Annotated in this window: 52 protein-coding genes, 10 tRNA genes and 1 other annotated feature (1 of these 63 running past the window's edge); of the genes, 16 read left to right on the forward strand and 46 right to left on the reverse strand. The window is 45.5% G+C overall.

Annotation, left to right across the window (positions count from 1 at the left end; genetic code table 11):
• The 4 genes from ACFTRD_RS27730 to ACFTRD_RS27745 form a co-directional block, all read right to left on the reverse strand.
• On the reverse strand, nucleotides 1-121 hold the start of the coding sequence (locus ACFTRD_RS27730; protein WP_379385658.1) for a peptidoglycan D,D-transpeptidase FtsI family protein. 1,856 nt of this gene lie to the left of the window's left edge; only the first 121 of its 1,977 coding nucleotides appear in the window; the start codon lies at nucleotides 119-121; the stop codon falls past the left edge of the window.
• Between the two features lie 368 nt (nucleotides 122-489).
• The gene (locus ACFTRD_RS27735) at nucleotides 490-2,517 is read right to left on the reverse strand and encodes a peptidoglycan D,D-transpeptidase FtsI family protein (RefSeq protein ID WP_379385660.1); all 2,028 of its coding nucleotides are present in this window, start codon (nucleotides 2,515-2,517) and stop codon (nucleotides 490-492) included.
• A 108-nt stretch (nucleotides 2,518-2,625) separates the two neighbouring features.
• A complete protein-coding gene (locus ACFTRD_RS27740; protein WP_379385740.1) occupies nucleotides 2,626-3,723 on the reverse strand; it encodes a transglutaminase domain-containing protein in 1,098 nt (365 codons plus the stop codon).
• Between the two features lie 69 nt (nucleotides 3,724-3,792).
• Nucleotides 3,793-4,248 (reverse strand): ATPase, encoded by a 456-nt coding sequence (locus tag ACFTRD_RS27745; RefSeq protein WP_379385662.1) that lies wholly within the window; start codon nucleotides 4,246-4,248, stop codon nucleotides 3,793-3,795.
• 217 nt (nucleotides 4,249-4,465) lie between these two features.
• Here ACFTRD_RS27745 and ACFTRD_RS27750 point away from each other — a divergent pair, with 217 nt between their 5' ends.
• Together ACFTRD_RS27750 and ACFTRD_RS27755 are read left to right on the forward strand one after the other, a co-directional pair.
• Nucleotides 4,466-5,641 (forward strand): MFS transporter, encoded by a 1,176-nt coding sequence (locus ACFTRD_RS27750; RefSeq protein WP_379385664.1) that lies wholly within the window; start codon nucleotides 4,466-4,468, stop codon nucleotides 5,639-5,641.
• A gap of 171 nt (nucleotides 5,642-5,812) precedes the next feature.
• Nucleotides 5,813-6,160, forward strand: a complete 348-nt coding sequence (locus tag ACFTRD_RS27755) for a toprim domain-containing protein (protein WP_024631255.1) — start codon at nucleotides 5,813-5,815, stop codon at nucleotides 6,158-6,160.
• Between the two features lie 84 nt (nucleotides 6,161-6,244).
• Here the strand turns inward: ACFTRD_RS27755 and ACFTRD_RS27760 are convergent, their stop codons facing one another.
• Nucleotides 6,245-6,856, reverse strand: coding sequence for an SCO family protein (locus ACFTRD_RS27760; protein ID WP_379385743.1), 612 nt, complete (start codon nucleotides 6,854-6,856; stop codon nucleotides 6,245-6,247).
• 543 nt (nucleotides 6,857-7,399) lie between these two features.
• Here ACFTRD_RS27760 and ACFTRD_RS27765 point away from each other — a divergent pair.
• Nucleotides 7,400-8,380: a metal-dependent hydrolase gene (locus ACFTRD_RS27765; protein WP_379385666.1), complete on the forward strand. Its 981-nt coding sequence runs from the start codon at nucleotides 7,400-7,402 to the stop codon at nucleotides 8,378-8,380.
• Between the two features lie 107 nt (nucleotides 8,381-8,487).
• On the opposite strand, the gene ACFTRD_RS27770 is transcribed toward ACFTRD_RS27765, so the two are convergent.
• A complete protein-coding gene (locus ACFTRD_RS27770; RefSeq protein WP_056702318.1) occupies nucleotides 8,488-8,709 on the reverse strand; it encodes an alpha/beta-type small acid-soluble spore protein in 222 nt (73 codons plus the stop codon).
• A 119-nt stretch (nucleotides 8,710-8,828) separates the two neighbouring features.
• Between ACFTRD_RS27770 and ACFTRD_RS27775 the strand changes: the two genes are divergently transcribed.
• The gene (locus tag ACFTRD_RS27775) at nucleotides 8,829-9,032 is read left to right on the forward strand and encodes a hypothetical protein (protein ID WP_192270671.1); all 204 of its coding nucleotides are present in this window, start codon (nucleotides 8,829-8,831) and stop codon (nucleotides 9,030-9,032) included.
• A gap of 100 nt (nucleotides 9,033-9,132) precedes the next feature.
• Here ACFTRD_RS27775 and trpS read toward each other — a convergent pair whose 3' ends face one another.
• The gene (gene trpS, locus ACFTRD_RS27780; protein WP_192270673.1) at nucleotides 9,133-10,125 is read right to left on the reverse strand and encodes a tryptophan--tRNA ligase; all 993 of its coding nucleotides are present in this window, start codon (nucleotides 10,123-10,125) and stop codon (nucleotides 9,133-9,135) included.
• Nucleotides 10,126-10,189: 64 nt separating this feature from the next.
• Nucleotides 10,190-10,455: a binding site (T-box leader), on the reverse strand.
• A 248-nt stretch (nucleotides 10,456-10,703) separates the two neighbouring features.
• Between trpS and ACFTRD_RS27785 the strand changes: the two genes are divergently transcribed.
• A complete protein-coding gene (locus ACFTRD_RS27785; protein WP_379385669.1) occupies nucleotides 10,704-11,678 on the forward strand; it encodes an aldose 1-epimerase in 975 nt (324 codons plus the stop codon).
• A 200-nt stretch (nucleotides 11,679-11,878) separates the two neighbouring features.
• Nucleotides 11,879-12,112 carry an alpha/beta-type small acid-soluble spore protein gene (locus ACFTRD_RS27790; RefSeq protein WP_105601328.1) on the forward strand — a complete coding sequence of 78 codons (234 nt, stop codon included), beginning with the start codon at nucleotides 11,879-11,881 and terminating at the stop codon, nucleotides 12,110-12,112.
• An 80-nt stretch (nucleotides 12,113-12,192) separates the two neighbouring features.
• Here ACFTRD_RS27790 and ACFTRD_RS27795 read toward each other — a convergent pair whose 3' ends face one another.
• Nucleotides 12,193-12,606, reverse strand: coding sequence for an O-methyltransferase (locus ACFTRD_RS27795; protein WP_379385671.1), 414 nt, complete (start codon nucleotides 12,604-12,606; stop codon nucleotides 12,193-12,195).
• Nucleotides 12,607-12,881: 275 nt separating this feature from the next.
• Nucleotides 12,882-14,681, reverse strand: a complete 1,800-nt coding sequence (locus ACFTRD_RS27800) for a M3 family oligoendopeptidase (protein ID WP_379385673.1) — start codon at nucleotides 14,679-14,681, stop codon at nucleotides 12,882-12,884.
• A gap of 117 nt (nucleotides 14,682-14,798) precedes the next feature.
• Here ACFTRD_RS27800 and ACFTRD_RS27805 point away from each other — a divergent pair, with 117 nt between their 5' ends.
• Complete coding sequence (locus tag ACFTRD_RS27805) at nucleotides 14,799-14,969, forward strand: YycC family protein (RefSeq protein ID WP_192270679.1); 171 nt, start codon at nucleotides 14,799-14,801, stop codon at nucleotides 14,967-14,969.
• Nucleotides 14,966-15,199 carry a hypothetical protein gene (locus tag ACFTRD_RS27810; protein ID WP_192270681.1) on the forward strand — a complete coding sequence of 78 codons (234 nt, stop codon included), beginning with the start codon at nucleotides 14,966-14,968 and terminating at the stop codon, nucleotides 15,197-15,199. The genes ACFTRD_RS27805 and ACFTRD_RS27810 overlap by 4 nt, the downstream gene beginning before the upstream one ends.
• Before the next feature lie 14 nt (nucleotides 15,200-15,213).
• Here ACFTRD_RS27810 and ACFTRD_RS27815 read toward each other — a convergent pair whose 3' ends face one another.
• On the reverse strand, nucleotides 15,214-15,948 hold the full coding sequence (locus ACFTRD_RS27815; protein ID WP_379385745.1) for a DUF2225 domain-containing protein: 735 nt from the start codon (nucleotides 15,946-15,948) through the stop codon (nucleotides 15,214-15,216).
• 36 nt (nucleotides 15,949-15,984) lie between these two features.
• Nucleotides 15,985-16,362, reverse strand: coding sequence for a globin domain-containing protein (locus ACFTRD_RS27820; protein ID WP_192270683.1), 378 nt, complete (start codon nucleotides 16,360-16,362; stop codon nucleotides 15,985-15,987).
• A gap of 563 nt (nucleotides 16,363-16,925) precedes the next feature.
• On the opposite strand from ACFTRD_RS27820, the gene ylbJ reads away from it, so the two are divergent.
• Together ylbJ and ACFTRD_RS27830 are read left to right on the forward strand one after the other, a co-directional pair.
• Nucleotides 16,926-18,176 (forward strand): sporulation integral membrane protein YlbJ, encoded by a 1,251-nt coding sequence (gene ylbJ, locus ACFTRD_RS27825; RefSeq protein WP_379385676.1) that lies wholly within the window; start codon nucleotides 16,926-16,928, stop codon nucleotides 18,174-18,176.
• A gap of 106 nt (nucleotides 18,177-18,282) precedes the next feature.
• Nucleotides 18,283-19,086, forward strand: a complete 804-nt coding sequence (locus ACFTRD_RS27830) for an NAD kinase (RefSeq protein ID WP_379385678.1) — start codon at nucleotides 18,283-18,285, stop codon at nucleotides 19,084-19,086.
• Between the two features lie 29 nt (nucleotides 19,087-19,115).
• Here ACFTRD_RS27830 and ACFTRD_RS27835 read toward each other — a convergent pair whose 3' ends face one another.
• A complete protein-coding gene (locus tag ACFTRD_RS27835) occupies nucleotides 19,116-19,499 on the reverse strand; it encodes a YutD family protein (protein WP_228469594.1) in 384 nt (127 codons plus the stop codon).
• 14 nt (nucleotides 19,500-19,513) lie between these two features.
• Nucleotides 19,514-20,413 (reverse strand): lipoyl synthase, encoded by a 900-nt coding sequence (lipA, locus tag ACFTRD_RS27840; RefSeq protein WP_062324056.1) that lies wholly within the window; start codon nucleotides 20,411-20,413, stop codon nucleotides 19,514-19,516.
• Between the two features lie 193 nt (nucleotides 20,414-20,606).
• Here lipA and ACFTRD_RS27845 point away from each other — a divergent pair, with 193 nt between their 5' ends.
• Nucleotides 20,607-21,677 (forward strand): M23 family metallopeptidase, encoded by a 1,071-nt coding sequence (locus ACFTRD_RS27845; protein ID WP_379385680.1) that lies wholly within the window; start codon nucleotides 20,607-20,609, stop codon nucleotides 21,675-21,677.
• A 122-nt stretch (nucleotides 21,678-21,799) separates the two neighbouring features.
• On the opposite strand, the gene yunB is transcribed toward ACFTRD_RS27845, so the two are convergent.
• From yunB to zwf (ACFTRD_RS27865), 4 genes are all read right to left on the reverse strand, one after another.
• Nucleotides 21,800-22,684, reverse strand: coding sequence for a sporulation protein YunB (gene yunB, locus ACFTRD_RS27850; RefSeq protein WP_379385682.1), 885 nt, complete (start codon nucleotides 22,682-22,684; stop codon nucleotides 21,800-21,802).
• Nucleotides 22,685-22,893: 209 nt separating this feature from the next.
• A complete protein-coding gene (gene fsa / locus ACFTRD_RS27855) occupies nucleotides 22,894-23,538 on the reverse strand; it encodes a fructose-6-phosphate aldolase (protein ID WP_024632668.1) in 645 nt (214 codons plus the stop codon).
• Nucleotides 23,539-23,625: 87 nt separating this feature from the next.
• Entirely contained in the window at nucleotides 23,626-24,519 is an 894-nt protein-coding gene (gnd, locus tag ACFTRD_RS27860) for a phosphogluconate dehydrogenase (NAD(+)-dependent, decarboxylating) (protein ID WP_192270693.1), read from the reverse strand.
• A 182-nt stretch (nucleotides 24,520-24,701) separates the two neighbouring features.
• Complete coding sequence (gene zwf / locus ACFTRD_RS27865; protein WP_379385685.1) at nucleotides 24,702-26,156, reverse strand: glucose-6-phosphate dehydrogenase; 1,455 nt, start codon at nucleotides 26,154-26,156, stop codon at nucleotides 24,702-24,704.
• 416 nt (nucleotides 26,157-26,572) lie between these two features.
• Between zwf (ACFTRD_RS27865) and ACFTRD_RS27870 the strand changes: the two genes are divergently transcribed.
• Nucleotides 26,573-26,893: a winged helix-turn-helix transcriptional regulator gene (locus ACFTRD_RS27870; RefSeq protein ID WP_024632671.1), complete on the forward strand. Its 321-nt coding sequence runs from the start codon at nucleotides 26,573-26,575 to the stop codon at nucleotides 26,891-26,893.
• A gap of 294 nt (nucleotides 26,894-27,187) precedes the next feature.
• On the opposite strand, the gene ACFTRD_RS27875 is transcribed toward ACFTRD_RS27870, so the two are convergent.
• Nucleotides 27,188-28,339: a Gfo/Idh/MocA family protein gene (locus ACFTRD_RS27875; RefSeq protein WP_379385687.1), complete on the reverse strand. Its 1,152-nt coding sequence runs from the start codon at nucleotides 28,337-28,339 to the stop codon at nucleotides 27,188-27,190.
• Between the two features lie 112 nt (nucleotides 28,340-28,451).
• On the opposite strand from ACFTRD_RS27875, the gene ACFTRD_RS27880 reads away from it, so the two are divergent.
• The gene (locus tag ACFTRD_RS27880) at nucleotides 28,452-29,321 is read left to right on the forward strand and encodes an AraC family transcriptional regulator (RefSeq protein ID WP_379385689.1); all 870 of its coding nucleotides are present in this window, start codon (nucleotides 28,452-28,454) and stop codon (nucleotides 29,319-29,321) included.
• A gap of 506 nt (nucleotides 29,322-29,827) precedes the next feature.
• On the opposite strand, the gene ACFTRD_RS27885 is transcribed toward ACFTRD_RS27880, so the two are convergent.
• From ACFTRD_RS27885 to ACFTRD_RS27895, 3 genes are all read right to left on the reverse strand, one after another.
• The gene (locus tag ACFTRD_RS27885) at nucleotides 29,828-29,959 is read right to left on the reverse strand and encodes a hypothetical protein (RefSeq protein WP_379385691.1); all 132 of its coding nucleotides are present in this window, start codon (nucleotides 29,957-29,959) and stop codon (nucleotides 29,828-29,830) included.
• Between the two features lie 260 nt (nucleotides 29,960-30,219).
• Nucleotides 30,220-31,014 (reverse strand): SDR family oxidoreductase, encoded by a 795-nt coding sequence (locus ACFTRD_RS27890; RefSeq protein ID WP_379385693.1) that lies wholly within the window; start codon nucleotides 31,012-31,014, stop codon nucleotides 30,220-30,222.
• A gap of 72 nt (nucleotides 31,015-31,086) precedes the next feature.
• Entirely contained in the window at nucleotides 31,087-31,386 is a 300-nt protein-coding gene (locus tag ACFTRD_RS27895; RefSeq protein WP_379385695.1) for a DUF1330 domain-containing protein, read from the reverse strand.
• Nucleotides 31,387-31,587: 201 nt separating this feature from the next.
• Here ACFTRD_RS27895 and ACFTRD_RS27900 point away from each other — a divergent pair, with 201 nt between their 5' ends.
• On the forward strand, nucleotides 31,588-32,505 hold the full coding sequence (locus ACFTRD_RS27900; RefSeq protein ID WP_379385697.1) for a LysR family transcriptional regulator: 918 nt from the start codon (nucleotides 31,588-31,590) through the stop codon (nucleotides 32,503-32,505).
• 216 nt (nucleotides 32,506-32,721) lie between these two features.
• Here ACFTRD_RS27900 and ACFTRD_RS27905 read toward each other — a convergent pair whose 3' ends face one another.
• Together ACFTRD_RS27905 and ACFTRD_RS27910 are read right to left on the reverse strand one after the other, a co-directional pair.
• Nucleotides 32,722-33,510: a TrmH family RNA methyltransferase gene (locus ACFTRD_RS27905; protein WP_379385699.1), complete on the reverse strand. Its 789-nt coding sequence runs from the start codon at nucleotides 33,508-33,510 to the stop codon at nucleotides 32,722-32,724.
• Between the two features lie 92 nt (nucleotides 33,511-33,602).
• Complete coding sequence (locus ACFTRD_RS27910; protein WP_024634143.1) at nucleotides 33,603-34,265, reverse strand: potassium channel family protein; 663 nt, start codon at nucleotides 34,263-34,265, stop codon at nucleotides 33,603-33,605.
• Nucleotides 34,266-34,449: 184 nt separating this feature from the next.
• Between ACFTRD_RS27910 and sspI the strand changes: the two genes are divergently transcribed.
• Nucleotides 34,450-34,683 carry a small acid-soluble spore protein SspI gene (gene sspI, locus ACFTRD_RS27915; RefSeq protein WP_062324046.1) on the forward strand — a complete coding sequence of 78 codons (234 nt, stop codon included), beginning with the start codon at nucleotides 34,450-34,452 and terminating at the stop codon, nucleotides 34,681-34,683.
• A 436-nt stretch (nucleotides 34,684-35,119) separates the two neighbouring features.
• Here sspI and ACFTRD_RS27920 read toward each other — a convergent pair whose 3' ends face one another.
• The 12 genes from ACFTRD_RS27920 to ACFTRD_RS27975 all read right to left on the reverse strand — a co-directional run bounded on the left by ACFTRD_RS27920 (nucleotide 35,120) and on the right by ACFTRD_RS27975 (nucleotide 45,703).
• The gene (locus ACFTRD_RS27920) at nucleotides 35,120-36,703 is read right to left on the reverse strand and encodes a peptide chain release factor 3 (protein WP_192270705.1); all 1,584 of its coding nucleotides are present in this window, start codon (nucleotides 36,701-36,703) and stop codon (nucleotides 35,120-35,122) included.
• A gap of 360 nt (nucleotides 36,704-37,063) precedes the next feature.
• A complete protein-coding gene (locus tag ACFTRD_RS27925; RefSeq protein ID WP_379385702.1) occupies nucleotides 37,064-37,462 on the reverse strand; it encodes a DoxX family protein in 399 nt (132 codons plus the stop codon).
• A gap of 410 nt (nucleotides 37,463-37,872) precedes the next feature.
• The gene (gene zwf / locus ACFTRD_RS27930; RefSeq protein ID WP_379385704.1) at nucleotides 37,873-39,423 is read right to left on the reverse strand and encodes a glucose-6-phosphate dehydrogenase; all 1,551 of its coding nucleotides are present in this window, start codon (nucleotides 39,421-39,423) and stop codon (nucleotides 37,873-37,875) included.
• Between the two features lie 247 nt (nucleotides 39,424-39,670).
• Entirely contained in the window at nucleotides 39,671-40,408 is a 738-nt protein-coding gene (locus ACFTRD_RS27935) for a YwmB family TATA-box binding protein (protein WP_379385706.1), read from the reverse strand.
• A 249-nt stretch (nucleotides 40,409-40,657) separates the two neighbouring features.
• Nucleotides 40,658-41,338, reverse strand: a complete 681-nt coding sequence (locus tag ACFTRD_RS27940) for a response regulator transcription factor (protein WP_192270711.1) — start codon at nucleotides 41,336-41,338, stop codon at nucleotides 40,658-40,660.
• Complete coding sequence (locus tag ACFTRD_RS27945) at nucleotides 41,268-42,389, reverse strand: sensor histidine kinase (RefSeq protein WP_192270713.1); 1,122 nt, start codon at nucleotides 42,387-42,389, stop codon at nucleotides 41,268-41,270. The genes ACFTRD_RS27940 and ACFTRD_RS27945 overlap by 71 nt, the downstream gene beginning before the upstream one ends.
• Before the next feature lie 34 nt (nucleotides 42,390-42,423).
• On the reverse strand, nucleotides 42,424-43,071 hold the full coding sequence (gene liaF, locus ACFTRD_RS27950) for a cell wall-active antibiotics response protein LiaF (RefSeq protein WP_379385709.1): 648 nt from the start codon (nucleotides 43,069-43,071) through the stop codon (nucleotides 42,424-42,426).
• A gap of 149 nt (nucleotides 43,072-43,220) precedes the next feature.
• Nucleotides 43,221-43,928: a PspA/IM30 family protein gene (locus tag ACFTRD_RS27955; RefSeq protein ID WP_192270717.1), complete on the reverse strand. Its 708-nt coding sequence runs from the start codon at nucleotides 43,926-43,928 to the stop codon at nucleotides 43,221-43,223.
• A gap of 1 nt (nucleotide 43,929) precedes the next feature.
• Complete coding sequence (locus ACFTRD_RS27960; RefSeq protein WP_379385711.1) at nucleotides 43,930-44,430, reverse strand: PspC domain-containing protein; 501 nt, start codon at nucleotides 44,428-44,430, stop codon at nucleotides 43,930-43,932.
• A gap of 17 nt (nucleotides 44,431-44,447) precedes the next feature.
• A complete protein-coding gene (locus ACFTRD_RS27965) occupies nucleotides 44,448-44,684 on the reverse strand; it encodes a PspC domain-containing protein (protein ID WP_215118673.1) in 237 nt (78 codons plus the stop codon).
• A gap of 4 nt (nucleotides 44,685-44,688) precedes the next feature.
• Nucleotides 44,689-45,360 (reverse strand): PspA/IM30 family protein, encoded by a 672-nt coding sequence (locus ACFTRD_RS27970; protein ID WP_379385713.1) that lies wholly within the window; start codon nucleotides 45,358-45,360, stop codon nucleotides 44,689-44,691.
• Between the two features lie 34 nt (nucleotides 45,361-45,394).
• Complete coding sequence (locus ACFTRD_RS27975) at nucleotides 45,395-45,703, reverse strand: LiaF transmembrane domain-containing protein (RefSeq protein ID WP_062324034.1); 309 nt, start codon at nucleotides 45,701-45,703, stop codon at nucleotides 45,395-45,397.
• 491 nt (nucleotides 45,704-46,194) lie between these two features.
• Between ACFTRD_RS27975 and ACFTRD_RS27980 the strand changes: the two genes are divergently transcribed.
• Nucleotides 46,195-48,579: a helix-turn-helix domain-containing protein gene (locus tag ACFTRD_RS27980; RefSeq protein ID WP_379385715.1), complete on the forward strand. Its 2,385-nt coding sequence runs from the start codon at nucleotides 46,195-46,197 to the stop codon at nucleotides 48,577-48,579.
• 165 nt (nucleotides 48,580-48,744) lie between these two features.
• Here ACFTRD_RS27980 and ACFTRD_RS27985 read toward each other — a convergent pair whose 3' ends face one another.
• From ACFTRD_RS27985 to ACFTRD_RS28035, 11 genes are all read right to left on the reverse strand, one after another.
• The gene (locus ACFTRD_RS27985; RefSeq protein ID WP_379385717.1) at nucleotides 48,745-49,671 is read right to left on the reverse strand and encodes a class I SAM-dependent methyltransferase; all 927 of its coding nucleotides are present in this window, start codon (nucleotides 49,669-49,671) and stop codon (nucleotides 48,745-48,747) included.
• Between the two features lie 248 nt (nucleotides 49,672-49,919).
• A tRNA-Leu gene (locus ACFTRD_RS27990) sits at nucleotides 49,920-49,998 on the reverse strand.
• 8 nt (nucleotides 49,999-50,006) lie between these two features.
• Nucleotides 50,007-50,080: transfer RNA gene (locus ACFTRD_RS27995), tRNA-Cys, on the reverse strand.
• 6 nt (nucleotides 50,081-50,086) lie between these two features.
• Nucleotides 50,087-50,161 (reverse strand) — tRNA-Gly (locus ACFTRD_RS28000).
• Nucleotides 50,162-50,165: 4 nt separating this feature from the next.
• Nucleotides 50,166-50,240, reverse strand: a tRNA-Gln gene (locus ACFTRD_RS28005).
• A gap of 13 nt (nucleotides 50,241-50,253) precedes the next feature.
• Nucleotides 50,254-50,326: transfer RNA gene (locus ACFTRD_RS28010), tRNA-His, on the reverse strand.
• Nucleotides 50,327-50,354: 28 nt separating this feature from the next.
• Nucleotides 50,355-50,428 (reverse strand) — tRNA-Trp (locus ACFTRD_RS28015).
• Between the two features lie 7 nt (nucleotides 50,429-50,435).
• Nucleotides 50,436-50,521, reverse strand: a tRNA-Tyr gene (locus tag ACFTRD_RS28020).
• Nucleotides 50,522-50,530: 9 nt separating this feature from the next.
• Nucleotides 50,531-50,606: transfer RNA gene (locus ACFTRD_RS28025), tRNA-Thr, on the reverse strand.
• 20 nt (nucleotides 50,607-50,626) lie between these two features.
• Nucleotides 50,627-50,702: transfer RNA gene (locus ACFTRD_RS28030), tRNA-Phe, on the reverse strand.
• 92 nt (nucleotides 50,703-50,794) lie between these two features.
• Nucleotides 50,795-50,872 (reverse strand) — tRNA-Asp (locus tag ACFTRD_RS28035).
• Nucleotides 50,873-50,884: the final 12 nt, after the last annotated feature.

Genomic DNA, 50,884 nt, shown 5'->3' on the forward strand with positions numbered 1-50,884 from the left:
ATATTAATATACTGAATATCACAAACGCCGCGAAAAAAAACATATTCATTCTTGCACTGGACGACTTGTTGACTGGTGTCTCCTCTTCAGACACTTTCTTTTTTCTCAATCGGTTAAACATGGGATAAGCCTCTCCGTTCTTATGTAAAAGTAGATTCATCTATCACGCCTATTGCATCATTCGGTTCAAATACATACCTTTCTTTCTACAAGTCTATCAAAGGTCAACTGCCATGTCCTCCAGATTTTGGTTACATTTTCGTAAACAGATGAGACATATAGTCCATTCTCCTGAAACAATGTCAGAACAGACATATCGTTAATTTCTTTAATTTAAAAGATAATTTCCTTCTCTTAAATAAACGCAACATGACCGATGTTTGTTACATGCAATTTCCAGCAGATTGCTGGAGAGAGGCATTTCAGTTCTGATAAACGTAAAAAAGAGGACCCTCGAAAGGGTCCCCTCTTAGGAATCAAAGACTCAGATTACTGTGTACCTGTTTCTTTATTTTTATCTTTTTTCGGAACACCGTCGAGGCCGAACTCCTCGTCATAGGCATCAAATATCGCACGTGCGACCGGAGCCGCACTGCTGGAACCGAAGCCCCCTTCCGGGATGACCACAGCTACAGCCAGCTTCGGATTGTTACGCGGTGCGTAGGCAATAAACACCCCGTTATCCACCGGTTTCCCCCCGACTACCTGTGTCGATGTTCCTGTTTTTCTGGCAAAGTCATAAGGGAAACCGCTAAATGAAGATACCTCCGTTGCCATGCCTCGTTGTACTTCATTCCAATAAGCATCGTTAAAATCGACTGTGCTGAGGACCTTCGGTTTCATTTTCTCAACCACATTGCCTTGCGAATCACGGAATTCACTGACCAGTTGCGGCTCCATTCGTTTTCCTTTGTTCGCCAGCATCGTGGTGTACTGAGCAAGCTGCATCGTTGTATATTTCCCTTGTTGACCAAAGGAGGCATACACCAGCTTGGTCAAAGAACTCTCGATGCTATCCTTACCATATTCTTTGCGCCCAAGATATTCATTAGGCAGGTCAACACCTGTGGAGATACCTAACCCAAATTTCTCCATGTATTTGTCCCACTCGTCGACACCCTTTGCACCATACTTGGAGTAAAGCTTTTTACCAATTTCGTCAATCATGAACACGTTCGAGGAATGACGAATCGCATCACGAGGATACAGCGCACCATACACATGCCCCGATGAGTTCTGCACTCTTCGGTTATCCCCACCAAACGTAGTAGAACCTCTATCCACGTACACCGAGTTAGTGGTAAAGAAACCTTCCTTCAAACCGATCAATACACTGAGTGGCTTGATCGTTGAGCCAAGCAATACGACGGATTCTGCCCGTTTGCCTGAGTCATCTGGCGGGAATCCACGAATGGTACCATTTTGATAAATATATTTTATTTTGTCGTAATCTTCAGAACTTATACCGCCAGTTCTCCATACGTTAGTGTCGTAATCCGGCATACTGGCAGCAGCAACGATTTTCCCTGTGTCCACTTCCATCGCCACCGCAAAACCCGTCTTGGCATTCGGATGCAGTTTGCCCGACACCGGGTTCCGATGAAGCCAGCTCAGTTGATCCAGAATCGCCTGTTCCGTTTTCACCTGAACATTTTTGTTAATCGTTGTAATCAGGTCATACCCTTTTTCAGGTGGGGTAGAGCCTGCTACACCTTCAGGCAAGTTCCGCAAGTCAACGTCAACGGAATTATAACCGCTTTTCCCCCGCAGAACATCCTGATATTGAAGTTCCAGTCCATCGAAGCCAACAAACTCATTCTCGGTATATACTAGACCTGGGTCCTTTTGCTTTTTATTGTTCTTATCAATCTCTTCGTACTTGTTCAACGCTTTGGAGCTTTTGAACTTTTTGAGATAACCAATCGTTTGAACGGCTACCGTATCCGGATCATAGTAGCGCACACTTTCTTCCACAATCTGAATTCCCTTGAATTCATCCTTGTGCTGCAGAAAGTAGGCCACTTCCTCATCGGACAGATCACTCTTGATCAGACGCGGCATGAAGCCATTCGATTTGCGGGAATTCAGATCCATCTCTTCAATGATTTTCTCCACCGTAAGAGTCTCTGAATCCTTTTTCTTATACTGCTCAAACACATCATGCAGCCGGGTTGCGATGTCCTCCACTTCCGAAATATTCGGATTTGGTTTGCCATCCACATCCCCATAATTTTTGTACAAGGTCAGATACAAGGATTGAATTGGCTTGGAGTAAGCCAGCTTCACCTTACCTGTGGAATCATAGATGGTTCCTCTTACAGGAGCGAGTGGCACGTCTTTGGTAATGTTGCTCGCTTCTTCTTGACTCAGCTCTGGCCCTTCCACAAATTGCAAGAATGCCAAACGTACAATAATAACGCTAAAAATAACAAAGGAAGCGAAGAAAAATACGTTCATCCGGGAACTGAAGCGCCGTTTGTCCGTAAGTTCATCCTTCTCTTTTGAATGATTGTTCATTCACCCTACCTCTTTCATGACTTGATGCATACCGTTCAGACTACTCAGTCCCGGCATGATAACCTGGCAACGTCGTCATATTCCAGACCACCCATGTCCGGCGTAATGTTAAGCTGATTGATCTTTCAGATGGGTATCGGCAAAGTTAGGAGGATTAAACCAATCGCCACTGATCGCCCAAGTGGGGTCAAGCGGAATCCAGCTTTCCGAATCACTTAAATATATTTCATTCCAGGCATGTGGACCATATCCACCCTGCCCGTTATAACCAAGCCCTGTAACCACTTTGACTTCCAGACCCTGTGAACGAGCCATGACCGCATATAGACGAGCGTAATCAATACATACGCCTTGACGTGTATCAAATGTATTTTGCGGCGTCTGCTCATGCCATATGCCCTTTTGCTCATAGTCATCCACTTTACCATAATCATATTGAATTCGAGAACCTACCCAGTCATATAATGCCCTGGCTTTGGCTTCCTCTGTCGTTTGACCCTTCACAATTTCGTGTGCCGCAGATTCAATATCCGCCGGAATGTTATGATCAATGACTTCATATTTGCGTTGCAGGATTCCGCTCAGTTCCTTCTGAACCGCCTGAGTAAAAACCGGCAACTTGTCCTTGATGAATGTACCGGATAATGGCTCTATGACCGATTTGGCCCCTTGCATATAAATGGGCGAAGCTTCTACATAGCGACTGAACATGCTGCCCGGATAGAGACTGACAATCATGAACAACACGGCAATCACAATCATCCCGCGGACTGATCCAATGACTGTACCAATCACAGCACCCGTAAAGCGGCTGAAAAATCCTTTTGGTCTGCTCTCTTGCTCTGCTGAACTGTATCTTCTGCTGAAAATAAGGGAAGAGAGCAATCCGAGAATCAATCGGATGAAACCATAACTAAGCACAAACAACACGGCAAACCGCATCAGCGGAAAATCAGCAATGGCCGTAATCAATGTATAATACATCTGCTCCCATCGGTTCAGCTCACGATTTGGCATGTCTGCAGCATGTACAGACAACCATTGTTGAACATATGGCGCCAGCCACAATGTTAAACCGATGGACACTAGAATGCCGATGACCGCCATAATACCATCCATGAGGAAACCAAAGAGTCTTCCAGCCGAACGTGAAGCTCCTCTGGACCATCCCTGCAGCAATGAAGCGGCCACAATCAGCAGCAGCATAATAGTAATGCCATTAAATTCTTTTAGACTGTCGAGCCAACTTTGCAGCACGTATTCATTCCTCCTTTACTACGAAGCCGGTGCTGTTCCGTTCTCTTGTGCCTGTTTGACAAAAGTTCGTATTGTTTCGTTGTCGACCTTCCATTCACCCAGTGAGATCCCCCGGAATGTAACATCGACTTTATCCGAATTCGTTCTACCCTTAATCTCCACATTGGGGCTTGTGATGGTAAATGCTCCATCCTGTCCCTTGGTATATGTTGCTTTGGAAGCTTCCTTGAGCATCATGCTGGTCGCTTCCTTCTTCAATGTGTCCATCGTACTCGATTGTACATCAGTAACTGTCTGTTTGATCTGATCCATGGAGATGCCGCTGTATATCAGTAGAGCCGCAATAATGATGATGGCAATCGCCCATTTCAATACGGTTTTGACCACGTTCAGAACAAAGAACAAAATGATCAACGCAACCACGATCACCAGCCAGTTCTGCATCACAAACTCTTTGATTACTTCTATGTTCATGACTACACCTTCCGTATTAGAGTTGATTATTTACACTTCCCGAATATTATACATGATTTCCGAAGCTGCTGTCAGCTAAGCACTGCCATGTAAAAATAAACGGTCTAAGTTCGTCCCACCTGGCGTACAAGTAGTACCATGAGGTTCTGCTTAAGGAACGGGGAACACGTTCATGTCCAGTTATTGAACTAGCATCGCTTAACAAGGAGGGGCTTCTGTGAAAACGGCCATCTGGCTATATCTTTTTCTGTTCCTTGCTGTTTTTGATTTGCACGCCCAGTATCCCATTTTGACCCCCTTCGCCATCTCGCTCGGGGCGGCTCCCACCTTCATCGGCTGGATGATGGGCATCTACTCCTTGACCCATCTCCCAGGCAATCTGATTGCCGGAACGCAAATCGACAAACACGGCAGTCGCCGTTATATTGTGTTCAGTCTGATGGGTGCAGGGATCATTCTACTTATTCAGGCGCAAATCCATACCCCCTGGCAGCTGCTTGCCCTGCGTTCTATCAGTGGATTCGTGCTTGCTTTCCTGTCCCCGGCCTGTCTCGCTCTGCTTGCCCAACTGTCAAACGATCCGATCAAACAGGGCAAGTATATGTCAGGCCATGGTGTCGTGCATACCCTGGCATCCGTGGTATCACCAGCCGCAGGCGCACTAATTGTCGGAGCGCTGGGATTCTCCGCCACCTTCGCGAGTCTTGGTTATCTGCTCATTCTATCAGGTGTAATTGCATGGTTATCCATGCCCAAAGGTTTGGCTGAGGTGCAGCATGAAAAAGTGACTGAGCCTCCCACACACAGCAACACGGCTGGGGGAAAAAGCAAATTCCTGCCTGTGTCCTGGAGATACTTTGCTCTGCCACTTGTCATTGCCTGTGCCCAAGGGATTCTTTTTTTTGAATTACCGCTGCGCGGAGGCGGACATTCGTCCATGATGTCTACAGGACTCTTGTTTTCTATCATCAGTATCGGAGCCCTATTTACTCTGAGCATGCTGTTTCTTAATCGTTACTCCCCCAAACTGCGCTTGGTTGCGGGTGTACTGCTCATGGCTTTATGTTTCTTTACCCTGGCAGCAATGCCGCAGATTCCTTTATATTCAGTACTCTTTGTTCTGGGGATGTCCAAAGGCATTGTCTTCCCAGCCATGGCAACACTTTTTATTCGGTTAAGCGGTGGAGCAAAGCTAGGACGCATCTTTTCATTGCAATCCATTGCTACCTCCATTGGTTCTTTCATAGGTCCAATCACTGCCGGGCAGCTGCGCGTGGACCTATCTCCATATTTCATTGCCTTTGTATTATTGATGATCGGTATGATGCTGCTCCCTTACTTCACAAGCAGACGCGAGGCTCACCTGGCTGATCCCAAAAGCATACTTGGTTAACCGTATCAAGATTATGATTCTATATCTGTACCCTTTGACAACAGAAAGGCTTGTTTTTTTCCTGGCTTTGCATCATTCCCCCATTTACAGCTAAACTATAATCAGGTCGATTTCCGCTGCAACATTTCCCGGGGAATGTCGACATAAGCTCTCGACCAAGAGGTGAATATGATGCCTATTCATGTCATTGTGGAAGGTAAAAATGACCGCAGCAAACTGAAACGTCTCGTAGGACCCGAAATCAACATTTTGTGCACGTTTGGAACACTGAATTCTCTTAAGCTTGAGTCACTGCGCAAACAGGTTGGATACGATGAGGTCTACTTATTTATGGATAATGACAGTTCAGGCAAAAAAATCAGAGGGGTGCTTCGGGATGCCTTCCCGGATGCAGTACAGATGTACACACGGCGCGGCTATGCGGGCGTGGAGGGAACTCCCGACGAGTACATTATCGCCCAGTTGGAGAAAGCCGGATTGGAATCGTATATCCAATATCCTGAATTCCCGTCATTTTAGGAACAAGTAAGAGGCTGCTTGCCAAGGTATTCATTACCCAGCGAGCAGCCTCTTTCTATGGTTTGTTAATTTATGAATGCTTCTTCATTCTTTGATCAGATTGCGGATATCCTCAGCGATTACAGCAGGTTCAACATCCTCTGTATTAAACGCGTTGTATACCTTGCGCAGCTGGTTATTCCGGTCCACCAGTCCTATCATGTTCATATGGGCAAAATCGTCCTTGTTCTCACCCTCAATAAGGATCTGGAATGACTCCCTGGCGAGCTGCTTCGTTTTATCCATATCTCCCCGCAGGAAGTACCAGCCTTCGTAATCCGCGTGGAAACGATCTGCAAATTCCTTGATTTTCTCCTTGGTATCCACTTTCGGATCAAACGAAATGGACACAAACGAGACATCCTTGCCAAAAGTATCGTCCTCTTTCAACAGATCCTGCACCTGAGATAACGTAAACGTCGTAATCGGGCAAACATCCGGACAGCTGGTGAAATAAAAGTAGAACAAACGCACCTTTCCTTTCGTATCATCCAGAGACACTGTACTTCCATCTACATTTTCCATTGAAAAGGATTGAATCTCCCTAATTTCAGGTAATTTTTCCTTGCTGGCAAATACAGTACCCCACATCAAATACACAGCCATAATCAGTGCGAGCCCCAGCAGCATCCATGTCCATTTATACTTTTTCAGCATCATTCTCGTCCCTTCCGTATCAGAGCATATGAATACGCATACATAAAACCTTGCTTGCTATCGATGTTATCTTGAACTTTCCTGAATTGAAATTTTTAATGGAAGTTCCTCATGGTCATTCCACTCTGATGCATATGTATACGAAGAACCCAAGTGTACATAATCACATAGACAATCTTGCCTAAAATACCGCATAATCCGGGCACACCGAGAATCATGGCATAGGATAAAACGACTCTCGGTGGTAAATGCCCGTTAGTTATTATTGATTATATGTATGTTCCATTTCAAGAAATCAAGTTCGCGGTTTTCCTCGATCTCTTGAGGTTTCCCTTCTGCTTCAATATAAAGTTTATCACAGGAAAAGGGAAAAGAGTTTGACAATGCTCGTACATTTGCTGGCAAATGAGCTGGATCTTGTCATAACTTTGTTCGTTTAGGGTGTTTTGCTTCTGGGCAAGCGGATAATATACACTATATATGGGTATCACCTAGATAGAGAAGCTATACGCATTAACGATACACCACACAAAGGAGACGTTTATGGATACTTCTACACATTTTGTCATGGGCATTGGTCTGGCTGGTCTGGCTTATGTCGATCCTGTCGTCGCGAGTAGTCCCATGCTCGCAGCAGCCGTCATGATTGGCACTATCGCAGGTTCCCAGGCTCCTGACATCGATACGGCGTTACGTCTCAAAAGTAACTCGCTCTACATCCGGAACCACCGGGGCATGTCCCATTCACTGCCTTTTCTCCTGTTATGGGTTCTGCTCATCACCGGGGTTATTGCACTGATCTTCCCGGATGTCGCCATTGGACACGTCGCGGCCTGGACTGCTGTCGCCGTAGGCTTTCACGTTTTTACCGATTTGTTCAATACCTATGGAACCCAAGCAGCACGGCCATTTACAGAACGCTGGATTGCCTGGAACATCATTCATATTTTTGATCCATTTCTATTTACCACACATGTGCTGGCCATTTTGTTATGGGCATTCGATCTGATCGCCCCTGCTCCACTTTTTGTCTCACTGTATATTTTGACTGGTCTGTATTATGTATGGCGGACCATTGCTCGGGCTCAGGCTGTCAGCAGGGTGAAACGGCTCGACAAAAGTAACCCTGCCGATCATTATATGGTAATCCCGACGATATCCTGGAACCGTTGGCATGTAGTAAAAAGATATGCAGATGGCAGTTATGAGATTGGCAAAATGGATCATGCCGTCCTGACATGGAATCTCCATGCTTCATCGTCCACTCACGCTGCTGTTGCCGCATCACGTGAATCACCTGAAGTCACAGCATTTCTTTACTTCACTTCCTACGCTGTCGCAGAGGTGGAGGAATTGCCAGCAGGATACAAGGTTCGCTGGGCAGATGTGCGTTATCGACACCGCAAACAGTATCCATTTGTCGCTGTGGTCGTTATGGATCGTAATTTTGAAACCATTGATACGTATGTCGGCTGGTTAAGCGACGAGAAAATGGATAAGAAACTTTTATCTGCACGCTCTTGACGAAAGATACTTGGAAGGGCACAATCAGACATAGGAACTGATGCGCCAGAAAGCCCGGAGCGTTTCCGCTCCGGGCTTTCTGATTGTTGCTGACTTGTTAGGATGAATTATTTGCCAGACCCAGCCAGAGACTGCTCAGCGATTTGCACCAGACGTTTGGTGATGTAGCCACCCAGAGAACCTGTCTCACGGGAAGTGTAGTTACCATAGTAACCGTCTTGTGGGATAGTTACACCCAGTTCCTGTGCAGCCTCCATTTTCAATTGTTGCAGTGCTGCAGTCGCTTGAGGTACCACCAAGTTGTTAGAAGAACGAGATCCTTGAGCCATATTTTAAATCTCCTTTCAATCTGTGTCTGTAATGTATTGCAAGCTTGCAAGATTATTATGGCTCGCACGCTTCAGGTTATACGGAATTTCATTAAATTTGTAGGTGGAGGTTTTTCCCAATGAGCAAGGGTTTATCCTTATGGTTTGCATTCTCTTCGATTATGTTGTTAGCGGTTACGGCGATCATGATCTCATACTCTGGCTGGTTGGCTACACTGCTGTTTGTCGTGTCCATTGCTAACATCGGCTGGGGATTCGTCATTCGTGCAAAGAAAGAGCGCCAGGAAGGTCGCTCAGCTTCGGAGACTGCTTCGAGCAGGTAGTTTCACAATAATCTGCACAACCACATAAAGAGGAGCCGAACAAGGCTCCTCTTTATTCATGGTAACTATTCATCTACTAAGCATCTTTTCCCCTTACCACTTACACCATACGTCTAGGAACAAACCCCATACGTTCTTTAACCTCATTCAGTGTTTGGGAAGCAACTGCTTCTGCGCGTCGTGCTGAAGTTTCCAGGATGTCGGCCAATTCGCCAGACTCACGAATCTCTTGATACCGCTGCTGTAAAGGTTCAATCACAGATACGACCACTTCAGCCAGTTCTTTTTTGAACGGACCATACATTTTGCCTTCATAACGCTCCGCAACTTCCTTCAATGTCAGACCTGCACATTCAGCGTAGATACTCATCAGGTTGCTGACTTCAGGTTTGTTTGTTGGATCATATACAACTTCACGACCGGAATCGGTTGTAGCACGACTGATCTTTTTGCGGATCACATCCGGCGGATCAAGCAAGGCGATGTAGCTGCCAGCATTAGGATTACTCTTGCTCATTTTCGAAGAAGCATCATCCAGCGACATAACACGAGCACCCACCTGTGGAATATAAGGGTCTGGAATCGTAAAATATTCACCATAACGGTGGTTAAACCGTCCTGCCAGATCGCGTGTTAATTCCAGATGCTGCTTCTGATCTTCACCTACAGGCACCAGGTCAGCATTATAGAGCAAAATATCAGCAGCCATCAAAGAAGGATAAACAAACAATCCAGCACCAACCGAATCTTTACCTGATGATTTGTCCTTGAACTGCGTCATGCGTTCGAGCTCGCCCATCGAAGTCAGGGTGGTCATCAACCAGCCCAGTTCCGCGTGCTGCGGTACATGGGATTGCAGAAACACATTTGATTTTGATGGATCGATTCCAGCCGCGATAAACAAGGCAGCTACCGCCTCGGATTGCTCACGAAGTGCTGCAGGCTCTTGAGCCACCGTCACAGCATGCAGATCAACCACCATGAAGTGACATTGATAGTCATGCTGCAATTTCACAAAGTTTTTAATTGCCCCGATGTAGTTCCCCAATGTAAGCTTACCACTCGGCTGAATACCTGAAAGTACTGTTTTCATTTCACATAACGCCTCCCTGTTTGTTCGTTCCAATTCTCCGCAGACGCAAAAAGGCCCCACATCCGCAAGGGACGTGAGACCGTGGTGCCACCCTTATTCGCATTGCTCCATCCATCCCGATCTAATCAGATCAAGGTAAAGAAATGCCTTCATTTCCCCGTAACGTGGAGTATACGTCCAGTTCTACTGAGGATAGCCCAGGCTCAGACCTTTCCTGTTTAAACCAGCACTCAAGGGTCCATTCGGTAAAGAGTTCACACCGATTCGCATCAACCATCGGCTTTCTGGAGAGAATTCTCTTAACTTACTTATCCCTGTCATCGCTTTGAATATCATTCATAAGATAAAACATACCTTTTAGAATTCCATCTTAATGCGCATAGAGCAGATTGTCAAAATGGGAATAGCTTTTTTTACCCACTTCACAGAAATCTGTTATGATGGAATTGCTTATCCTGATCGCCAGCATTCACTTGGAATGCTAATGGATAGGTGGCATGTACACAATGACACGCCTGCAACGGCAGATAGGAATGGCTGTTTGCAGACAGATTTCAAGTGGGAAAAGGAGCATCGATATGAAAAAAGTGACCAAAGGCCAATGGAATGGTTACGACACGTATATCCTACATAGCCGTGAATTGGAAATTACCTTGCTGCCACGTCTTGGAAATAATATCATTTCCATTCGTGATCTCGTGCAGGGCCGCGATGTCGTTCGCAGTCCGGAAGAAGATGAACTCGCCTTTTATTTGCAGAAGCCGTATCACTTCGGCGTTCCGCTTCTTGTTCCGCCAGGCCGGATTCATCGAGGACAATTCCAGTATGAAGGTGTCCATTACCAATTCGATCAGAATACGGCCAATGACAACCATATTCACGGCCTCCACCGCAGCCAGTCCTGGTGTGTCAGCGACATCGAAGAAGATGAAGATGGCTGTGCAATTACAACGGAATTATTAACTGAAAATGAAGCGCATTGGATGGCTCAATTCCCTATTCCTTTGAAGCTTGAGATGACGTTCAGACTGCAAAACGCGGTGTTAAGCCAGCGCCTGCGTGTGACCAATCTGAGCACCACTCCTGCGCCTTTTGGAATGGGATATCATACATGGTTTCTGCTTGACGGCAAACCTGCGGAATGGACACTTCAACTTCCGGTATCCGGAATTTACGCTCAGAATGAAGAGCAATTGCCTACAGGGGAGATAGAATCTCTCGGACATTGGTCTGCATTGAACGAAGGCATCAACATGCAGGGACGAAACTGGGATACTATTTTGAAAGCAGCTGAAGGGCAACCAGCGGTAGCTCACTTGCGCAGGCAGGATGGATATACGCTGAAATATTCAGCAGATGAAGCATTTTTCAAACATTGGGTCCTCTTTACAAAGGGCGAAGCCGATCAATTTCTGTGTATTGAACCCTACACATGGCTTCCTGATGCACCCAATTTGAATTTAACAGACGAGCAGACGGGACTGATTCGTCTGGAACCCGAACAGCCGGTTGAGCTTTTCACTCGTATTGAGATTGTTCTGCCAAGCGAGTAGTAATCTTGTACTCTCAGGTTTTTTTAGAGGACACAGTCCCTATATTTACCTTATATTTTACACTGCCGATCCATACTGGGTCGGCTTTTTCTATGCAACAGCTCGTCATTTTTGTCCAAATTTTACCTTACACCATATGATGTATATTTCCTCATTCTCTAACCATACTAACATCACCAAGCCATAAGGAGGTGACACACATGTACGGAGGTCAAAACCAAGGTAGCGGAAGCCGCTCCAACAATCTGGTTGTTCCCCAAGCAACAGCAGCATTGCAACAATTGAAAATGGAAGCTGCACAAGAACTGGGTGTAACGATTCCCCAAGATGGTTACTACGGTAACTACACTTCCCGTGAGACAGGTTCTCTGGGTGGTTACATCACTAAACGTCTGGTGCAAATCGCTGAGCAGCAATTATCGGGTCGTTCGTAAGCTCGTAATTCGTGCTCCGTTATCTAAGTACAAAAGCGGCCTTCCTCGGAAGTGCCGCTTTTCCTTTGTGCTTATTACTATTATGAAGTCGACTCCATGCCTGAATCCATGTATGTATTGGTTCTAGGATAACGAATCATCAGGTTCGCCATATTATAGTTTGACTCCATCGTAGCATCAACCAGAATCATACCCTGTCTTACTGTAAAGTCATATGCAATTTCTCCGTGCGTCCAATTCCGTTTAAATTTCAAAGTCTCCAGTGCCATTGCACGGAACGAAGAGCGTTGAGTTTCGTTCAAGCCACCGTCCTCCATTTCCATTTGTCCATCACGTCCGGTTATCGGATTATGTCGAATTCCAAACTTTCCAATTACATTATTTCGTATTTGCACAAAAACTACACCTGAATCTAATCCTGACAATTCATAATCAAGCTCTTTGAACACCAAATCCAACTGTCGTGCTAATGAAAGCTGGTCAATTTTTACCATAACGCTCCTCCTTTATGCACTTCATCCTACAAAACAAGGACTTACGACTCATTATATGACAACAAATAGGGTCATTCAACAAATACAAACAAACTTGGGTAAATATAACTACAATTTGCACAATTAGTTGCCATTTTGCATTCTTCAAGTGAGTTTTTTCTCTGAATTGCGACAAATTATTCATGTTGAACTACATTCATAAATAACAAAAAAAGACTGCAACCCCATGTGTATCACATAGAATTGCAGCCTCATTTCATATATAGGCATACGATTTATTTTGCTGTTTCCGTCATCTCAAGGAACTGCTCAATATCGGCAATGACCAAGTCCGCTGCATTTTGCCAGAAATCAGGTTGAGTAAGATCCGTACCCAGATGTTTCTGCGCAAGCTCCTCTACCGACATGCGTCCTGTATCTCGTAACAAATCATCATATTTATCCGCAAAGGCTGTACCTTCCTGCTGTGCTTTGGCATAAATACCCGCACTGAACATATAGCCAAAGGTATACGGGAAGTTGTAGAATGGCACACCTGTCAGATAGAAATGTAGCTTCGATGCCCAGAAATGCGGGTGATCCGACGCAAGCACACCACAGAAAGCCTCCTGTTGTGCTTCTACCATGAGTTTGGATAGCTCATCTGCATTCACCAGACCTTTTTTGCGCTGCTCATAGAAACGGTTTTCGAACAGGAAACGAGCATGAATGTTCATGAAGAAAGCAACACTTCGCTGAATCTTGTCTTCAAGCAGAGCCAGCTTCTCCTGTTCATCCTCCGCAGCCTGAACCAGCGCATCGGCTACAATCAACTCGGCAAACGTAGAAGCCGTCTCTGCCACATTCATGGCATAACGTTGATTCAGCGCAGGCAGTTCTTCCATAATGTGCTGATGATACCCATGTCCGAGTTCATGAGCAAGTGTCGACACATTTGAAGGCGTCCCAGAGAAAGTCATGAAAATACGTGTTGCTTTGCTGAGCGGCAATGATGTACAAAATCCCCCTGGACGCTTGCCAGGACGATCCTCTGCTTCGATCCAACGTTTCTCAAACGCCATCTCTGCAAATTTTGAAAGTTTAGGACTGAACTTGGCGAATTGATCAACAATATTGATGGCCGCCTCGTCATATGTGACTTTTCCTCCCGACTTCCCTACAGGTGCATCAACGTCACTCCAGCTGAGTTTGTCCACTCCAAGCAGTTGTGCCTTGCGCTCCAAATACTGAACCAATGCAGGTTTGGCACCGTTAATGACGTCCCACATCGTATCGAGCGTCTGACGTGACATCCTGTTCATCGCCAGTGGCTCTTTAAGAATGTCATCCCAGCCGCGCTTCTCATACAACTTGAGACGGAAACCGGCGAGATGATTCAATGTATCTGCACAGAAGTCCTCAACATCAGTCCATGCCTGTTCCCAGTTAGCAAATACCGTCTCGCGTACATTGCGGTCACTGTCACTCAGTTTGTTGGCAGCCTGACCTGCGGACAGCATCACGGTTTCACCATCTTGCTCAAATGGAATGTTTACCTTGCTCACGATTGTGTTATAGAATTTGCCCCAGCCATGGTAACCATCTACGCCGAGATCAAGCGCAAGACCTTCAAGCTCAGGAGACAGCTTCTCACGAGCTTGCGTGCGGCTCTCATTCAGTGCAAAGGCAAGCGGCTGAACATCTTCCCGGGCAATCCATGCGTCCCATACAGAATCGGATGTCTGGCTAAGCGTATTATCGAATTGGGACTTGCTACTGTTCAACATCGCACCAAGAGAACTGATGGTTCCCTGAAGCTGAACTGCCTTTTTATCATTTTGATTTTGCGAAGAAAGACAGGATACAAAGGCGGACCCTTCCGAAATTCGGATATAACAGCTCTGCAACAGTTCGAGGATTGGATCAAACGCATTGGTCTCTTCCAATGTCTTGGGTGCAGGTGTTTCTTTCAAAAGATTTTGCAGCTTGCGCACATCTTGCTCCAGTTCAATCAAATATGCAGCGAACGATTCGGAGGCAGAACCTCCACTAAAAATGGACTCCAAATCCCAGACGGGTTGTAATGGTGTTTTCATTTAATAAGGCACCTCTCTCAGTAAATTGGATAACAAACCTTGAATTAGAACTGGTTTTATAGGCACTATATCTCTATACTAGAGAAATAGTTTAAGCTATTTTCAGGAGGTCATTGTATGAAACCTTTACAAGTCTCGGCTGACACAGCCGTCAAATTAGCAGAATCTCTGGGTGTTCCCCTCGAACATCTGATGCATATGCCGCAGCATATCCTGATGCAGAAAATTGCCGAACTGGCTAAAGAGGAAGCAGCTAAGGCTGCGCCTAAAGAAGGCGAGCAGGAATGATTCCCTTTGAGAACAGCTGGCCTTACGATATTGTGATGGGGGACATCTATGTACAGCAATGTCCGTACTGCCATGCAAGCAACGTCCTGCTGCCGCTCAAACCCAAGGAGCTTGTACGCATTCGCGAAGGCAAAAAGAAATTGCTGGTCTTTCCTTGTTGTAATGCCAGTATGACTGTAATCGACAATGATAGTGATTACCTGTTGTCCAGTCGTCCTGTCCGTAATTAGAGAACAACGGTCATTTATCCAATGGGGCTGCGTTTCGCAGCCTCTTTGTCTGCTTCAATCATCTCAGCTGGCAATTCCATCTTGCTCGAGATCATCTGTTCTCGCAGCAATGCCCACTGCTCCCGCGAAGCACGAATCATGGCAGCGTCGGTTATGCGTTTGTCATGGATGACTTTGCCGAACCATTTCACAGCCTCATGGAATCGACCTATCCTGCGGTTCAACTCCCCGAGCAGATATAGCAGCTTGGCTTCATTCCCGCCCGTACCTTCACGTTCAAAGACCTTCACGTAAGCCTCAAGACTAAATTCAAGAAATCGTTTTTCCTGAACATGATCCTCCATATACCGATACAGCCAGGCTATATGATGTAACAGTCCAGCGACAACGCGGTCTTTCTCCTGAATAACCTGTGCGCACAGCAAGCCCAGCTTGTAGGAATCCATTGCCTGGTCAAGTGTCCGCGCCCCGCTATAGTCCCGTTTCACCCATCGATTGCCGATTTGTTCCTTGAAAGCCTTACGTTGAATGTCATTCAAATGCTCTGTTGCATTTTCTGTGGAGGCAAATCCGCATTCCGGACAGATTCGTACAACATAAAAATCCGGGTTTTCCCGCTTGTAGTACGCGCAAAAATCGGAATCTGTCCGATATGGCCGTTTCAGGCTCGGTCTTACTCGTGAGGTTTCATACTCAGTCTCGCAGTAATGACACTTCACCTTTACCTTATACAGAGGCTCTAATTCCACTTGTTTCATCCCTCTCCCCTAAGCTTGTAGTCGGAACTAAGGTGTATTCACAAAGTGATGTGCAGGTCCAGACAATCGCTGCAGGACAAAAGAATGTAATGGTTCTTCCACACCGACCTGGGTCAGAGCCTGGTCCATACACGCAAGCCAAGCTTCTGCCCGTTCAACCGTCACTTCAAAGTGCATATGGCGGGCACGCATCATCGGATGGCCAAAAGCCTCGGAAAACAATGCAGGGCCACCGAAAAACTGAGACAAAAACATGTATTGTTTGTCCATTACCGGCTGAATGTCTTCCGGAAAAAGAGGAGCCAGTTTCTCATTTTGCTGAACAATCGGATAGAAAGCCTCGACCAGTGCGCGAACACCTGCCTCACCACCCAGATTATCGTAGATGCTTAAATTAGGATTCATTCACTTATTCCCCCTCTCTTGTGTCGAATTTTGACATATATTACACTCCCATGCTTAATTGTGAAAGGAGACTAAAGAACAAGGCCACGAACGCCTTTATCTTCATTCTATCAAAAAAATCCCAAAAGTCCTATATCACATGTCATGGGTATGGTTCCTCATAGCTATGATCCTTACAGGTCCTTCACGGGCTGAAGGCACAAAAAAAGCGCCAAACAAGAGGTTTGGCGCACCAGATATTTCATCAATAACTTCGCCAGTCCTCTTCTTCAGAGCGCACAAGCGAGGCACGTATAACATAAACAAAAGCACAAACCAGGATTCCGGTGACAAGGCTCATAATCATCACTCCATCCGATTTTATTCCACCTTCTATAAACATGAGGTGACGTTCAGGCGTTTTCATTATTTTAGCATACATCTCTCCAAAACACAGCCACTTTTGCAAGCGCTTTCTAAACATTAATTTGTACTGTTTGTCCACCTTGTCTCATATATTGAAGGCAGAAGCGCGAGCGATCTACTGCACAGTTGACCATTCCAAAAATAAAGGAGAAGAATTCATGGCCGCTTCACAACGAATCACCCATGTCCTGATCCCACTCGCTCTCCTGATCCTGTGTGTGTTAATGGTGCTGTATCCAACAGAAACCTGGCATGCAGGCGTACGCGGACTATCCATTTGGTGGGACGTGCTTTTCCCCTCCCTTTTTCCCTTTTTAGTACTGTCTGAGCTGCTGCTCGGCTTTGGCATTGTCCACTTTTTGGGTACCCTCCTTAATCCGCTCATGCGTCCGCTGTTTCGTGTTCCCGGAAGTGGCGGCTTTGTCTTTGCCGTCAGTTGCGCTTCCGGATACCCCACTGGAGCCAAATTAACCGCACAGTTGTGGGAACAAAAATTGGTTACGCGTGAAGAGGGGGAACGACTCGTTTCTTTCACCACATCATCCGATCCCATCTTCATGATTGGAGCGGTATCGGTTGGTTTTTTTCATCATGTTGCCATCGCTCCCGTACTGGTTACATCGCACTATGCTGCTGCTTTTCTAGTAGGCCTGATCATGAGGTTCCATGGAAATTCTGCGAAAAGCAAACAGATGCCTAGCGGCAGTCCGTCCGTCTTTGAAGAAGTACACAGGAACAGACTGCTTCGAGCCATATATGCGATGCATGAAGCAAGAATGGCTGATGGACGGGCTTTTGGTGAATTGTTGCGTCATGCGGTCTCTTCATCCCTTCGCCTTATTATTATCGTAGGAGGGCTGGTTGTATTCTTCTCTGTCATGATGGAGTTGCTTGTTCAGACGGGATGGCTCGGTGGATTATATGCAATCACAGAACAATTGCTTCAATATACCGGATTGCCTCCGGCCTTATCACACAGTATCGTAGGTGGATTATTTGAGGTCACTTTGGGAGCCAAAGAAGCCGGAAGCGCAGGATCGTCAATTCCGCTCGTGTATAAAGCTGCTGCTGCTGCCTTTGTTCTCTCCTGGGGTGGACTGTCTGTCCATGCTCAGATTATGAGCGTACTAAGCAACACGCCGATGAGATACGGACCTTTTCTGTTCGCCAGAGCCATTCATGCCCTTATTGCCCCTATCCTTGTACTTTTGCTCTGGAACCCAATGATGGGTGAAATGGGATGGCCGGTGTTCTTTCAAACCGGTGCCAAGCCAGAATCATTTTCATATACGCCAGACTGGGGACAAAACCTTTTTTCGGGAACTGCTGTATTTGCAGGCGTGTTACTATTCCTGTTGATGCTTTCGCTAATAAGTCCCTTATTCTTACCCCGACGTGTCAAAAAATAAGCGATCTTGTGCATGTATATTCGACCGAAATATCACTCCAAACATTGTGTTATTCCCTGGAATTGATTATCATCGGTAGTATAATGACCACAAAGGAGCTTTCATCTTGAGATACTATGTTCAAGACCGCGGAGACCAGTTATCGATTGATCTCAGTCAGCAGTTTCATTCGCTGGCCAAAGAGGAAGGGTTCAAACTGGATGCAGAATCACCGGAGATCGTCATTTCCATCGGGGGCGATGGTACGATGCTGCAGGCATTTCACAATTTCATCGACCGCATTCCGGATATCGCTTTTGTTGGGGTTCATACAGGACACCTCGGCTTTTATGCCGATTGGAAGAAGGAAGAATTGCGGGAATTGGTGAGATTGATGAGTGGCAAAGGAGACCCGGAACGACTTAAACCTCGAATTGTCGAGTATCCGCTGCTGGAGCTTGAGATTCGCAAAAAGTCGGGCAATACCTCTTATATCGCACTGAACGAATTTACGTTAAAAGGTGTAGACGGTACGGTCGTTGCTCAGGTCGACATTAATGACGTTACGTTCGAGATGTTCCGGGGAGACGGTATCTGTGTGTCCACACCTTCAGGCAGTACCGCGTACAACAAGGCACTTGGCGGTGCCATGGTGCATCCCACGATTGAGGCGATTCAGATCGCAGAGATCGCTTCAATTAATAACCGCGTCTATCGAACGTTGGGTTCACCGGTTATTTTGCCCAAGCACCATCACTGCGATATCTTCTCTCGCAAGGACCAGCGGTTGTTGCTTACCATTGATCACGTAAATATTATGGTGGAAGATCTTATATCGGTGCGTTGTCAGGTATCCAAACATAAGGTAAGTTTTGCGCGTTTTCGTCCCTATCCGTTTTGGAATCGGGTTCGTACTGCCTTTCTGGATTAAAACATATGTATCAAAAAAAGCGGTCCTTCTCAGGAACCGCTTTTTGCTTTGGCCGGAGGCTGATCTTTGCTCTTTTGCAGCACAAAGTACGCACAACCGAAGTTGCAATATTCATTGATGTAATCCACCATGCTTGAGATCGTGGAATCCTTTGTTGCTTTGGGATGGTTGTCCCGGTAAAAACCTTTCAACCGCAGCTGGCTGTAACCCCAGTCCCCAATAATGTAATCGTACCGCTCCAGCACTTCGCTGTAACGGTCACGGAAGACTTCTGGATTCCAGCCCTCTTTGTGATTCTGGACGATTTCATAATTCTTACCGCCGATTTGTACAATGATTGGTTCTTTCGGTTTGTCTTGAACCGACTCCTGAACCGATTCGTGAACCTCTTCTTGACTTTTTTCTTCTTCCAACCTTGTATCCTCCATTATGCGTGAGATGCCGCCTGTTCAGCATTTTTCGCAGCCGATTTCACCTGTTCATGCGCATGGTAAGAGCTGCGGACCATAGGTCCGGATTCGACGTGGCTGAATCCACGCTGCAGACCTTCCTGTTTCAGCGATGCGAACTCTTCTGGCGGATAATACTTCTCCACAAACAAATGTTTTTCCGATGGCTGCAGATATTGACCAATCGTCATAATATCACAGTTCACAGCGCGCAGATCATCCATCGTTTGCAAAATTTCATGGTATTCCTCTCCTACACCAAGCATGATGCTTGATTTCGTCGGAATATTCGGCTGCATTTCCTTGGCACGAGCAAGCAATTCAAGTGAACGCTTGTATTTCGCCTTCGCACGTACTTTGTCTGACAACCGCTCAACCGTCTCAATGTTGTGATTCAGAATATCCGGTTTGGCATCCATTACAATCTGCAAGGATTCCCGATCACCCAGAAAGTCTGGAATGAGCACTTCCACACTGCATAACGGCAAACGACGGCGAACCGCCTTCACCGTCTCAGCAAAGATCGTTGCTCCTCCATCCTTCAAGTCGTCACGAGCCACACTCGTAATTACGCAGTGCTGCAAGTTCATCTGTTCTGCCGCTTCCGCAACGCGTTCTGGTTCCTGCAAATCAAGCTCCGTTGGCAAGCCGGTATTTACCGCGCAAAAACGGCATGCCCTTGTGCAAATATCACCCAAAATCATAAAAGTAGCCGTCCGATTGGCCCAACATTCATAAATATTCGGACACCGTGCTTCCTCACATACTGTATGCAGCGTTTTGGAACGCATCATCGTTTTCATTTCCTGATAGTTGTCGCCGGTTGTCAATTTGATCCGAATCCAGTCCGGTTTCGGTTCTTTAACACGTTTAGCCAATGGGTAAACCTTCTTTCTACTGAAGTTAGGCTGTTGCTCGGAACATATTATACCATGAAAGCACTGGAAAAACCCCCATTTGTCACATCTCATTCATGGTGGATAAAATGGAGACTTTTGAAGAACGCTAGGTTATAGCTTGGTTTACCGGGCATCATGTGCATCATCTTATTGGAAAGGGGGCTGCTTCCCTGTGCAAGATCGCCTTACATCGCGTTTCACTTACTCCTTTTGGATCAAAACATTACTCGCAGGCACACTGCTTCTCCCATTCTTGCCTGTTGATGTTTACAGTGAACCCGCTACCGCTGATTCCAGACCACAGGCTGCTGAGCAAAAACCAGAGGACATTTTCGCTTCTCGCCGGCACTTATATGAAAGCATCGGTCAAATGACTCAAATTCCCTGGTACAGGCTAGCAGCAATCGATCAATATGAACGAACCATCACACGTGCCCATCCCAAGGATCGCAAACATCCCGAACGGCTTACAGGCATCTTCATGACTTCTCCAGCCTGGAGAGGCTGGCTGAACCCTGATGAGACGGATCAACAACCCGCGTCCATTATTTTTTTTAATGGGTATGGTCGTGATGGTTCTGGAGATGGCCTAGCAGATGCCAATAATGATCTGGATGTGCTTTACAGCATGGCTTCCGTTATTCAAAATTACGGGACGAAGCCGGAGGATTTCAACATCGCCCTGTGGGAATATTATCACAACTCTCGGGCTGTTCAGCGCATTCAGCAATTCGCGAAATTATATGAGCATTTTGACAGCCTCAATCTCTTTGGTCATGCCTTTCCTGTCCCTCTCGGAACCAACTATTCATATCGCAGTACATGGGGCACCAAACGAAGTTGGGGCGGGTACCGTATCCATGAAGGCACAGATATTTTCGCACCGTATGGCCTGCCTGTGCGCAGCACTTGTTACGGTATCGTGGAAATCAAGGGTTGGAATCCATTTGGCGGATGGCGCATCGGTATCCGGGATCTGAACAACCATTATCACTATTACGCTCATCTATCGGGATTTGACAAGAACGCCCATATCGGCGAAGTGGTTTCTCCAGGCCAGATATTGGGCTGGGTGGGCAGCTCAGGCTATGGAAAACCGGGTACACAAGGCAAATTCCCTCCCCACCTGCATTATGGCATCTATCGTGACAGCGGGCTAAATGAATGGTCGTTCGACCCTTACCCGCATCTGAAGCATTGGGAGCAAGAGGAACGTAAACAGAAGAACACTAAAGCCAAGTAAAGCCAAAATAACGAGTCACAACCTAACGAATCGACTACGTAAATAAAGGGGTGCCCCACGTCATGTTTAATGACGTATGGACACCCCTTTATTTTTTGGATATTCACTTTGATTTTGATCCATTAGTGATTCACATCGACGTCAAGCTGCAATCCCCCATTTGGATCAGATAAATCCGGCTCAATCTCCAGTTCATTTTCGTTCGGACTGTTAGTTGGTGCCTGCTGTTGAGTTGGGGGTCCAGGGCTGGGCGTTCCTCCATGTCCACTCGATACACCTGTCTGACCCGAAGGCAGCGCAATCGCGGGTGCATTGCTGCCGTTACTGCCAACGGGCTTGCCCTGATTATCGTAGTAGTACATTGGAACATCCCCGACCACCAACAGGTAGGATATCGGAATCTCCGTATCCACCGTCTCAGGCTCCATGTCAAAGGGCACCACCACCGCAACTTCGGCAATGATGTGAATATACACTTCCACCAGAATCATGTTAATTCCGGCATTCTGCTGGCGAGTGTTCAGGTCAACCTTAACAGCTCCCTGGGGCTCGATCCGGACGGGTATACTTGGACCAAACGATGCCAGGACCGGGCTGCCCAAAGCCTGACCAAGCGGAATTTTTTCTTTTAACATATGCACGTTCTGCAATGTGGATTGCACGATGTTCATCGTACTTGCGGTAATCCGCATATGCTCATCATAATTCAGCATGAACCCGGACACTTTTCCGGCTGTATCGGTTTTCCAGTCAATTAGTCCTTCGGTGGATTTGCCTTCGGAGACTTGCGCTGTGATCGCCGTGTTGATCGCTTCCGTCGCAATCTGCTTCACTCTGATCTTGGCCAAATGCATAATGGGCGGTTTCATTTTCTTATCCACGTAAGCAAAACCCTGCATTAAACAGAACGCTGTTACCAATAAAATAATCAACCACATTTTGCGCCTGCCGTTTGGCGGTTTGCGGCCTCTTCGGCTTCTTCTGCTCCGCCATCGTCTTCTCATCATCGGGCATCCCTCCCTCCGGGATGAGCTAAAGGCTATATATTATCCTTATGCACCGTTGTCCCGAAAAAGAAGGACAGCGCCTGCTCGTGAGGAATCTCATCATCTTTTACAACTAAAATAAAAAAGCCTTCCACCAGCAGATTTCTCTGCAAGGCGGAAGGCTTGTATGGAACACAGACGCTGGAGGCCAGGTCAATGTCCGCAATTTATTACTTTGGAACAGACTCCCAATCTTTCAGGAAGCGCTCAATACCACTGTCCGTCAGTGGATGTTTCCACAATGTTGGCAGGAGTGAACCCGGTATGGTCGCAATGTGCGCACCAGAAAGGGCTGCATCCTCCACATGTTTGATATTACGGATGCTTGCTGCAATAATTTCGGAAGGCAGATCATACGTATCGAGGATGAGACGCAGATCACGAATCAGCTTCATACCATCCACCGCAATATCATCCAGACGACCAACAAATGGACTGATGTAGGTTGCGCCGGCTTTCGCCGCCATCAGACCCTGCGCTGCTGAGAAAATCAGCGTCACATTGGTTTTAATTCCTTTTTGCGTCAGTTCATGACAAGCATAGAGTCCATCTTCGGTCATCGGTAGTTTAATCACTACATTCGGTGCCCATTCTGCAATTTCATAAGCTTCCTTCAACATATCCTCGGCTTTGAGGCCGATGACTTCAGCGCTGACCGGGCCTTTAACAACGCCACAGATCTCCTGAATCACTTCTTTAAATACGCGACCTTCTTTGGCAATCAAAGACGGGTTAGTCGTGACTCCATCCACCAGACCAAGACGTTCGATCCGTTTGATTTCTTCAACATTACCAGTATCCAAGAAAAATTTCATGATATGTTCTCCTCCACTTGATGAATTTGTAAACAACTATACTTATCATTACCCGATTATCCGCATATGTTAACAGTTATATATAAATTAATTTTTTTCTACAGCGTGACCGCCAAATTCATTACGCAATGCAGCGACAACTTTTCCTGTGAATGTGTCTGTTTCCAGGGAGCGGTAACGCATTAGCAGAGACAACGCAATAACTGGTGTAGCAGTTTGCAGGTCAAATGCCGTTTCAACTGTCCAGCGTCCTTCGCCTGACGAATGCATAACCCCTTTGATTTCATCCAGGTTAGCGTCTTTGGAGAAGGCACGCTCTGTCAATTCCATCAGCCAAGAACGAATAACGGAACCGTTGTTCCATACGCGAGCCACTTTTTCGAAGTCGAAGTCGAAGCCGCTTTTCTCCAATACGTCAAAACCTTCACCGATGGAAGCCATCATACCGTACTCGATACCGTTGTGTACCATTTTGAGGAAGTGGCCGCTACCCGCTTTACCTGCATACAGATAACCATTCTCTACAGCCGTATCTTTGAAAGCCGGCTCAACGATCGCCCAAGCCTCAGGGTCTCCACCGATCATGTAACATGCACCATTCCGTGCGCCTTCCATACCACCGGAAGTACCTGCGTCCATGTAGTGGATACCAGATGGTTTCAATTCTTCGTAACGACGAATGGACTCTTTGTAGTGCGAGTTACCCGCTTCAATGATGATGTCGCCTTTGGACAACAGCGGACTTACTTCAGCCAGTACAGCGTCAACAACGTTGTGAGGAACCATGATCCACAATACACGTGGAGATTCCAAAGATTCAACCATCTCTTTGTAAGAAGAAACGCCTTGTGCTCCGTATTCTTTCATTTCGTTTACTGCTTCTGCATTCAGGTCAAATGCAACCACTTCATGTTTGTGATCAATCAGGTTTCTGCCCAGGTTCAATCCCATTTTACCTAATCCAATAAGTCCAAGTTTCATTGCTAAGTTCCTCCTGTTATGAACATTTCTAATTTTATCTATATCAAAAATTTTCGCGGCCTTCCGGGTATTACCGGAAGGACTTATGCAAAATTGGAACGGTGTACTTCATAATAATTTGTATATTATCACGTAGATCAGATTGTAATGTTCTCTTCTCTGATGCTGCTCTTACATTAGACTTACCACCAACGGTAGCCATTCTCTGCAATCAGACGATCTGCTGACTCCGGTCCTTGTGAACCTGCGTTGTACGTATCCAATGGCACACTGCCATCCTGGAATGCTTCCAGAATCGGCTGTACCCACTGCCAAGCCAGTTCAACTTCATTCCAGTGAGCGAAGAATGTCGAATCGCCACGCATCGCGTCAAAGATCAGGTTTTCGTAAGCTTCCGGAATGTTGCGTTTACCTGAGTTGAAGCCCATGTGCATCGGTTCCACTTCCCCGTGGTTAAGTGGGTTTTTCGCATTCAATTGAAGAGAAATGCTTTCTCCCGGACCAATTTCAATTGTAAGAAGGTTAGGCTCCGTTGTATTTTCGGATTCATGACCTGTTTTAAGTGGAGCCTTGAATTCAACAACAATTCTGGTCGATTTTTCAGCCAGGCGTTTGCCTGTACGAATGTAAAATGGAACCTCGCTCCAGAATGGATCATCGATCCAAAGTCTCGCGGCAACATAGGTCTCATTCTGAGAACCAGCTGGAATGCCAGGCTCGTCCAGGTATCCAACAACCGAAGTTCCTTGCAGTTCGCCTGCTCCATATTGGGCACGAACGACTTCAGAAGCGATATTCTCTTTCGTCAAGGGACGAAGAGCTTCAGCAATTTTCTGCTTTTTGAATTGAATTTCTTCCGGTGTGCAGCGTTTTGGCAAATGCAAACCAATCATCATCAGCAATTGAAGCATATGGTTTTGGAACATGTCACGAAGGGCTCCGCTTTGGTCATAATATGCGGCACGCTCTTCAACACCAACCGTTTCACTTGCCGTAATCTGTACATTGGCAATGTAACGGTTGGACCACAACGCCTGAATGACCGGATTCGCGTAGGTAAGGGTTTCGATATTTTGTACCATCGGTTTACCAAGGAAATGGTCAATACGGTAAATTTCTTCTTCCGCAAAAGTATTGCTGAGTTTCTCATTCAGTTCACGAGCAGATTGCAGATCGTGTCCGAATGGTTTTTCAATAATCAGTTTCTTCCAGCCTTTGGTGTTACCCAAGCCGCTCTCCTGAATGTTCAGTGCAATTGGCTCAAAGAATTCTGGCGCTACCGACATGTAGAACATGCGATTTTCCGGAATATTCAGCTCTTGTTCACGTTTTTGAACCAGTTCCAGCAATTTGGTGTAATCATCAAGCTTTGTATTATTTAGAGAACAATATCGGAAAGCCCCAATGAAATCACGTACCTGAGATTGTTCTTCAGGCGTTTGCCGTGAGAATTCATGCAGCGACTTTTCCACATTCGCCTGGAAGTCAGTATCCGACAATTCACGCCGTCCAAGACCGATAACGGAGAAGGATTTCGGCATTTTCGAATCAATGTATAAATTATATAATGCAGGGTAAATCTTGCGTTTGGCTAAATCGCCTGTTGCCCCGAAGAGGACAAATGTCATTGCGTCCATTGGAGTGCCTCCTGTGATCTGTGCAGTATAGTATATGATGATGCAAAATGTTCAAATCCAAGCATGACAAAAGACGGAATTATTGGGCGAGTTATCCCCCATACCTCCGTTTGTGTATCTGACCTGAATTAAACATGGAACATTCCTTCTCTCCACAACCCTTAATCAAGGTTATAAAATGTAACCAATTGAATTGACGTTACCCATATTACACCTGTCGTCACAATTCGTCAACAATCGTGTCGAACCTGTGAACACCAGTGTTTACAGGGTTTTTATTTAATGTTAACGCTTTATGTGGTAAGATTAAGAACAATTGGCATGTGACATTTTACACATATGGCTTGTAGACACTCAGGTTACAATAAGTATACTAATGCTATAATAAGCATAACTAAATCAAAGGAGTACAACTTATGAGCGATGATGAGAATGCCAAGCAAATATGCGAAAAGGTGGAACAGTCTTATCAGATCATTGGCCGGAAATGGGTAGCACTCATTATTCATACATTGATGGAAGAACCCAAACGATTCAGTGAAATTCACGCTTATATCCCGGACCTGAGCAAACGGGTACTTAATGAACGGATGAAGGAACTGGAGGAAGAGGGACTTGTTGTGCGTCACGTGGTTACGGAACGTCCTGTTCGGACAGAATATATGTTGTCCCGCAAAGGTACGGAGCTCGGGCGCGCATTAAGTGCGGTGGAACGCTGGGCCGATAAGTGGCTGTAGCACATACTTTTGAGGAAAAGTATAGGTTCTCATTCTATTTTAGGAAAGGTCTTATCTGTCGAGGAAGTTTTCTCTCTAACTTTGGACAGCTGCTTCGAAAATTTTAAAATTACACCTAAAATTTCATCACAATAATGCGCTGACGCTACTTTTAATAACATGTGTGGTTATCTTCATGTAATTTAAAGTCTGCTGCTGCGTTCAAAATGCTGCCAACAATGTAGACAATAAAAGGAAGCCAGATCTCACAACATCTGTGCGCTCTGGCCTCTTTTCTATGTTATATAACTAATACTACAACGTTCTCCCCAGCGTAATATCCAAGTCCTCGAAGTTCTCCACCGCCGCCTTCTTTTCATAAAAATGCACCGCGTGTTGCATAATTCCATCTCGTGTATAAAAAACATCCTCCGTCTCCAGCGGAAAAGTAACCTTCTCCCCCGTACTGGCCGATTTATAGATGCCTACAATGAGTTCGAGTGTATTCCGTCCACTCTTCCCATCCACCAGAAGGGGCGATCCTGTCTCAATAGCATTTAGCATATTTTCCACTTGCCCCGTATGACCCACATGAGTCACATCAGGCAATTCATCAGCGAGTTTCTGAATCTGTTGTTCCAACTCTGAATTCGATTCCGGAAATCCGTTACTCCGTGCTGTAGAAGCAATGACCTTCCAAGGTGCAGATACTCTGGCTTCTTTACCCTGAAAAATCAACTGCTGCTCCTCCCCGTGATGGACTACGGAACTGGTGATCATTCCAAGTGCTCCTTCGTGGAAGCGAAGCATCGTCATGGAAATATCCTCTACTTCGGCATTATCATGAGCCGTATTCGCCATCATGGCTTGCAATTCCACAGGAGGACCCATCATCCAAAGCATGGCATCAATATGATGTACCGCATGATTAAGAGTACAGCCTCCGCCTTCCTTTTCCCATGTGCCACGCCACCACAAATCATAATAATTATGGCCTCGCCACCAGAGCGAATCGACCTGCACGTGGACAATGGGCCCCATAAGTTTACTATCCAGTACATTTTTCAGTTTCATCATCGGTGTCGTAAAACGATTCTGCGCCACAACCGACAGCAACGTCCCGTTCTCTTGTGCCGCTTCAAGCATGAGATCCGCTTCTTGTAGAGAAGATGCCATCGGTTTTTCAACCAGCACATGTGTACCTGCATGCAGAAAATCACATGTAATCCCTGCATGTGTATACGGGGGAGTACAGATCGAAACTACATCAATGTTCTGATTCAGCAATTCATGATAATTGGTAACAGCACGGGCTCCCTCCAATCCATATTCGTTAATTCGCTTTTGTGCTTTTTCCGCATATATATCCACCACAGCTACGATCTGGCATCGTTCAGGAAATGCCAAATACGCTGTAATATGCGCTGCACTGATCGCTCCTGCTCCAATGATGGCCACTTTTAACATAGATGCATACCTCCTTCATTTCCTTCACAATACACAACAATAAAGCGCTTTTATGCGTTCATCTTGTGATAAAATGAAACTATATTGCGCTCTTGAAGGGAAGGCGTTCCTAATGCCCATTATCAACAGAGAACAATTCAATCTGGTATGTCGCCGTACCTCTACCACTGCGAACCGAGAGGTTTTTCACGCTCACTCACAGATGGAGATAACGTACATTCATGATGGATATGGACAGTTAATAACCGAGGGTCAGGCATTCGCCCTTGAACCGGGTATGCTGATGATATTCCGCCCTTTTCAGCTGCATCAGGTCCAGATTCAAGTCACGAAAGAGCATCCCTTTATTCGCAGCGTACTGATGTATGAGCAGCACCTGCTGAACCCGCACTCTCGGCAATTTGCCGTTTCGGATCGTTTTACATTGGACCTTCTTGGACATACATCTCCACTTCAACCGATCCGTCTTTCCGCTTCATCCCCACTGGTCCAGATGATTGAGCAATTTGCCGATATTCTGCCTACGTTGCTTCCACATGAAGCGGAAGAGGATACACGACTCTTTTTACTTGGACTGCTCGCACAGCTTCGCTACCTTTGGAAGGATAGGCACTATTCCAGTTCTAATACGCTCCCAACGAGTTCTCCCGTTCTGCACCCTCATGCTGAAACAGTCATGCAATGGATTGAAGAGCACTACAACGAGGCTTTTCGCCTGGAAGATATCGCAGATACACTTCATCTCTCGACTTATCATCTGTCCCATATATTCAAAAAAGCTACCGGCACCACCATCATTGCTTATGCCCAAGCTACCCGTATTCGTCATGCTTGCGTGTTACTTACGAGTACCACACATTCTGTCCCGGAAATAGGCCACCGTGTAGGCATGCCCAGCCCGTCTTACTTTTGCAAAGTTTTTCGCAATGCAACAGGCACCACGCCGCATCAGTATCGCCTGAATGTGCAGGGTAAGGGATAAGAAAATCATTGGACGAAAAGAAGCGAAAGGAATGATATCAATGACATCCTTTCGCTCCTCCGTTTCCTGAACATTACCTAATTTATTCTCCCGGCTTACGCACATCAAGGCCCAACTTCTCCAAAAAGGAGAATATCGTTCCACACCCTGTTAAGCTAAAATTTATTTAGAAGAAATAGTAAGAAAAACAAAAGTTTAACCTGGGTTTAAATAATATTTTATGACTATAAAATAAGCCGGCTCTCTTCTGGAAGAACCGGCTTATTTTACGAGTCTTTTTTAGTCGGTGAATGAGATTGGTAATTTGAATTATCCAATCATTTTTAAACCTGCAATTACATCATTGTTCACGGAGAAGTGAAAACTAAAAGGGAATGGTTCTCCTTCAAAATCCCCCGTTACAAGAGTACTTACAAAGTAGTTATCACCAGTACCAGTAGCCTCTTTAATCTCAAGAGTAACATTCATGCCGATATAATAGGTATCCGCCCACTCTTTAATTTCTTTTAGCCGGAAAAATCACGGCCATGATCACTAACAACACTAGAATCATTGAAAACGGACAACAGGGCTTCCGTATTGTGATCATTTGTAGCTCCAATAAATTTTTGAATCGGGTTTGCTAATGATGCTAACATACGTATCTCTCCTATCATTTAAGCTCATTCCATGCATTGAACTTCTGCTGCAACGTAACCAGAAACGGCAGTTAAATCTTCCACTTCGTATTTTGTTAGCATCGAAAATCCCGTATGTTGGAAACATGAAACGATTCTATCTCTCAGTCCACATTTTTTTGTTTAAGGAAGTATTCCAAATGAGCTAACTCTATTTTCTCTTTTACCTCCGTACTTTAAGGACGGATAGATTTTAGTCATAAAAATACGTCTTCGTAAAGTTAAACTGTAGGGACAGTTCCTCCATCGATTACATATTCGGCACCGGTAATCGATGCAGCACGATCAGAAGCAAGGAACGCCACAAGCTCACCAACTTCTTCTGGATATCCAGGACGTCCAATTGGAATACCTCCCAGGGCATCCATAACCGACTGGAGCGCACTTTCAAAGCTTCCTGTCACCTGAGCAATATTCTCCATCATAGCGTCAGCAGCTGTCGTTTGGATAAACCCTGGGGATACACGGTTAACCCGGATACCTTTTGGAGAGAATTCTTTAGAAAGGCTCTTACTGTAGTTACTCAAAGCCGCTTTTGCTGCAGCATAAGGGATCGTTGACTCAATCAAAGGTAAAACTCTTTGGATTGACGAAATGTGGATAATGACACCCTTTCCTTGTTCAAGCATCAATGGAATCAATCCACGATCCAACCGAACGGCAGCTAGTAGGTTCCAGTTCAAAGATTCAATCCAATGTTCGTCACTTGCTGCAAGAAAACCACCGGGAGGTGTGTTATTTCCTCCAACATTGTTGACCACAATATCAATGCTACCGAAGCGATCTTTAACAGCTTGAACGACTTTCTCGACGCCTTCTTTGGTAGATAAATCTGCTTGTACAAACAAATTTGGATCGGCCAGACCAGTTGGCATCGAGCGCGCAGTCGTTAAAACTGTCGCTCCAGCTGAGGCAAATCTTTTGGCGATCGCTTCGCCCATCCCTTTAGTTCCGCCTGTCACCAGTACTTTTTTTCCTTCATATTCCGTCAATGGGCTTGCATAAGTAATTGCCATTATTTCTCCTCCTAAAATGCATTTAATTTTTATAAATCTGCTAATACTTATTTTTTGTAGAATTCTTAATGACTAATTGCGACTAGATATTCCCTCGATAATGATTCCTCTGTATGTCCCGCCTTTAAGTCGATGTTTTACGGCATCCTGGTAAGCTGGACTATAACACCAAGCTTTGGCTTCTTCAAAGCTTGGAAATTCCAGCAGAGCTGCACCTTCAACCTGCGGTCCTTCAATGACTTCATGGGTGCCATACATGGCGAGCGGTTTAACTGGATGACCAGCAAGTCCTGCGGGAGCTTTGGAAGAATAAACTTTTAATTCCTCCGGTTCATTAGTTTGCTCGCGAATAAAAATAACGTATTCTGACATTAATTAACAACTCCTTTCTGATTTTGTCCTCCATAGCATTACTACGGTTCAATACAGGGCTCCCTGAGAAGGCAGCCGCTTTCTTGCATTTAGCTAAGCGGTCTTTAAGCACAATCTTATTTTAAGCTTGATTAAGATGTGCGTCTAATTTATAGTTTTCATGAAATCAATTACTAATATTAATGTAAAGAAGGTGCTTATATGGAGCTTACGCAATTAGAATATTTTCTAACCGTAGCAAGACTTCAACATATGACTATGGCTTCTAAAGCATTAAATCTTACTCAACCAGCTTTAAGTCACGCTATATCTAAACTCGAAAATGAACTCGGTGTCCCGCTTTTTGAACGTAATGGCCGGAATGTTCAGTTAAATCGGTACGGGCATATGTTTAGCAAGTGGGTTGAAGAAGCATTAAAAAACATTCAAAATGGCATTCAGGAAATTGACGAATGGTCTAATCCCGAAACCGGCGTTGTTCACGTATCTTATCTTAATATTTTGGGAGTAGACCTGGTTCCTTCCATTATTAGAGACTATCAAGCACACCATCCTAAGGTTCGGTTTGATTTGTATCAGGGTAACCACGGAGATATCAATGAATACTTGGATAAAGGCACATCTGACATGCTCATTACTTCTAAAGAATCAACATTGGATAATCATGAGTGGATTGCCATTCGTAAATTACCTTTGTTTATCGTGGTTCCAGCTAAACATCACTTGGCTAATCGATCGAGTCTAAGCTTATTTGAATTATCTGGAGAACCCTTCGTAGGGTTGAAAAAAAATTGTGGATTAAAGGCCACTATAACCACACGGTTCAAAGATACCAATTTCGAACTCGCTTCCACCTATGACGCCGAGGATTTGATAACAGTCGCGGGTTTTATTAAAGCCGGTCTTGGAGTATCTGTACTCCCTCAAACATTGGGACTTATGTTAGACGGCTTAGTATGGATTCCCATTCAGGAAAACGGATGGGAATGGGAAGTAGTATTAAAATGGAGAAAAGATCGTTACTTGTCTCCCGCTGCCAAAAGGTTAATTGACTTTATCTCTAAGGATCCAAATATGGTTTTCCCATTAAATGAGTCACTCCAAATCACAAGTAAATGAAACAACAGAAAAGCGACCCCTTAAGGGTCGCTCTTACTCTATTACATTTGTCGTTGCATTACCAGTTATCATTACTTTCAGTTATCATTATTTTTTGTATACATACTCGCATTCACCATGTTGCTTGTGCATTTCCTAATACACTTCAGCATTTTTTCCGGATCAAAATATGTCCCTTGTTGAACAAACCCTGTATGGACAGGAATTATTTATTGGTTACACCATCCGCTGTCTCATCGCTTCAAACAACAAAATTGTTGCCGCCATCGCAGCATTAAGCGACTCCGCCTGTCCCTGCATCGGAATCGTAATCGCATCGTCCACCAGTCGTGCAGTAGCTTCTGATATGCCCTTGCCCTCATTACCAATCACAAGCCATACCGATTGTGTAAAATCATAACTGTAACACGAATGCTCCGCTTGCAAAGACGTACTCACCAACTTCACGCCCGCAGCCTTTGCTTCAGGCAGCAACGATTCTAACGGACCTTCTACGATAGGCAAATGAAACAATGACCCCATCGTCGAACGGATCGTTTTCGGATTATAGACATCGGCACACCCAGCGCCTAGCACAACGCCTGCCGCCCCCGCTGCATCCGCACTGCGAATGATCGTGCCTACATTGCCGGGATCCTGAACATTGTCCAGTACCACGACCAGCCCCTTAGAGGAAGATAACAAGCTTTGCAGCGGCTCACGAACTTTATGTACAACGGCAAAAACAGGCTGAGGGGTCATCGTATCCGTACATTTGGCAATAACCGCAGGAGATACACTGATCCATTCCACACGCTGAAGGGGTGCCTCCAGTCCAGCCAGTTCCGTGGGTACACCCTGCTCCCCATCGTATACGATACATTCAAGATCTGCCCCGGCACGCAGCGCTTCCTGTACGAGATGAATGCCTTCAATAATATATTTATGTTGGCGGGTACGGTGCTTTTTCTCCAGCAGCTGTGCCCATTCCTTCACACGTGTATTTTGCGGTGATACAATATCCATCTTTCCATCCTTCCCGTCTGCGGGATTTTTTATCAACATGTTATGAGATGCGTTGAAAATCTTCGACAAAGGTTCACTTTATCAACGTAACATCACTTTGGATATGCCAGCTCCATTTTTGTTAAATGGTCCTTATGACCAACGATGATCAGCACATCCCCATTCTCGATCCGATCCTCCGCATACGGAGAGATATTCATCGAATTCCCACTGCGGATCGCCATCACATTACAACCGAAACGTGCACGAATATTTAGCTCCAACAGGTTTTTACCGATCATTTGCTCGGACGCTCTCATTTCCAAGATGCTGTAATCCTCAGATAACTCAATATAATCGAGAATGTTTGGCGATGTCAGATGATGGGCTACACGCAGCCCCATATCCCGCTCGGGATAAATAACCTTGTCAGCGCCAATCTTCTGCAATACTTTACCATGGAGTTCATTTTGTGCTTTTACAATCAGAACAGGCACACCCATATCCTTCAGAATAAGGGTTGTGAGAATACTCGACTGAATATCTTCACCAATCGCCACAACGACGACATCAAAATTCCGTATGCCCAGCGCTCGCAGCGCTTCTTCATCCGTCGAATCTGCCGATACGGCATGAGTCACCACATTGGACATTTCCTGGGTCCGCTGCTCGTCCGCATCAATTGCCAGTACGTCGAATCCCATGCCGCTCAGCGCATTGGCTACACTTGATCCGAACCGTCCCATGCCAATCACGGCATATTGTTTCTTTGCCATTAGGGTCTAACCTCCCGCTGCACTTCTGCATTACGCATCTATTGGTAGTCCATTTTTCAATTAAAGGGTGAATGTTTACTTAAATATCCTTCGTAGTATACCACAAAGCCCAATAAACTTGAATGCGCTCACGCTTCCCAGGGAACAGTATTAGAGCAGCCGAATATACGAGGAGGAACTTGCGATGCCCATTACATTAAGCCTGCGTGAAGCGATTGTTCATAAGGTTCATGACAAAAGTGATGATCAGCTTCGGGAGATGATCGAAGGTTCTGTAGATGGACCTGAAGCAGCATTACCTGGACTGGGTGCCATTTTCGAAATGATCTGGAAGAACACGGAACCTGCCAAGCAGGAAGAACTCATTCAAATTGCGCAGGAGCATCTGCACACCATTCCCGTTCAACCCATCAGATAAGAAGCCTTGAGGGAAAGGTACCATCATCACGTTGTTCTGTCTGCAAAAAAAGATTTTGCCTCTTTGGTCTGGATTATGCCCTGCTCAAGAGCAAGGCAGTTAAATCCCCCATAGACTAATTAGGCCCCCCAACCAAACAAGGTACAGCCACTGAATAATACTCAGGAGGCTGTACCTTGTTTGTGTATTACTCTAGCTTCCCCATAGGGGATCTAAAATACCAGAAGCTAACTCCCAATCAAGCGGTTCTTCTTCCGTCAACTTTTTAATATCATTTTACTGTTCAAAAAAATTTTAATATTTTACCTTTCCCCTATGCGTGAAATCTTACTGAGATATAAAAGCTGACTGGAAACGACAAAAATGACCTAAACCCCTCTGAGCAGGGATTTAGGTCAGTTGCTTATGCTTTCTTTACTATTTTAGGAAAAGTCGCTTATGGAGCTGTCTCAAGGAATTTCGCGGTCGGGTTCTTGTCCATTGCGGTTCTCATCGCGTATTCATTTTCGAACAGAACTACATAGTTCCCTTTTTTATCTTTCACCAGAGCGGAGTTGATCCGGAATTTGCTTGGGTCCAGATTCTCATCCACGATCCAGCGAGCGAATTGATAAGGCATGCGCTGTAGCTGAACGTCTACCCCATACTCGCCTTTCATCCGGTATTCAAATACCTCGAATTGGAGCTGACCCACTACGCCGAGCAATGTCTCGTCGAAGCTCACGGTGTTAAATACCTGAATCGTACCTTCCTCGGTTAACTGGTCAATCCCTTTTTGGTACTGTTTATGTTTCAATGCATTTTTGACCGTAACTTTGGCAAAAATCTCTGGCGAGAATGTCGGCAGTTCGTCAAAAATAACCTCGCTGCCTTGGCTCAGTGAATCACCAATCCGGAAGATACCCGGATCGAACAGACCAATAATATCGCCTGCATATGCCTCTTCCACAATATCCCGATCCTGTGCCAGGAATTGCTGAGGCTGCGACAGTTTGATTTCTTTGCCCACACGATTATGCTTCACGCTCATACCGCGTTGGAACTTGCCGGATACAATCCGCAGGAATGCGATACGATCCCGGTGTGCCGGGTTCATATTCGCCTGGATTTTGAAGACATAACCGCTGAATTTCTCATTCGTTGGCTCAATCTCACCCGCTGTACTGCGACGTGGTTCCGGCTTCGGTGCGAGCTGCAGGAAGTTCTCAAGGAACGTCTGCACGCCGAAGTTATTGATGGCACTACCGAAGAATACAGGTGTCAGTTCACCGCGCTGTACCTTCTCCATGTCGAACTGGTCTCCTGCAACATCCAGCAGCTCCAGGTCCTGACACAGCTGATCATGCAGATAATCTCCTGCCATCTCACGAATGATTGGATCTTCGTAGCCTTCCACCTTTTGAACTTTAATCGTCGAGTGGTCGTCCCCTTGGAACAATTCCACCTGATTTTTCATCCGATCATACACGCCACACAGTTCACGCCCTGTACCAATCGGCCAGTTCATCGGTACGGAGCGAATCCCCAGTACGTTTTCGAGTTCTTCCATCAGATCAAACGGACTTTGTCCTTCACGGTCCAGCTTGTTGATGAATGTAAAGATCGGAATACCGCGCTTCGCACAAACCTGGAACAATTTAATGGTTTGTGCCTCGACACCTTTTGCCACGTCAATCAACATTACCGCGCTATCGGCAGCCGTCAGTGTACGATACGTATCTTCACTGAAGTCCTGGTGACCCGGTGTATCCAAGATGTTGATGCGGTGACCCAGGTAATCAAACTGCATGACGGAAGATGTAACCGAGATCCCCCGCTGCTTCTCAATCTCCATCCAGTCACTTGTTGCGTGTTTGCTTGCTTTCCGAGCTTTTACTGTACCGGCGAGACGAATCGCGCCCCCGAACAGCAACAGTTTCTCGGTCAATGTCGTTTTACCCGCATCCGGGTGAGAGATAATGGCAAACGTCCGGCGTTTGTCCACTTCCTGTTGAAGAATGTTATCTGCAGCTTTGCTCATAGATTCTATCCCTTTCATCCGTTCATTCACGTTAATCCGGCGAGGCCGGTCTATCATTCAATCTTTATGCAATCCGGCTATGCCGGTTGATTGTACCTTCGCATTTCGCACATTAGGCCATTAAGCATCTTATGCTAATTTTACACATTTACAACGGAGTTCATCCTCCCTAAACATTGTGCTTCCAATCATGCCGTAGACCTGATTTAGTATCCAACTTTCCTATTGTACCATAATCTTTACCGAAAATAACCGATTACGTACAGCAGAATCTTCTCTTTTCCGATTGCAAAAAAAGAGCACCCTTCCGCCATGATTTCATGGCATCCAGGTACTCATCATTCATTTCGCTTGCCGCGCTTAGAAAATTAATGCATCCAGTGCGTATTGTCCTCCACCTGTCAAAGCTAGTGCCACACCAACCACCAGAATCGCGAGGTTATACTCAAAGCCGTTTTGCGTGGACCAGTATCCGTTCGCACCATGAACCTTCACAATGGCAATAACCATGGTCAGAGCAATCAGAATGCCGCCTACCGGTGTGAGCAAACCCAGAGCCAGCAGCAATCCGCCCCCGAATTCAGCCAATCCTGCCAACAATGCAACCAATGTGCCGGGTTTCATCCCCATGGATTCAAACCAGCCGCCGGTTCCCTTAATTCCGTATCCCCCGAACCATCCAAACAATTTCTGAGCCCCGTGCGCCATGAACGACAATCCAATCACCAAACGAATCAACAACAATCCTACATCCAACATTTTCTTTTCCTCCATTCAATATATACAAAATAGTATTCTTAGATTAAAGATATTATGCTAAAATTTTTTCTTCATGAATTTATTTCGTAACCCCTTCACCTGGTTCACATTTTATCTCATGAATGATGTACGTTATCCGATTGATTCATCGGGTCCGTCTGTCTTTGCGTAATTTCTTTATCTCTTGAATTGAGTATAAGTTATATACTTACTTTTTGTCAACGACTTATTTTATTATATATCAAGGTTTAAATCCCCCACTTCTCCAACGCAAAAAAAGACCTGAAAAGATCGCATCTCTACGTTCTTTCCAAGTCTTATATAGAACAGGTTATCCTGTCACCAATAAAATGACTTAACTTACTCTGATCTCATCCATTCCTTGCGTCCGGGAAGTCATGCAACCTCCGTTAATTGTTCACTTGCCAAACGACATTGTCTTCGTCCTGACCGTTCACCGGCCACCAGTGGAACCCATCCTGCTCCAGCAGTTTACCTGTCGCTTCCGGCCCCCATGTACCTGCCGGATACATATGCAGCTCCCCTTGATTCTCCGCCCAAGCTGCCGCTATCCGATCTACGAAGGACCACGCTGTTGCGACTTCATCCCAACGGGTAAAGTAGGTCGAGTCTCCTTCTGCGGCATCATGCAGCAGACGTTCATACGCCTCCGGCGAGTTGATTCCGATCATGCAGCTCTGACAGAAGTCCATGGCCAGCGGCTGAATCTCGGAGTCTGAACCCGGTTTCTTGGCATTGATTTTGATATAAATGCCTTCCATCGGATTCACCCGGATCACGAGCAGATTCGGCTCCAGCTTGTACTTTTTGCCCAGATATACATTGCTTGGCATGGATTTGAACTCAACCACAATCTCGGTTGTTTTCACAGGAAGACGCTTGCCTGTCCGAATATAGAAGGGCACACCTGCCCAGCGGAAATTATCTACAAATACACGTGCAGCAAAGTATGTTTCCGTATTGGATTCCGGATCAACCTTGTCCTCCTGGCGATAACCGGGAAGCTGCTTGCCACGATACTCCCCTTCCGTATACTGCCCGCGCACAACGTTAGTGCTTACTTCTTCATCCGAAGTGAACGCACGCAGAGAACGCAGTACCTTGACCTTCTCATCGCGGATGTCTTCCGGGAATAAACGGCTTGGCGGCTCCATTGCAATCATCGTCAACATCTGCAGCATATGGTTCTGCCCCATATCACGCAAGGCACCGGAGTGATCGTAGTATCCACCGCGTTCTTCTACTCCGACCGTTTCTCCCAGTGTAATCTGGACGTTGGCAATATGTTTGTTATTCCATAGCGGCTCAAAAAAGGCATTTCCAAAGCGAATCACTTCGATATTCTGCACCATTTCCTTGCCCAGATAGTGATCAATCCGATAAATCTCTTCCTCACGGAACACTTCACGGATTTGCTCATTCAGATGCTCAGCAGATTGCAGATCATACCCAAATGGTTTCTCGATCACAAGTCGATTCCACCCGCGACTCTCCAGCATTCCGCCATCCCGCAAACTATACGAGACGCTGCCAAAGAGCTCAGGAGCCAGCGCCAGATAGAACAAGCGATTACCTGGTGTGTTAAACTTTGCTTCCAGACTCTCCGTCTGCTCACGTAACTCTTTGAAACCGTCCACGTTATTGATATCTAGTGACTTATACTCAAAATGTTCGACAAAAGCATTCCACTCATCGGACTCCCCCGCCGGATAACGACAGAACTCTTTAATGGAATCATAGATGTCTTCCCGGAATTCTTCTGGTGACCTCGGGCGACGCGCTACACCAATAACCGCAAAGTCTTCGGCCAGCTTGCCTTCACGGTATAGACTGTAGATCGCCGGAAACAGCTTCCGGCGGGCCAGATCACCCGTTGCTCCAAAAATGAAAAATACTGCACCTGGTGTCTGCACTTCATCTTGCATTTGTTTTTCGACCATGGGCTCCTCTTTCTTTCCGGGAAGACATCTTCACGCTCTCCCCGAGCTATGTAATGGTGTTATATACGCAACATACAACCGTCAATTACCAGCAAATTTCCTTCTTGGATGTGATGCCATTTTAGCATAAAGCCTCATGGGTTGCACTAATTTTCCCGAGAAATGTTATCAATATTTTTCCACAATTCATGGAATTTTCATCTATAAAAATTCAGGATCAAGTTTATAAATTCGAGTTAATATGGCATTAATATTCAATCGTGATCACTGGGAAACCTACTGTAACTCGATTAATCCCCTTTTCTCCATCCTGATGGACCGCCAATTGCATATTCAAGTTATGCGGACCGCTCTTAATCGCTACCGGCAGACCTGAAGCCTCATAGGACACACTGGCAGTGTTGGTATCCGTATAACGTTCTATCGCTTGCATGTCCATATCTCCAGACAACTGCTCCTCGATTTGCTCCAATTGACTGCTGGCGCCACTTTCCATTGCACCTGTCCCCTGTACAGCGAAATTCCATGCTGCCTTCATTCCCGAGTTGGTAAGCAACCGGGATACTTGTTCATGTAATGTGGATAACAAGTCCTGATCTGTACGTCCATTGCCTGATAACTGGACGATCGCGTAATATTCGTTTTCTCCTGTGATGACCACATTAATCAGGATACCTGCTTGCTGGCCATCAGCAACCCTCTCACTGCGGTATACATCATGGCCTGTTTGCCGACCACGTTCAGGTTGCAGCATTCCCAGCCGATGAGCGAGCATCTCCGCTTGTTCTCTGGCATCGCCATGACCTTCTCCTTGCCATTTAATGACTAGACGCTCCACATGATCGATTGCTGTATCTGCAGTCTTCATCAATTGTTCCAGCTTGCCTGCTTCGGATTCTGTCTTCTCCGCGTACACATGAGTCATGCCTACAAGTATAATGATTGCCAATGCCAGTATGCCTGCCGTCATCCATCGATTTAACATATGAATCCTCCGCTCTTTCTTGCATTCTATGAATCTATCAATCAGCATGCCCCCATTCCTCATTTGCTAAACTTTTTTTGAGATAAAAAAAGCCTGATCAACCATTTTCAGGGTTAATCAGGCCTCTTATCTCATATAATGGGGCAGAATAATACTTCCGATGAGGTTCTACCCGAAGATTTTTTTCACTTTACCTGATCTGCTCAACATACCAATAGTGCATACCTCAACATTCACACACTTCAGGACCTACTCTGCAAGTCCATTCTTGTAAGCATAGATGGCTGCCTGTGTACGATCATCGACACCCAATTTTGCGAGTATATTCGTGACATGGAATTTTACTGTTTTGATCCCGATAATTAGTTCATCGGCGATGTCCTGGTTAGACTTGCCTTTCGCCACCAACCGAAGTACATCCATCTCTCGATCGGTCAATTCATTATGAGCGGGTGCAGCTGCCTGTGGCTGTCGGAAACGGTTCATCATTTTGGACGCCACCTGAGACTCCAGAACCGATTGCCCGCGTGCTGCTGCACGGATCGCATCTGCCACCTCATTGGCTCTTGATGTTTTCAACAGATAGCTAAAGGCTCCTGCCTCAATAACCGGATACATTTTTTCATCATCGAGATAACTGGTCAGCACAATAACCTTGCATTCCGGATACATTTTAAGCAGCTGCCGAGTCGCTTCAATACCGTCCATACCTTCCATGACGAGATCCATCAGGACAACATCAGGTTTGTACTCCTGTGCCAGCCGAATGCCTTCCTCACCGCTGCCCGCTTCCCCCACCACTTCGATGCCATCCTCGGTATCCAGCACCGCAGCGAGGCCAATACGTACCATCTCATGATCATCCACGAGCAACACTTTGATCGACGTTTCCGCTTCCGTCTCCGTTTCTATTCCCGTTTCTATTGACATGTTCTTCCTCGCTTTCATCGCTCATCAAAGGTATCGTAATCTCAATCCGCGTTCCCTTACCTGGCGCTGTTACAAATTGTATGGCTCCGCCAATTTCAGTGACCCGTTCACGCATATTAGCCAAGCCATAGGAAGCTTGCTTATTTTCATCCAGATCGAAGCCTTGACCATCATCACGAATGAGTACCCGAATCGCATCTGTACGGCGCTGAAGGCGAATTTCCATTTTCTCCGCTTTGGCATGCCGTAATGTATTGGACATCGCTTCCTGTATAATACGGAACAGATGATTCTCAATGCCCTTGATCAGATGAATGTCCTCATCCATTTCAAGCACAATATCCATAGGAACCTTCGTTTTCAGTTCCATTACAAGATCACGCAAACCTTGTTCCAGATGTTTACCCTCCAGATAGACGGGGCGCAAATGCAGCAGTAATGCACGCATCTCGGACTGGGCAACCGATGCCATCTCTTCAATCAAAGCGATCTGCCTCTTAGCACGCTCAAAATCCGTTTCCATCTTCCGTCCAACTGCTGTTGCCGTCATGGAAATGGCGAACAACTGCTGCGATACCGCATCATGCAGTTCTCGTGCCAGTCGCTGCCTCTCTTCTACAATGGCTGTTATTCTGGCCTGTTCAGCGAGCTGGGCGTTATTCGTAGACAGTCTTTGGAGTGAGGAGACCTGATCCTCCCACTTTTTGCCGATACGTCCCAGCTGCTCACTTAATCGGCCGACATCGTCAATACCAAGGTCCGGCACGGTACGTGAGAGTGAACCCTTTTCCCATTGCAACAGCGTCTCTCGCAACAGTTCAAGCCTGCGTTTAACCCGGTAACTTTGATAAAATCCGAAGACTGCCCCCATACCGATCAGGAGCAGCAATAATGCCAGACCCGATTGAATCAGATGCCTCCAGCCTGCAAAGGGGGCCAGGTAACCATATGTATACAATACATACAAAATCACGGCGAGCACAATGAAAACAAGGAGGACCCCTTCACCCATACTTCGGGTTACCATGTCGGTATGTCGTTTTGTCTTCATCAGGGTCTCCTCCTTTCTTCACCTATTTAACTTATTACGGATTACTGATGTTTAGGTCGCCAACAATATACGAAATGACAAATTTTGCTTTATGTTCACTGGACTCGTATCCAGGAGTTCTCCATACCAATTTGTTCATCATGCCACTATCCTGCTCTCCATTCAGGCTAATCCGTCCAAAGAGTACCGATGCCTCAATTTCAACACCATAATCTTCAGGCAGTGTCAGACGAACATTCCCCATAACCCCCTGCAAAAGTACAATCGTTTGTTTCTCTTCCGGGAGGGAAAGTGACAGATCTGCATTGATTTCACCCATGGCGTGCCATAGGCTCATACTACGCAATGTCCATGGTGCCTGATCCCAATAGTACCGAGCCATGAAGTTTTGCTTACGCATAACATTCCCATCTAAATGAATCCTTTTGTTTTTGGAATAAAAATAAGCCAGTGAAGCCAGTACAATCAGAAAAACAATCATCAGATTATCAAGCAACAGCAGTGCTGCACCAACACCCAGATATCGATAGCCTTTGTGGGTGTCTCCCTTACGAACTTGAACCATACCTATCGTTAACAGAATCAGTGCGGCGACGGTCAGCAGGTTTATATTTCGATTCAGTAACATCAACATGCCGATGACAATGATAATCACTGCAAGCCATTGACCTTTTTTATTCATATCTGCCGCACCTCCTCTGTAAGTTGATCTTCCCAATTCGACGGAAAAGCCATATCAGGCATCGAACACCTGTATGGCTTAACCTTTGTTCTACAAACCGTTCTTTATTCACGAGTTATAGAATATCATATTGTCTGCTGAGCGAACAGTTATTCTTTTGAAGTACCGCCCGTTTCATTCTTGGCACCATTGCCGATTTTGTTTTTCAGAGCTTGCAGTTGTTGATCCACTTTGAACTGCTTTTCAGTATCTACAGGATTCGTATACGTCGATTGTGTATTGCGGTAAGGTGCACGGATCACATCCGCTTCCGCTTCCATTTGCATGATTTTCTCTTCCATGCGGTGGAATCCAAGGGATGCGCCACCACTCTCGATCGAATGCAAACTGTTGATTTGAGACATTTGTTTTTTGGCTTTCGCCATTTGTGCACGGGATACGAGTTCATTGCGTTTGTTACGCATTTTGTAGAACTCATCTTTCATGTCATGCAGTTGTTGCAGCAGATCTTTCGCTTGTGCTTCGGACTGTGCATGCAGTTCACTGTACTCCGTAATTTTTTGATCAAAGTAGATTTTCTCTTCCAGCAATTTGCGTGCCACTTCTTCCTGACCATTAGCCAGTGCAGCTTCTGCTTGAGATTCACGTTGTACCGATGTACGCTCTGCCTCGTCCAGACGTTGTTTCATGCGACGCTCGTTCGCCATTTGTTTGGCAACCGTTACCTCAGCCTCATGAATTTCAGCCTCCATATCACGCAGGTACTGATTCAACATTACAATCGGGTCTTCCACTTTATCCAACATATCGTTTACCGACGCTTTCGTCATATCCTTAATCCGTTTAAATACTCCCATTTTACTTTTCTCCCTTCTCGTAACGAGATAATTTTTGGCGAAGCTCTTCAACTTCTTTTTTCAATGCTTTTTTCTCAATATCTTTCATCATGGAATCCAGTTCACTTTCTTGCTGTGAGCCTGTTCCAAAGGCGTTGTTATCATAAGAACGTGGACCAGACTGAGGTCTGTTGTTGTATCCTGGGCCGGGACCAAAGTTTCCAGGACCTTGATTAGGGTTGTTTTGAAAAGGACCTCTTGGCGGCTCGTGATCAAAGTTATTGTATCCTCTGCCAGCGCCAGGACCCGGGCCATAGCCATATGGATCATAAGGTGGATATGGCTCTTTCGGTACCACCAATGCTGCGATAAAGTAGATTAACAACGACGTGCCGCCAGTTACGAAGATACTGATAACAAAGATGATACGCAGCAAGGTTGAATCCATGCCGATCGACTCGGATATCCCACCACATAATCCTGTCAGCATCCGGTCACGCGTTGAGCGGTATAATTTGCTCATCTGCTTGCTCCTTTCGTTTACTTGTATCCTCTTACGTGATCCGCACCATAAGCGTATGGATCAGCGTGATAGGATTCTTTTGGCACGACCAATGCAGCGATGAAGTAGATCAGCAATGATGTACCTCCCGTAGCGAAAATACTGATGAAGAAAATGATACGCAGCAACGTAGTACTCAATCCAAGATTTTCAGAGATGCCGCCGATCAAACCTGTCAGCATACGATTACGCGATGAGCGGTAAAGTTTATTCATGTGTCTACTCCTTTCTGTCTTGGTTTAGCTTTTGTTTCAGTCTCTCCAGTTCTTTGTCCAGCGTAGAGGATGACATGGTGCCAGACGTTCCTGCCCCATCCTGACTCATCCGCCGCAAATCCCGGAGACTTTGTGCCTCATATTCGAGATCAGATACCTGATCGTCCAATCGATTGAACATACGGGGTACATTCTGACCGTTGTAATGACCTCTCTGATTCATTCGTTGCTGCAATTGAATCGTCTGCATACGAGCGTAGTAATATTGACGTTTGCTGTATACATTTTGATACTCCACTTTCAGCTGGTCGATCTGTTCATCCAGTTCCTGTAAAGCCGCATTGCTTTGTGCGTACAATTCATTGTACTGCTCCATTTTTTCCTCGTGGAGAATTTTCTCCTGCAAAGCAAGTTTGGCTAAGTGCTCCTCCCCTGCCTTCAGAGCCATGGAAGCTTGTTCTTCCCGTTTGTGTACCATACCTGCTGCCTGATCCGCTTGTTGTTTCATTTGTCTGGTATGACTTGCATATTGATGACGAAGCTTCTCGGCTTCACCGATGTCTTGGCGGGTCGAGACCAGAAACTGATCAATCAGTTTGACTGGGTCCTGACTTTGCTCCAAATGTTCATTTAAAGTAGCTACGGTAATATCCCGCATTCGACGAAATACACTCATTTTAATCTGTCCTCCTTTTCATGATCGTGAAAGCTTAGTAACGGCCACGACGACTTCGATTATTACTCAACATGGAGAATCCGAAGATGATTAACCCGATTGCGATGATCGGTCCGATCAGCCAGGCCAGTTTGCCAAGCAGGGAGAGGATACCGATGAAAAGAACAATCCATCCAAGCAGTACATTTCCTCGTTTAACTCCGTAGTATCCAAGTGCAATCATCAGGATCGGAATCAGATAACCCATTAAGTGTCCCAGTAGCGGAGTTAACTTTCCGAAGAGGAGAAGTGCACCCAGCGCAATCAGTACAACCGCCCAGCCATTTCCTTTATTCCATCTCATAATTGTTGTTCACCACCCTTTCGGTTCGTTAATTTTGGTTTGATTGTTTGTTCGTTTGTTTCTTGTTTAACCTTATGTCCTTATTCTAGGGGAAACTGCGACTTTTCAAAACAGACCGTGGACGGTTTTTCATCCTAGACTCAGGTCGGGGATCAGGTTGGACCTTTGACTGTCCCTGGATCAGACCGTTGACCACTGCACGGAAATAAAGGCCTTAGCTGTGTCTTATTCCCCTTTCTCAAACCCAGTTCACCCCGTATGATATGACGTCCATACTTCTTATCTACGTTATCCCCCCGACTGACGTTTCCCAGTACGCCATCCATAAAAGCCAAAAAGAACTGAAATACAATCTAGGCATGTTCTTCACCTTAATTTTCACCCGACTATTTATTACTTTTTTATCCAAATAAACAAAATTTAGATTGTTCTATATGTAAGCGTTTACTAAAATAGGAAGTGTGACTACTTCAAATGTCAGGAGTGAACCTTTGCGATCATTCAGCTATTTACATAAAATGATAGTCTTCGGAATCTTGTTAAGTACCCTACCCATTCTGTTAACGGGAATCGCAGCTTTTATCTATTCTTCAAAACAATCGGAGCTGCATCGTGCTCAAGCCAATAAACAACTGTTAATCCAAATGCAAACCAATGTGGAGCATAAACTTGCAACCGTAAGCTATATGCTCGATCAGGCCGTTCGATCACCGGACACGCTCCATTCGCTAACTTCTTTATCATCATCGGTCCAAGGCACCGGGCCTTTGTTTGCTGAAAAGTTACAGACCGAATTCAAGAATATGAGATCATGGGAGCCTCTAATGGATATTACACTCGTTAATCAGACCCAGGATTGGCTTATCGATCATGCTGGCCTATACCTTAATACTGATTTTCCCTTGACTCTTCCCATGAAGGACTTGTTATCGAACACGCTCACTTCCGGCTGGCAGCTCACCCCCTCCTCCATTTTTAACAACGAGGAGCGCATAATGAATCCAGGATGCATCTATCATATTGCACTTGCCAGATCGATACCCAATGTACATGCTTCTTCCGATGCGGCTCTAATTGCTGGAATTCCTGCATGTTCACTGCAAAAACCACTGGAAGAGGATTCTCTGGACAGTTCTGCCGCTGGACTTATCATTCTGAATCGTGAACAACGTATTATGGTTCATCCCGATCCCAGTTATATTGGACAGCCTCTGGCCTCAGCAGGAATATGGGACAACGATTCGAGGGACAACTTTAGTGAATTGTTATCTATGCGTGCGTTAGCTGCCTCTTCAGGTCAACGTGAGGTACGTATTGCAGACACTGATTACTCGTTGTCCTATACGCACTCTTCTCTAAAAGGCTGGACCTATATTCTCATTTCGCCTACAAACATCCTTACCCATGAGTATGTTCAGATCGGGTTACACACCATGTATATCAGCGTTGCTATGCTACTGCTTTCACTGTTGCTATCATGGATCGGATCGAGGCGAATGCACATCCCAATTCGTCAACTTCTTATACAACTTGGTGACAAACGATGGTCCAAAGGTCATTATAAAACCATTTCTATATTTCATATGGATGAATTCGAACAAATCAGAGCTGGCGTTTCACAACTATCGGCATCCCAATCTCAGCTTGAAAACAAATTAAATCAATATAAGTTGCAGATACACACTCATTTTCTAATCAACCTGCTTTTGGGCAAAAATGCACCAGCCACTATTCATGATACGCTGAACGAATATGGCTACGAATCACATCTTAAAGAATGGCAACAAATAGCCGTTGTGACAGTGCAGGCAGATCTCTTGAATCACACCAAATATAATGCCAAGGATCGGGATCTTCTGCTATTCGCCATTCAAAATATACTGGAGGAGAGCATACTTGCTGAACAACAGCTGCTCCCTGTTGTATATGAACATGCCGTCGTCACGATCATCGGTACCACTGAACAAGATCATGTTCGTTTTTCACAGCAACTGTATACGTTAACAGAACAACTACAACATCAGATCCGGGAGATCCTTAACCTTCAAGTAAGCATTGGATTTAGTCAGCCCCATACCTCCCTATTGCAAATACCACAGGCCTATACAGAGGCTCTTGAAGCACTCAAGCATCGAATGAAACTGGGCACAGGCATTATCTTTCAATTTGAAGCAATTGATCATCGTACACCCACTTGGTCACTGCATTATCCCGAATCACTGGAATATAAGCTCATACAGGCTATCCAAAACGCAGATGAAGCATATGCCGCCTCTCTTCTCCACCAGTTGCTTGAAGTACTGTTTGGCGTAGAATGTACACCAGAAGAATATCAGGTAGCGCTTAACCGATTGCTGACACATATTTTGCAGATGATGCAGGAATCTGGTATACGACTGGGACAGATCTCCCAAGGCCATGGATCAATTTTCAATGAACTTCATGCTCTACAGTACGCTGCCGAAGTAGAACAATGGTTTAACGACCATATCATCAACCCGATCATTCTCATATTAAAGGAAAGACAGTATGCCCAATATCAACATATATCCGAGAAAATGATTGCCATGGTTCAACAAGAGTACGATAAAGATCTGACGTTGGAGGAGTGCGCATCAAGACTTCACTACAATGCAAACTATCTAAGTAGTGTATTCCGTAAAGAGACAGGCTGTGCATTCAGTGAGTATCTGACGAAGTACCGCTTCAGTATGGCTAAAAAGTGGCTGGATGAAAGCGACCTAACGGTCAAGGATATCGCCGCACGGCTTTGTTATAATAACCCCCAGAACTTTATTCGTTCTTTCCGAAAATGGGAAGGGATTACGCCTGGACAATACAGAGAGCGTAAGCAGAAAGCTGATCTGTGTCCTTGAAGAAGTAAACAGGACTTTTGGGGATGAAGTAAACGTGGTCTATCTATAGAAGAAGTTAATGTTGCTTAGCGAAAGAACGTTGTTCTATATATAACCATCAAAAAGGGAGCAGTATAATTGCTCCCTTTTTACTACATCTATAATGTTCATTACAGCTCATATGATTTACTGCCCTTGGGTACGTACAACTTTCATATTCGGTTGCTCCAATTGAATCAGAATTTTACCGAACTTCCCTCCGCGTGAGAATGTAACCACACCCTCCTTGTAAGTGTCTCTGACATATTGCTCAGCCAGGGCAAGTGAACCTTCATCCGTTGGCAGTTCGTGCGTGCTAAGCCATTCCTGTAGCTTATCAACGACTTCCTCCACAGACATCTCAATATAACTTGTTTCTCTTGTGATTAAGGTGGTATAAGAATAATCTTTCAGGTATAGCAGCTGTTGTATATATCCCATATCTCCCGCGTTATATGTTGGGTAGACACCCAGTACCTCTTTAAGATCATCTATTAGTGAGTGCTCTCTCGCTCCAGCCATCGTGCTGATATAAACATACTTTCGGGCAGTGCTGATCGCCTGTTCAATCGTTTCCCAATTCGACATCGCCGGGCACATGGATGCAAATGCGAAGTCAAATTTCTTTTCCCAGTTCTTTTCCTGAATCGATATATCCTCGAACCGTTCTGACACAATATCTATACTGGATTGCAAGGACGGTGGAATCGTCTCTTTCATTAATGAATTGAGCAGTTTCGATGGTTCTACAGCTGTAACAGTTGCTCCTCTGTTCGCAAAGGGAATGGTAAAGATACCTGAGGCTGCTCCAATGTCCAATATCGATAAATCATTAAGATCTACTCCCTGATTTTCAATCCATCCTATAATGCGTTCAGATCTTTGCCTTCCCTGTTCAGTAAACGACTGTTGATGATATTCCCTGGCCCATCGTTCAAATGCTTCTTCTTTATCCGGTGAGGAACTCTTCTGTTTGTATTGTGATTCTGTCGACTGATTCTTCCACGCTTCTTCCCATACAGCCAGATCGAATAAAATTTTAGAATACTTGGATGCTTCTTTTTCCTCAGACATGTGCTTCACTCCTTTTCTTTAATAAGCATAGAATTAAACAATAACGTTTAATAAACTCAAAACAAAGAACTTCAGGGAGCTCTAATATCTTTAATAAATCTAAATAAAGACTTTACTTATCTACAATATACCTAATCAGACTATACGTCAATATATAAGAAAATGCACCTTTGTAACACAAACGGAAACGAAATAACCAAAAAAATAGACCTACAAATTGCAGAAGCAATCTGTAGGTCTATTAGATATACCGGCGAGAGGACTCGAACCTCCACGGTTTCCCACTCGATTTTGAGTCGAGCGCGTCTGCCATTCCGCCACGCCGGCATATATGCTGGAGGCGCCACCCAGATTCGAACTGGGGATAAAGCTTTTGCAGAGCTGTGCCTTACCACTTGGCTATGGCGCCATATTTTGGAGCGGACGACGGGAATCGAACCCGCGACCCTCGCCTTGGCAAGGCGATGCTCTACCGCTGAGCCACGTCCGCATAATGGCTGGGGATATAGGATTTGAACCTATGCATGACGGAGTCAAAGTCCGTTGCCTTACCGCTTGGCTAATCCCCAAAAAAAACAAAGGGGCGATCGAGGGGAATTGAACCCCCGAATGCCGGATCCACAAACCGGTGCGTTAACCACTTCGCCACGATCGCCATAATACGGTATGTTCTAAAAATTAATTGGCAGGGGCAGCAGGAATTGAACCCACACCAACGGTTTTGGAGACCGTTGTTCTACCTTTAAACTATGCCCCTATAAAACTGGTGGAGGATGATGGATTCGAACCACCGAACCCGTACGGGAGCAGATTTACAGTCTGATGCGTTTGGCCACTTCGCTAATCCTCCAGGATTACATGGTGCCGGCGAGAGGACTTGAACCCCCAACCTACTGATTACAAGTCAGTTGCTCTACCAGTTGAGCTACACCGGCATATAAAGTAGTAGTTATAATGGTGGCTCGGGACGGAATCGAACCGCCGACACGAGGATTTTCAGTCCTCTGCTCTACCGACTGAGCTACCGAGCCATAATAAAGTTTAATCCTGAAACGTTACACTTTATCTAGGGCGTCGGCCATATATCAGATCTAGTGAACAGCTTCCTCATGTAGAGCAAAAATGGCGGAACCGACGGGATTCGAACCCGCGATCTCCTGCGTGACAGGCAGGCATGTTAGGCCAACTACACCACGGTTCCAGATCACTTTCT

The sequence above is a fragment of the Paenibacillus sp. NPDC056933 genome, assembly GCF_042674385.1.
In the GTDB taxonomy this organism is placed as follows: domain Bacteria; phylum Bacillota; class Bacilli; order Paenibacillales; family Paenibacillaceae; genus Paenibacillus.

Excerpts from the sequence above, each read along its gene's own strand:
- ACFTRD_RS27755 (WP_024631255.1), top strand. The coding sequence starts at position 5,813 with ATGCCTATTCATGTCATTGTGGAAGGTAAAAATGACCGCAGCAAACTG.
- ACFTRD_RS27945 (WP_192270713.1), bottom strand. The coding sequence starts at position 42,389 with ATGAAGACAAAACGACATACCGACATGGTAACCCGAAGTATGGGTGAA.
- ACFTRD_RS27795 (WP_379385671.1), bottom strand. The coding sequence starts at position 12,606 with ATGGTAAAAATTGACCAGCTTTCATTAGCACGACAGTTGGATTTGGTG.
- liaF (WP_379385709.1), bottom strand. The coding sequence starts at position 43,071 with ATGAATAAAAAAGGTCAATGGCTTGCAGTGATTATCATTGTCATCGGC.
- sspI (WP_062324046.1), top strand. The coding sequence starts at position 34,450 with ATGCCCATTACATTAAGCCTGCGTGAAGCGATTGTTCATAAGGTTCAT.
- ACFTRD_RS27880 (WP_379385689.1), top strand. The coding sequence starts at position 28,452 with ATGCCCATTATCAACAGAGAACAATTCAATCTGGTATGTCGCCGTACC.
- yunB (WP_379385682.1), bottom strand. The coding sequence starts at position 22,684 with ATGATGAGAAGACGATGGCGGAGCAGAAGAAGCCGAAGAGGCCGCAAA.
- ACFTRD_RS27940 (WP_192270711.1), bottom strand. The coding sequence starts at position 41,338 with ATGTCAATAGAAACGGGAATAGAAACGGAGACGGAAGCGGAAACGTCG.
- ACFTRD_RS27765 (WP_379385666.1), top strand. The coding sequence starts at position 7,400 with ATGGATACTTCTACACATTTTGTCATGGGCATTGGTCTGGCTGGTCTG.
- ACFTRD_RS27970 (WP_379385713.1), bottom strand. The coding sequence starts at position 45,360 with ATGAGTGTATTTCGTCGAATGCGGGATATTACCGTAGCTACTTTAAAT.
- ACFTRD_RS27800 (WP_379385673.1), bottom strand. The coding sequence starts at position 14,681 with ATGAAAACACCATTACAACCCGTCTGGGATTTGGAGTCCATTTTTAGT.
- ACFTRD_RS27910 (WP_024634143.1), bottom strand. The coding sequence starts at position 34,265 with ATGGCAAAGAAACAATATGCCGTGATTGGCATGGGACGGTTCGGATCA.
- ACFTRD_RS27785 (WP_379385669.1), top strand. The coding sequence starts at position 10,704 with ATGAAAAAAGTGACCAAAGGCCAATGGAATGGTTACGACACGTATATC.
- ACFTRD_RS27890 (WP_379385693.1), bottom strand. The coding sequence starts at position 31,014 with ATGGCAATTACTTATGCAAGCCCATTGACGGAATATGAAGGAAAAAAA.
- ACFTRD_RS27925 (WP_379385702.1), bottom strand. The coding sequence starts at position 37,462 with ATGTTGGATGTAGGATTGTTGTTGATTCGTTTGGTGATTGGATTGTCG.
- ACFTRD_RS27810 (WP_192270681.1), top strand. The coding sequence starts at position 14,966 with ATGATTCCCTTTGAGAACAGCTGGCCTTACGATATTGTGATGGGGGAC.
- ACFTRD_RS27740 (WP_379385740.1), bottom strand. The coding sequence starts at position 3,723 with ATGCTGCTGCTGATTGTGGCCGCTTCATTGCTGCAGGGATGGTCCAGA.
- ACFTRD_RS27975 (WP_062324034.1), bottom strand. The coding sequence starts at position 45,703 with ATGAGATGGAATAAAGGAAATGGCTGGGCGGTTGTACTGATTGCGCTG.
- ACFTRD_RS27905 (WP_379385699.1), bottom strand. The coding sequence starts at position 33,510 with ATGGATATTGTATCACCGCAAAATACACGTGTGAAGGAATGGGCACAG.
- ACFTRD_RS27805 (WP_192270679.1), top strand. The coding sequence starts at position 14,799 with ATGAAACCTTTACAAGTCTCGGCTGACACAGCCGTCAAATTAGCAGAA.
- gnd (WP_192270693.1), bottom strand. The coding sequence starts at position 24,519 with ATGAAACTTGGACTTATTGGATTAGGTAAAATGGGATTGAACCTGGGC.
- zwf (WP_379385685.1), bottom strand. The coding sequence starts at position 26,156 with ATGGACGCAATGACATTTGTCCTCTTCGGGGCAACAGGCGATTTAGCC.
- ylbJ (WP_379385676.1), top strand. The coding sequence starts at position 16,926 with ATGGCCGCTTCACAACGAATCACCCATGTCCTGATCCCACTCGCTCTC.
- fsa (WP_024632668.1), bottom strand. The coding sequence starts at position 23,538 with ATGAAATTTTTCTTGGATACTGGTAATGTTGAAGAAATCAAACGGATC.
- trpS (WP_192270673.1), bottom strand. The coding sequence starts at position 10,125 with ATGAAAACAGTACTTTCAGGTATTCAGCCGAGTGGTAAGCTTACATTG.
- ACFTRD_RS27745 (WP_379385662.1), bottom strand. The coding sequence starts at position 4,248 with ATGAACATAGAAGTAATCAAAGAGTTTGTGATGCAGAACTGGCTGGTG.
- ACFTRD_RS27920 (WP_192270705.1), bottom strand. The coding sequence starts at position 36,703 with ATGAGCAAAGCTGCAGATAACATTCTTCAACAGGAAGTGGACAAACGC.
- ACFTRD_RS27775 (WP_192270671.1), top strand. The coding sequence starts at position 8,829 with ATGAGCAAGGGTTTATCCTTATGGTTTGCATTCTCTTCGATTATGTTG.
- ACFTRD_RS27760 (WP_379385743.1), bottom strand. The coding sequence starts at position 6,856 with ATGCTGAAAAAGTATAAATGGACATGGATGCTGCTGGGGCTCGCACTG.
- ACFTRD_RS27985 (WP_379385717.1), bottom strand. The coding sequence starts at position 49,671 with ATGTCTGAGGAAAAAGAAGCATCCAAGTATTCTAAAATTTTATTCGAT.
- ACFTRD_RS27935 (WP_379385706.1), bottom strand. The coding sequence starts at position 40,408 with ATGTTAAATCGATGGATGACGGCAGGCATACTGGCATTGGCAATCATT.
- zwf (WP_379385704.1), bottom strand. The coding sequence starts at position 39,423 with ATGGTCGAAAAACAAATGCAAGATGAAGTGCAGACACCAGGTGCAGTA.
- ACFTRD_RS27820 (WP_192270683.1), bottom strand. The coding sequence starts at position 16,362 with ATGAATCCTAATTTAAGCATCTACGATAATCTGGGTGGTGAGGCAGGT.
- ACFTRD_RS27790 (WP_105601328.1), top strand. The coding sequence starts at position 11,879 with ATGTACGGAGGTCAAAACCAAGGTAGCGGAAGCCGCTCCAACAATCTG.
- ACFTRD_RS27900 (WP_379385697.1), top strand. The coding sequence starts at position 31,588 with ATGGAGCTTACGCAATTAGAATATTTTCTAACCGTAGCAAGACTTCAA.
- ACFTRD_RS27895 (WP_379385695.1), bottom strand. The coding sequence starts at position 31,386 with ATGTCAGAATACGTTATTTTTATTCGCGAGCAAACTAATGAACCGGAG.
- ACFTRD_RS27960 (WP_379385711.1), bottom strand. The coding sequence starts at position 44,430 with ATGAGCAAATTATACCGCTCAACGCGTGACCGGATGCTGACAGGATTA.
- ACFTRD_RS27770 (WP_056702318.1), bottom strand. The coding sequence starts at position 8,709 with ATGGCTCAAGGATCTCGTTCTTCTAACAACTTGGTGGTACCTCAAGCG.
- ACFTRD_RS27735 (WP_379385660.1), bottom strand. The coding sequence starts at position 2,517 with ATGAACAATCATTCAAAAGAGAAGGATGAACTTACGGACAAACGGCGC.
- ACFTRD_RS27965 (WP_215118673.1), bottom strand. The coding sequence starts at position 44,684 with ATGAATAAACTTTACCGCTCATCGCGTAATCGTATGCTGACAGGTTTG.
- ACFTRD_RS27955 (WP_192270717.1), bottom strand. The coding sequence starts at position 43,928 with ATGGGAGTATTTAAACGGATTAAGGATATGACGAAAGCGTCGGTAAAC.
- ACFTRD_RS27875 (WP_379385687.1), bottom strand. The coding sequence starts at position 28,339 with ATGTTAAAAGTGGCCATCATTGGAGCAGGAGCGATCAGTGCAGCGCAT.
- ACFTRD_RS27885 (WP_379385691.1), bottom strand. The coding sequence starts at position 29,959 with ATGTTAGCATCATTAGCAAACCCGATTCAAAAATTTATTGGAGCTACA.
- ACFTRD_RS27870 (WP_024632671.1), top strand. The coding sequence starts at position 26,573 with ATGAGCGATGATGAGAATGCCAAGCAAATATGCGAAAAGGTGGAACAG.